The sequence below is a fragment of the Rhizobium favelukesii genome (assembly GCF_000577275.2).
Lineage (GTDB): Bacteria > Pseudomonadota > Alphaproteobacteria > Rhizobiales > Rhizobiaceae > Rhizobium > Rhizobium favelukesii.
On record NZ_HG916852.1, the window covers coordinates 176,689 to 233,262 of the forward strand.

A 56,574-nucleotide genomic window follows, 5' to 3' on the forward strand; every position below is an offset into this window, starting at 1 on the left:
CTCGTTTTTTACAATCTGTTCTCAACGTACTATGAGCGCAATGGGGAAATAAGAAAGGTGGGCCGATGGAAGGCACCGGCGGAAATAGGGAAAAGAAGAGAGTAAGGCGTCGATCGCCCGAGCGTGCCTTGCAGCGCGATCCCGAACGAACCCGTGCGGCAATTCTCGAGGCTGCGACCAAGGAATTCGCCGAGAACGGCATGGGCGGCGCAAGAGTTGATGCGATCGCCGAGCGCGCCGGCACCAACAAACGCATGCTCTACCACTATTTCGGCGATAAGGAACAACTGTACCTGCGCGTCCTTGAGGAAGCCTACGTCGGTATTCGCACGGCCGAGCGGGAGCTCCATATCGGTGATCAAACGCCCCAGGAAGGAATTGGCGAGTTGGCGCTGTTTACCTGGCGCTATTTTCTCAAACACCCTGAGTTCCTCAGCCTGCTCGGAACCGAGAACCTTCATCGTGCGCGCTGGCTGCGCCAGTCCGTTCGACTCAAGGAACTGCATTCGCATCTGATCGGAGAACTTTCCGACGTGCTCGAGCGCGGCAAGAAGACGGGCGTTTTCATCGCAAACGCAGATCCGCTGAACGTCTATCTGACGATTGCCTCGCTCGGATACTTCTATCTTTCCAACCAGTATACGCTCTCGACGATTTTCGGCCGCGACTTGATCGAGCCGGGCAATCTCGATGCCTGGGAGCGGCACATCGTCCATGTGACGCTCGCATCGATCGCCGCCTGATCGTCGAAATCCGCGATCGGCTATTGACAGTGGACGGTGTCTTCCATCAGGTAACTGTTTAGTTACAGCCCGATATGGCCCGCGGATTGGGGAGCCGCGACCTTGTTGGGCACCGGACCACTGTTCGTTTCATGACGCATGAAGGAGGACCATACGATGGAGAAACGTCGCTTTGCCTTGATTGGAACGGGAAACCGCGGCACCACCATGTGGGGCAAGGAACTGCTTGCCGGCTGGCGCGAGCATGTGGATCTCGTCGCGATCGTCGACACCAATTCGCTGCGCGCCGAGCGCGCCCGAACGATGATCGGCAGCAATGCGCCGATCTATGAAAACATCGACGCCATGCTCGCCGAACAGCAGGTCGACCTCGTCATCGTCTGCACGCCCGACTATACGCATGACGAGATCGTCGTACGTGCGCTCGAGGCCGGCATCGACGTCATCACGGAAAAGCCGATGACCACAGCGGTCGACAAGATCCGCCGTATCCTCGATGCCGAGAAGCGCACCGGCAAGCGGGTGGATGTCTCCTTCAACTATCGCTATTCGCCGACGGCCGCCAAGATCAAGGAACTGCTGAACGCCGGCGAGATCGGGCGCGTCACGTCAGTCGACTTCCACTGGTATCTCGACACCAAGCATGGTGCCGACTATTTCCGCCGCTGGCACGCCTATACCGAAAATTCCGGCAGCCTCTTCGTGCACAAGGCGACGCACCACTTCGACCTCTTGAACTGGTATCTGGATAGCGACCCGGATGCCGTCACCTCCTTTGCCGATCTCCAGAATTACGGGCGCAAGGGGCCATTCCGCGGCCCGCGCTGCAAGCTCTGTCCGCATACGGGGGAGTGCGACTACTTCCTCGACCTCGAGGCCGATCCATTTCTCGATTCGCTGTACGAGGATCCGTCGAAGATCGACGGCTACTTCCGCGACGGCTGCGTCTATCGCGAGGATATAGATATCCCCGACACCATGGTCGTCAGCATCCGCTACAAGAACGACGTCCATGTCTCCTATTCGCTGAACACCTTCCAGCCGATCGAAGGCCACCATATCGCGTTCAACGGCACGCACGGGCGTATCGAGCTGCGGCAATACGAGAAGCAACCGTGGGAAACGCCGGATCAGGACACTATCCTGCTCGTTCGCAATTTCCCGAAGGGAAAGGATACCGTCGAGCGGATCGTCGTGCCGCATTCACCGGGCGGCCATTACGGTGGCGACGACCGGATGCGCAACATGATCTTCAAGCAGGGCATGGAAGACAAGCTCGGCCAGCGGGCCGGGACGCGCGCCGGTGCCATGTCTGTGCTGTGCGGCATCGCCGCCCTGAGCAGCTCACGCAGCGGCAAGGTCGTGAAGATCTCCGATCTGATGCCGGAGATCGTCACGGGCGGCGCACCGGCAAGTCTGAAGGCTGGCTAAGCGATGAGTGCCAGATCGCGACGCAGGATCTGATAGAGGAGCGGTTCGCCATTGACGAACCGCTCTATTTCATCGACTGCCATATCCCCAAGCCGTCCGCGCTCCAGTCCCACGGCACCGGCGATATGCGGCGTCAGGAAGACATTGGGAAGGTCGTAGAAGGCCGAGGCCTCCTCCGGTATCTCGGGGTCCGTCACGTCGATGATGGCGTCAATCCGTCCGGCGCCAAGCGTCTTCAGCAGCGCGGCTTCGTCGATCAGTGCACCGCGTGCTGTGTTGATCAGCGTGGCCCCATCTTTCATCAGCGACAGCTCTTCGGCTCCGATCATATGACATGTCGACGGTAGCGACGGTGCGTGCAGCGAGACGATATCGGATTGCTTCATGAGCGTCGGCAGATCCGTCTTCTCGGTTCCAAGACTGCTCGCCTCGGCAATGTCGACGGTGGGATCGAAGAGGAGGATCCGGTATTCGAATGGCCGCAGCAGCTCGATGACCCGTCGACCGATGCGCGAGGCGCCGACAATACCGACCGTGCGGCGATAGTTGCCGATCGCCAACCGCTGCATCGGGTGCGTCCGGTCGCGGTTGCGGTCAGCGACGTAGAGGTCGCGGAAGCGCAACACCTGCTTGCCGGCGAAGATGATCGCCGCAAGCGTAAATTCCGCAACCGGGACAGAATTTGCCTCGGCTGCATGCGTTACGGCAATGCCGGCATCGAAGATCTGCTCATCGACGATCCCCTTGACGGTTCCGGCCGCATGCGCAACCAGGCGCAGCCGTGGAGCCGCTGCAAGGACCTCGCGCCCGACATAGGGCGATCCCCAACCGGTGATGAGAATATCGGTGCCGGCGAGAATGTGCCGGGCGCGATCGTCGTCGAAGCTTTGAAGCGGCTGGGGATCGAGAAGGTGGCCGAGCTCGCCGAGCCGGCGCAGCGTCTCGGCAGTCAGGACATGCTCGGTCCGTGACGGCTGCATCGCAAGCGCGATGGAGAGGCGCGTCATGGCATCTGCCCCGGCGCCTCGATCGCGCTGACCCTGGCGCCCTTGCTGGCGACAAGCGCTTCGAGCTCGGCAAGGTCAGGCGCCTGCGGCGGCGTGGTCCAGGCGCCGGTCACGATACCTTTGTCGTTCGCGGCGATAACAGCGGTCATCAGGATCGTCTGGCCTGCCGGTACTGCTGCGCGCAACTGCGGCACGAGCGTCTTGGCGATAATCATGTTGGTATTCGGCGGCGCCTTCTGCGTCAGGCCCGTGCGCGGCACTTGGGAGCCGATGTCGAGAATGCCGCTGAAATCCGCTTCTCCGATCGCATAGGCGCTCGAGCCCTCCGCGACCAGTGTATCGAGCTCGAAATCGCGGCGCGCGATCGCAAAGCCGCCTTCCGCGGTCTGCAGCGGCCGCGGCGTATTGATGCGGTGGACGCGGACGTGCCAGTGCGCTGCCGGCACCAGCCAGGTTTCGACCTCCACGTCACGGAATGGCGACCACTTCGAGTAGAGGACGTCGCCCGCAAGCTTGGCTTCCTGATTTGTCTCGCGAACCCGGTAGTGCAAACCGTCATCGCTGAAGGCGAGGGTCGAATCGAGCGCCGCGCCCGCGAAGTTGCGTTCGTCGGATTCGACGCTGAAACCGTAGCGGCTGGAATAAGCGAATTTCGCGTATTTCTCCGTGCCGAACCGCATCTGCAGGTTCTCCTGGCCCGAGGAGAGTGCCACGACGTCGCCGCCATTGCGCATCAGCACCATACCGGGATGGCGCTGCGGCAGGACTCTTGCCGCTTCCGCAGGTGCCGTTTCCTCGGCGGTCCAGAAGGGGTGGTCTTCAGCGAGTGCCAGCGGCAGGAACGCCTTGAAGGCCCAATAAGGCGAACCGGCCGAATTGTAGTTCTCCGACATCAGCAGGTTGGGATAGCCGAAACCGATCGAAAGGATGCCGTCGCGGTTGGTCATCGGCTTGTCCTTCCACCAGCGCAGGTGCTGCAGGCAAAGGCTTTTGATCTCGCCCCACGGCAGAGCTTCGAGGTCGGCGAAGGCCAGCGCCGACCAGAAGCCGGCACATGCGAAGCGGTAGGTCAGGCTGCGGCCGAACGGGATAGTTGCCCCATCCGCGCCGAACCAGTGCCTGAAGTCGTTTGCAAACAGCAGGGCGCGCTCGCGGTAGCGCTTCGCGTAGTCGTCATCGACGAGCTTGGAATAGATCAGGCCGTAGAAATGCATGGCGAACGGGATGTAATGGTCGATGCGGCGTACGTTGCCGTCACGGTACCATCCGTCGCCGATATAAAAGCCCTCGAGCTCCTCGAGATACTGCCGTGTCAGGCTGCGGTCGAAGTTGGCGCCGACCCGGTCGAGCGCGATGTCGACGAAGATGCGGAAGAATTTCCAGTTGTTGTCGGCATAGTCGAACTGTCGCGCATGCTTGAGATAGGCGACGACGTTGTCGCGCGCCCGTCCGCCAAGCGGCTCCCATACCTTCTCCGGCACGAGCGCCAGCGCAAAGCCGAGCGCCGCAAGCTCCACCATGCGCTGGTCACGGCCGTTGACCGTTCCCCAATATTCCGGATGCTTCGGGTCCGTGCCATTGGCGATGCCTTCGGCAAAGCGATGCCACTCCGCAAATTCGCCGCCGCCGGCCCCGAGCGGCGCCAATCCCCAGAGCGGCCGCGCAAAGCCTTCGAGGTCGGCCGCCGCACGGTCGAAATGGGCCACCGCGCCGTCGAGGCGTACGCGCGCATTCCCTGCCGAGAAGTAGGGCAGCAGCGGATCGAAGAGATTGTGAAGCGCACGCGACATGTCCTCGCGCGTCTTCAGCGGATTGTCGGAAAGCGGATTTGCACTGGCGGGATCACAGGTCATCGGTATTGCTCGTCATATCAGGAGTGCGGAACGGTGCCGCCGGCAATAGGCACGACGGCGTGGCAAATCTGGCGGGCGGGGGCGGCGCGATCCTTGAAGCGCGCAACCATGAGACCGACCGCCTCCCTGCCGAGCGCCACGCGATCCACGCGCATGGTTGATAGCGGCGGATTCGTCATCAGCGCGCAGGGAAGATCGTCGAAGCCGACGATGGCGAAGTCATCGGGCACGCGCAGCCCGGCCTCGGTCACGGCTTCGAGAACGCCGACGGCGATGAAGTCGTTCATGCAGAAGGCGGCGGTGATGCCGGCATTCTCTGCAAGCACGGCGGCTGTCAGTTCATGCGCCTCATGGATCGCGCTGCGTTGAAAGGTCATCGACACGAGACGCCCTTCGGCGCCTTCGACCTCGGCAATCGCAGCCCTGAACCCCCGCACCCGCTCGCGGATGGTGTTGCGGTGCGAGCCGGTCAGATGCAGGATCTGGCGGTGGCCGGCATTCAGCAGGCGCGTCGTCGCTTCATAAGCGCCGAAGAAGTTCGAGGGAGAAGCGCCATCGAGCCGCAGCTGCGGATCGGTGCCGTTGACCAGTACCGTCGGGATTGCCGCGTCCTCAAGCCACGCGCACAGTTCGGCGCTCGGATCGATCCCAACCAGGAACAAACCACCGGCGCCGGCCGTCTGCATATACTCGTGGACCACATCGGGTGTGGCTCTATTCTCGCGGATCAGCCGCACCTCGAAGGGAACGCCGGCATCGAGCGCGCCGGCGCGCAACCCGTCGACGATCCCTTCGTAGAAGACGCTGAGCCCGCCCGTTACCCCGTCGCTTGCAATCAGCGCCAGGCTGCCACGCAGCGCACCGTTTGCGGTGCGTGCCGAGTAGCCATTTTCGGCCGCCACCTTGAGAATGTGCTGGCGTACGCTCTCGCTGATGCCGGGCTCGTTGGCGAGCACACGGGACACGGTAGATATAGACACACCCGCCATGGTGGCGATGTCGGCCTGTCTCAGTCTTTTGGTCTTGATCTCGTTCATGGAGAGAAGCTTATGCAAATAGTGCAAATTTGCAAGAAAAAGATAATTTGTTGCATTGGGTAAGTTTTTGCGTAATCTACGCCGATAAGCCCATGGAGCTGTTGGAGGATGGCGGGGCTGAAAGAGGAGGATGAAATCATGCAGGTCAATCGCCGTTCATTTCTGATGGGTTCGGCAGGTGTCGCTGCCGGGCTGGCCTTCGGCGCCGGAAGCTCAGTTCCGGCCTTTGCAGAAGATGCCAAGCTGCGTGCCATGTGGTGGGGATCGAACGATCGCGCCAAACGCACGCTTGATGTCGCCAAGCTCTATGAAAGCAAGAATGCCGGTGTTTCGATCGTCGGCGAGTCGCTGAGCGGCGACGGCTATTGGACAAAACTCTCCACCCAGATGGCCGGCCGTGCAATTGCCGACGTCTTCCAGCTCGAGCCGGGAACGATCTCGGACTACTCCAAGCGCGGTGCATGCCTGGCGCTTGACGAGTTCGTGCCCTCGACGCTGAAAGTCGATTCCTTCGGCAAGGACATGCTGAAGCTGACGACGGTGGACGGCAAGCTCTATGGTGTCGGCCTCGGCCTCAACTCCTTCGCGCTGTTCTTCGATCAAACGGCGTTCGAAAAGGCAGGCATTCCGGTGCCGACGGCGGATCTGACCTGGGATGAGTATGCCAAGCTCGCGGTCGAGCTGACAAAGGCCGGAGGCAAGGACAATTACTGGGGCGGCCCGTACGGCGGCGCGCTACGCCTACGTCTTCGACGCCTGGCTGCGCCAGCGCGGCAAAAGCCTCTATGCCGATGGCAAGCTCGGCTTCAATGTGGATGACGCAACAGCCTGGTTCACCTACTGGGAAGATCTGCGCAAGAAGGGCGGCACGGTCGCAGCCGATGTCCAGACGCTCGACCAGAACACGATCGACACGAACTGCCTCGCGCTCGGCAAGTCGGCGATGGGCATGGCCTATTCCAACCAACTCGTCGGCTATCAGCTGATTTCCAAGAACAAGCTCGCAATCACGCTGCTGCCGCGTGAAAAGAAGGGCGGCCCGTCCGGGCACTACTATCGCCCGGCGTTGATCTGGAGTATTGGCGGGACGACGAAGAACGGCGAGGCCGCGGCCAAGTTCATCGATTTCTTCGTCAATGATGTGGAAGCCGGCAAGATCCTTGGCGTGGAGCGCGGCGTGCCCATGTCGCCGACTGTGCGGGAGGCGATTCTCCCTCACCTCAATCCGACCGAGCAAGACACCGTGAAGTACGTAAACCTGCTGAAAGATCAGGTGGGCGAATATCCGGCGCCTGCACCGCTCGGCTCGACGCAGTTCGACCAGCGCGTCTTCCGTCCGATTGCCGATGAACTTGCATTCGAGCGGACAACTCCCGCCGAAGCCGCGGCACGTCTCCTGGAAGAAGGCAAGGCGACGATCAAGGGCTGATCGCACCCCGCCTCGACTAAGCTTTTGGATCGCGGCGGGCATGGTCTGTCGCGATTTTCTTTGTCGCCAGCGTTCCCCAATACCTTGATGACAATCGTATGATTTTTGCGATGAGAAAACCTTTTCCCACTTGACGATGAAGTTGGGAAAAGCTTTTCTCATCGCAAATGAGGAGACGCGCAGTGCACGTCGCGGGAGGAAAAAGAGGCCGGATCACCATCCACGACGTCGCGGCGGCGGCGGGGGTCAGTATTTCCACGGCCTCGAAGGCGCTGAATGAAACCGGCCGCATGAGCGCCGAGACCCGCGAGCGCGTAAAGCGCATTGCCGGCGAAGTCGGCTTCCGCCCGAATGCACTCGCCCGGGGCCTCCTGAGCAAGCGCAGTTTCACCATCGGCCTGTTGACCAACGACACCTACGGGCGCTTCACGCTGCCGGTGATGGCCGGCATTTCCGAAGCGCTCGTCGATCACGGCGTATCTGTTTTTCTCTGCGCGATTGAACACGATCCGTCCCTCGGTCAGATCCACGTCGAGGCCATGCTGGAAAAGCAGGTGGACGGCATCATAGCAACCGGAAAACGCTTGGACCGGCAGCTTCCGGTCGATCTGTCGAACCTGCACGTCCCCGTCGTCTACGCTTTCACCGAGGGGACGCCGGCAAGCGTTACCTTCCGCTCCGACGACGCGCAGGGCGCACGGCTCGCCGTGGAGTGGTTGGTGAAGATGGGCCGTCGGCGGATCGCGCATATCACGGGGCCGGAAGACTTCTTCTCCGTTCGCGAGCGCACGGGCGCCTACCGCGATGTCATCGGCGATGAGGGCCTCGTCATGTTCGGCCATTGGGCGGAGGCCTGGGGCCACGAGGCCGTCGCGGAGATCTGGAACGGAGAGGGCGAAAAGCCGGACGCGATCTTCTGCGGAAACGATCAGATCGCCCGTGGTGCTGTCGATGCGTTGCGCGAGCGCGGTGTTCGCGTGCCGGAGGATGTTTCCGTGGTCGGGTTCGACAATTGGGAGATTGTCGCCGGCCAGACGCGGCCGCCGCTCACCTCCGTCGATATGGAGTTGAAGGAACTGGGGCGCCAAGCCGGGTTGACGGTTCTGGCGCTGGCCGAGGGGCGCCCGGTGGAACCTGGCGTCAGGAAATTGCCGTGCCGCCTCGTGGTGCGGCAGTCATGCGGGGCCCAAAGCCCCAGGAGATGAGGAACCGGCGCGGAGGAGATGCGCCAATTTGGGAGGAGTGCCATGATTAAGCGTCTGTTGGCTGCGACAAGCGTTGCCACTCTATGTCTGGTGTCCGGAGCATCGGCCGCCGAGAAAGTCGAAATGTGGGTCCGTTCCGGTATCGGCGAGTCCTTCAAGAAGGTCGTCGAAGCCTACAATTCCAGCCACGAGAACCAGGTTGTCGCGACCGAGGTGCCGTTCTCGGAACTTGTCCAGAAATACGCAACGGCAATCGCTGGCGGCCAGGCGCCGGACGCGTTGTCGATGGATCTCATCTACAATCCGGCCTTTGCCGCTGCGGGACAGTTGGAAGACCTGACGGACTGGGCAAAGAAGTTGCCCTATTTCAATTCGCTGTCGCCGTCGCACGTCCGCCTCGGCACCTATCAGGATCGCGTCTATGGCCTGCCGCTGTCGGTCGAAACCTCGGTCTTTGCCTGGAACAAGGACCTCTACAAGAAGGCAGGCGTCGATCCAGAAAAGGCGCCTGCGACCTGGGAGGAAATCACTGCCAACGCCGAGAAGATCCGCAAGCTGGGTGACGACACCTACGGCTTCTACTTCTCCGGCGGCGGTTGCGGTGGCTGCATGATCTTCACGTTCACGCCGCTCACCTGGGGCGCCGGCGCCGATATCCTTTCGGCCGATGGCAAAACGGCGACGCTCGACACCCCGCAGATGCGCAAGGCCGTCGACTACTATCGCGACATGGTGAAGAAGGACCTTGTCCCGGCAAGTGCTGCCAGCGACAACGGTGCCAACTTCCTGAGCTTCACCAACGGCAAGATCGGTCAACAGAGCCTCGGCGCATTCGCAATCGGCACGCTCGTTACCGAGCATCCCGACATCGACTTCGGCGTGACGCTCATTCCGGGCGTTGACGGCAATCCGTCCTCCTTTGCCGGTGGCGACAACTTCGTCATCACCAAGGGCACGAAGAAGATCGATGCCGTGAAGGAATTCCTCGAATACATCTATTCGATGGACGGTCAGAAGATCATGGCGAAGTATGGCAGCCTGCCGACCCGCGGTGATATCGCCGACAAGGTGCTCGAAGGCCTTGATCCGAGGATGCAGGTCGGCCTGAAGGCGATATCGGTCGCGAAGACACCCTACACTCTGCAGTTCAACGATCTGATCAACAGCGCCAACGGTCCGTGGGCGACCTTTACGAACGCCGCCATCTTCGGTGACGACGTCGACGGCGCCTTTAAGAACGCACAGTCGGAGATGCAGTCGATCATCGACAGCGGCCAATAATCTCCCAACGGCCGTGGCCGGAGGGTGTCCTCCGGCCGATTTTATCAGGAATGATGCGGAGTGTTTCGATGACCGTGACGGGTCAAAAGCAGACAGCATGCGTGCGCAGACGTGCCCCACGACCGGAATGGACCGGCCTCCTCTATATCGCTCCGGCGATGCTTTTGGTGATCGTGTTCTTTGTGCTGCCGGTCGGTTTCACCGCCTGGATGAGCCTTCACAACTGGCCGCTGATGGGTGCCTCGCGCTGGATTGGCTTCAACAACTACTTTCGCATGTTCAATGACGGCCGCTTCGTCGCGGCGCTGAACTTCACAGCCTACTATACGGTCATCGTGACGATCCTCATCTTCGCGGTCGCCTTTCCGCTTGCTCTCTTCGTCGAGCGGCAGCGGGCATTTGTCAGTACCTACCGCACCATCATCTTCCTGCCCGTCGTGGTCGGTCTGGCGTCGGCGTCGCTGCTTTGGGTGTGGCTTGCCAATGTCGACAGCGGCTTCATCAGTCCCGCCTTGAAAGCGCTCGGACTTGTCGAGAAGAGCCCCAATCTGCTCGCCACCTTCGACAGTGCATTCCTGACCATCTGCGTCATGGTCGTGTGGAAGATAGCCGGCTTTACAATGATCATACTGCTGACGGGCCTGCAGGCGATCCCCGCCGATCTGACGGAGGCCGCCGTCGTCGACGGGGCAAGCTGGTGGCAGCGTTTCCGCTTTCTGACACTGCCGCTGATGCGCAGGACGATCGCGCTCGCTCTGATCATTTCCGTGACGGGGTCGATCCTCGCCTTCGATCAGTTTTACATCATGACCTCAGGCGGACCGCAAAACCGTATGATCTCCGTCGTCTACTACATCTTCAACCAGTCTTTCGTGTCCTTCAATCTCGGATACGGCGCGGCGCTGTCAATTGCGCTTCTCGCCATTCTGGTGATCATCAGCGTCGTGCAGCTCTGGCTGCTGCGTGTCGGGGAGGAGCGCTCATGAGCCTCGTCACCGGTCGCAGGAGAAGCCGTGAAATCCGCGGTCAGGTCGCCTATCACGGGACAGGCATAGCCGTTGCCATTTTCTTTCTCGCTCCGTTTGTTATTACGCTGCTCGCCTCGTTCCGGCATGGCACGGAGGCGCGCCTGCCACCGCTGCCGCCGTGGCCGACGAACGGCATCAGCGTTGATTCCTATCGCTCGCTCGACAGTTTCGGTGCCGGCATCTGGCAGCACACCCTCAATTCACTCATCGTATCGCTTGCGACCGTCGTGCTGACGGTCGTGATCAGCCTGCTCGCCGGCTATGGTTTCTCGCGCTATCGCTTCCCGCTGAAGAATGTCTTCTTTATCCTGATCATCGCGACGCTGATGATCCCCTTCCAATCGATCCTCACGCCGCTCTTCATCATCCTCGCCAAGCTCGGGCTCAACAACTCGCTCTTCGGTCTGACGCTGGTCTACGTGACGCTGCAGTTGCCGTTCTCGGTCTTCATGATGCGCAATGCCTTCGACGCCGTGCCGAAGGAAATCGAGGAGGCGGCTCGCATCGACGGCGCCCATGATCTGAAGATGCTGGTTTTGGTTCTGCTGCCGCTCGTGCTGCCGGGCGTCGCCACGGTGGCGATCTTTGCGTTCCTCAATGCCTGGAACGAATTCCTGGCCGCGCTCGTGCTGCTTTCAAGCAACGAGAAATACACGCTGCCTGTCCTGATGATGGCGGTTCGCGCTGGCCGTCTCGGGGCGATCAACTGGGGCGCCGTGCAAGCGGGTGTCGCTGTCATGACGATCCCCTGCCTCATCGTCTTCCTGGTTCTGCAACGCTACTACATGCGCGGGCTTATGGCCGGCGCGGTGAAATGACTTCCCAAGAAAGATGGATCACGCCATGAACAAGTTGAAAAGAGACCGCCAGTTTCGTCCGCTGCCCGTGCCTGATGTCGATGTGCATGGGCTATTCGGAGAGCGCCAGGATGCGATCTGCGATTCCACTGCCGAAACGCTGCTCGACCGTTGCGTCGAGGCAGGGATGCTACGTGCGATCGATGTCGACCAGCCTGGTCCCGGAATCGTGATCCCGATCGGCCCATGGGGTGGTTCTACGCAGATGTTCTGGGACAGCGATTTCGGTAAGTCGATCGAGACGGTTGCCTACTCGCTCTATCGCCGCGCCAATCCCGCTCTGGAAGCCCGCGTCGACGCCATCATCGACATGTATGAGAAGCTGCAGGACAGGGACGGTTATCTGAACGCATGGTTCCAGCGGGTTCAGCCCGATCGCCGCTGGACCAACCTCCGCGATCATCACGAACTCTATTGCGCCGGCCATCTGATTGAGGGCGCCGTTGCCTATTATCAGGCCACCGGCAAGCGCAAGCTGCTCGACATCATGTGCCGATTTGCCGATTACATGATTTCCGTCTTCGGCCACGGACCGGGCAAGATCCCCGGCTACTGCGGTCACGAGGAGGTCGAACTGGCGCTCGTCAAGCTCGCCCGCGTGACGGGCGAGAAGAAGTATTTGGACCTCGCCAAGTTCTTCATCGATGAGCGTGGCACCGAGCCCAATTTTTTCACCGAAGAAGCGATCCGCGATGGCCGCAACGCCGCCGACTTCCACCAGAAGACCTATGAATACGGCCAGGCGCACGAGCCGGTTCGCGAGCAGAAGAAGGTCGTCGGTCATGCCGTACGCGCTATGTATCTCTATTCCGGCATGGCCGACATCGCGACGGAGTATAATGACGACAGCCTGACCGGGGCGCTCGAGACGCTCTGGGACGACCTGACGACCAAGCAGATGTACGTCACCGGCGGCATCGGGCCGGCAGCCGCAAACGAGGGCTTCACCGACTACTACGATCTGCCGAACGAAAGCGCCTACGCCGAAACCTGCGCGTCAGTCGGCCTGGTATTCTGGGCGAACCGCATGCTCGGACGCGGCCCGAACCGGCGCTATGCCGATATCATGGAGCAGGCGCTCTACAATGGCGCCATGGCCGGCCTGTCTCTCGATGGCAAGACGTTCTTCTACGAGAACCCGCTGGAAAGTGCCGGCAAGCACCATCGCTGGACCTGGCATCATTGCCCTTGCTGCCCACCGAACATTGCCCGCCTGCTCGCTTCGATCGGCTCTTACATGTATGGGGTGGCGGAAGACGAGATCGCCGTTCACCTCTACGGCGAGGGAAGCGCGCGGTTCGAAATTGCCGGCACCAACGTCGAGCTGACGCAGAAGACCCGCTACCCCTGGCACGGCGCCGTTCACGTCGACGTCAAGACGAGCAAGCCGGCGCATTTCGCAGTTTCGCTGCGCATCCCGGAATGGGCAAAGGGCGCGACACTGGCCGTCAACGGCGAAACGATCGATCTCGGTGCAGTCGAAGTCGATGGCTACGCCCGCATCGAACGCGAATGGCGCGATGGCGACAAGATCGATCTGAACATCCCGCTGGAAGCGCGCGCCCTCTGGGCAAACCCGCTGGTGCGGCAGGATGCCGGACGCGCTGCGCTGTTGCGCGGACCGCTCGTCTATTGCGTGGAGGCGACCGACAATGGCGCGGGCCTGAACGGCATCAGGCTTGGCGAGGACATCGCGGCGACGACCGCGGAGATCGCCGAGCTCGGCGGTGCGGTTGCGCTCGACATTCCGGTCACGAAGGATGAACCGGATTGGGGCGCGACGCTCTATCGGGCCAAGCCGCCGGTGGCCGAGAAGGCGACGGCTCGCTTCGTGCCGTACCATCTGTGGGACAATCGCGCGCCAGGCGAAATGCTTGTCTGGATCCGTTCCGCGACGTAGCGCCGGCCATGTCGTATTCGTTCACAATGGTCGTCGCCGGTGCTACCTAGCGGCGGCGACTGCCTTGAGGAATGGCCGTGCCTCGGCTTGGATCATGCGCACCCAATTGCGACCGATGGCAAGGCCGCTCGCATCTGATTCGCTTGCATGGCCGGCGGCAAGCGTCGTGTAGCGTTCATGCCAGCCGGGCTCCATCTGCTCGATCGATGCGGCAAATTCGGCTTTCCAGCTATCGATCACCGATGCGCTGGCTTCGAAGTGGAACTGCGTGCCATAGGCTGCGCGTGCAACGCGAAACGCCTGGTTTTGCGTCAGGCTACTGACCGCAAGGCGCTTGGCGCCCTGCGGCAGCGTGAAGGTGTCGCTGTGCCACTGGAACGTCGTGAAATCATCCGCGAGGCCGGAGAGCAACGGATCCGTCCGGCCATCCCTGGACTTGCTGACCGCGTGCCAGCCGAACTCCAGCCCGGCATTCAAATGGTTTTCCGCGCCGTAGGCACGCGCCAGGATCTGCGCGCCGAGGCAGATGCCGAGCACCGCCTTGTCGGCGTCGGCGAAGTCGCGCATCAGTTGCGCAAGCGCCGGCAGGTACGGATAGTTCTCATCGTCGATCGCGTTCTGCTCGCCGCCGAGCACCACCAGCGCGTCATGATCGGCAATACTGGCGGGTAATTTGCCGTCGATCCACGGGTGGAAGCGCTCGACCTCTGCTTTGGCCTCGGCCAGTGCCACGCCCAGCGAGCCGAGCGGCGTGCTTTTCATGTTCTCGATGATGGCGACCCGCATCAGCATCTCCAATACGATCTTCGACACGGAGAGGAACACCAAGCGCTGCGCGATTGCAATATGGATTGCGCCGCGCCACGACGGTTCGTAAACCGGCATGACGAAAGGAAACCTGACATGAGCGACGAGAAAGCCCGCGTGACGATCCTCTACTGCACCCAATGCAACTGGCTGCTGCGTGCCGGCTGGATGGCGCAGGAGCTTCTGCAGACCTTCACTGACAGTCTCGGCGAAGTGGCACTCATTCCCGGGACGGGCGGAAATTTCGAAATCCGTGTCGATGGCGCCCTGATCTGGGAGCGTAAGCGCGACGGCGGCTTTCCAGGTCCAAAGGAATTGAAGCAGCGCGTCCGCGATATCATCGAGCCCGGCCGCGACCTCGGCCACGTCGATCGCGCCTCGCTGGAAAGCTGAGCCTAGATCAGGATGAATTTTGGCCGATCGGCCTAGAATCTGAATCCCCCTCTAGTCGTACGGCGAATTGCAGGTTTTGTAGATGCCCTCAAACGTCACGAACCGGTCGGTCTTAGGATTGTAGCTCCGATACTGATTTCGGCACCAGTCCACATGGAACTGTCGTCCCTGTGCGTTCGGTTGCACTGTGCGCACGGGCGGCGGATCGTAGTAGAGCGGCGCGCGTCCCCGTGCGCCCGGTCGATAGTAAGTCGGGCCTGTGGCGGTTGGCGGTCGGTAGTTTGGCTGCACATAGGATGGGCGGAACGACTGCACCGGCCCGAAGGTAAAGCAGCCGCGCGCATCGCACATGGTCGACCCCACACGGACGATGTCCGATTCGCCGTCGGGGGCTGAAAATACGCCGAGTGGCATCGCAACCGCTGCGTAGGGCAACAGGGAGAAAAGCGCGATCAGGCAGAGATTGTGAAGACCAGGCATCGGACGATCCTTTCTCACTGCGTATATAGTGCGCCTTGCGCCGATCACTATCGCCTCCTCCTCAGATTGTGTCGTCGTAAGCACACACCGGCATCAAAGACTTTTTTGCTGCCTGTCAGGAAAACTTCAAAAACCCTGTTGACAGCAAGAGGCCACCCCCGTACATGGCTCTCCGTCGCCCAGATGGCGGAATTGGTAGACGCGCCAGCTTCAGGTGCTGGTACCCGAAAGGGTGTGGAGGTTCGAGTCCTCTTCTGGGCACCATTCCATTTTGATCGCTAGCCGGATCGAATACTTAAGCCTTTCCAAGATGATGCGCATTGGATACCTTGTAACAAAGGTCTGTAACAATGCGCCTACGATTGGTAAGTCCGATGGTCTCGAAAGGCTCCTCCAACGCCTACTTTGTGAAGCGCATACCGGCTGACACTAAGGCCCAGCTGGTGGGCCAAACGCTACACATTCCTCTAGGTGATTCGACGGTGTCCTTCATCGTCACGGCGAGCACACAAAGCATACGTTTTTCGCTCGCTACCTCAGATCCCTCTGTTGTTCGGATCAGGCAAGCCCGGGCTCTCGCCTATGTAGAAGAGTTCTTCGTCAAAGTACGTGCGGGCCAGCCGGTTGACCTCACAGCGCGGCAAATTGCCAGTCTCGTCGGGGAGGTTCACGCCTCGTGGGCACAAGGGCCCGATGCTTCTCGAACGCTCACGGTGACGCCAGAGATAGGAACTGTGGACACGGACCACCTCACAGACCCTGAGCTTGTAATGGAGTGGGAGCAAATGGAGCAAGAGCTTGCCGAGCAGGCATCCAAAGACCCAGCAGCATTTCTTTAGCCAGCCACCAGGAGGCCAGAAGCTAGGGCAACTTGCCGAACGCATGGGCAGGCCCAAAGGCATTCCTTGCCTATCCAAGGGGTCTATTGCACAAATCACAGCCAGGATTCCCCAAGCCGTTGCCGAGGGGATGAAGACGGGGGCCAGGAAGCTTGCTGGTGATTATTCCCCCGATGCCAAGCTCTCCGGCTACCCACTGTGGGAAAGCTCTCCACAGACCTCTACGCCCGCGCCAACGGCCAAGGTCTCCCTCATGGGTCTTGTTGCGCTATGGTGGAATGAAGCCAATGCGGTGGGCAAGTCCGAGAGCACACGGGAGAGCTACACGAACACCTTTAAGGCATTCAGCGCTTTCTTGAAGCACGATGATGCCGCACGAGTGACGCCGGAGGATGTGGTGGCTTATAAGGACCACCGGCTCACCACGCCCAACCCAAAAACCGGCAAGCCCGTTTCAGCCAAGACCGTAAAGGCCAGCGATTTGACGGCCTTCAAGTCCGTCTTTGATTGGGCCGTCGCGAACCGCAAGCTTCCCTCGAATCCGGCTACCGGCATCGGCCTAAAGCTGGGCAAGAAGGTAAAGGTCAGGGAGCGCGACTTCACGGAAGCAGAGGCTAGAGCACTGGTAACAGCGGCCAATGAAGTCCTTGTCGGGAAGACAAAGCCGAACCAGACCCGATTTTGCCAAACGCTGGGTCCCTTGGCTCTGTGTCTACACGGGTGCCCGAGTCGGTGAGCTGGTGCAGCTCCGCAAGGAAGATTTCGCTCAGGACGCTTCTACAGGTGCGTGGATCATGACGCTTACGCCTGAGGCTGGCACCGTGAAGGGTAAGGAGTTCCGCGAGGTGCCGCTTCATGCCCACCTTATCGAAATGGGCTTCATGGAGTTCGTTGACAAAGCACAGAGTGGCTATCTCTTTATGACCATCAAGCCGGGCAAATCGTTCCCGGGTGTCTGGCAAAGCAAAAAGAATCGGCTGGCGGAGTTTGCCCGTGAGTACGTGAAAGACCCCAACGTAGCTCCTAACCACGGCTGGCGACACACCTTCAAGAGTCTCGGCTTCGAGGCGGGGGTACAGGAGAAGGTCCTGGATGCAATATGCGGGCACGCACCGGCTAGCATAGGGCGAGCATACGGTAGTGTAAGCCTGAAGACCAAGGTGGATGCCGTGGGACTCTTCCCGCGCTTCAAACTCGAAGACCGAGAGCAGGCACCATTGGGGCAGGCGTAGGGGTCTCATCAACTTCCACAGCTTCCGCCGCTGGTTCATCACCAAGGTAGAGCAGGCAGGCCAGCCAGAAAGCACCACCGCGACGGTCGTAGGGCACAAGCGCACGGGGATAACATTGGGGTCTATTCTGGTGGGCCGTTGCTAGAGCAGGCGAGAGCTTGCGTAGAGTCCGTTAAGCTTCCTCCGCTGGCGGATGGCGGCTGAGATTTTCCCGATAGCAGGCAGTAAGTGCAGCCAATGCCTACTTACGCACCGAAGCGGCCATTCGCGACTGGCGTTGTCGCCACTACAGCGTCGCTCCTATCAGGATCCAACCAGTTCCCTTCCGGATAACTGATCAATCGAAATGCTGAAGAAAATCGGCACTTCAGGTTCGCCCGAACCGGCTCCCGGTTTGGAGGAGCCGGGCTCCCACCAAAACGAACGTTTCTGCAAAAGGGACCAGGCGTAGAGGCGCTCATTATGCCACTGGGGGGTATCGGGAAGTTCGTGGTATGTGCCCTCCGCGACAACGCTCTTCCAACGGTGATGTTCACCGCTTGCCTCCACCTGCAAGCATGCATTCGGATTGCTGCGCAGCCGATCAATCTTTTGCCCGGTCAGGGAAAAGACATAGAGCTTTTCCGCATCGAACGCATAATGAACGGGCACAACGTAAGGACGGTTATCGTGAACACAAGCAAGATGCCCGACATTGCCTTGTGCTAGGAGTTCTCGGCTCTCCCGCTCGGTCATTTCTCTGACGGCCATTGTCGTGGCCTCCTAGCTATGGAAAATTGGAACAGAGCGGCGCGTTCCCCCACGCTTGGTCAAGAGCGGACCGGTTGCCTGTGCCACCTTGTCATCCATGTTCTCCAATGTTGCGTCGAAAAGCTCCTGTGCATAAGCGATCGCAGAATCGGCGTCAGCGGACGAGAGCTTGATTTCCTCGCATTTTGACCGCATGGCGCTGCGAATGGCTGAGAGCGCCTGCTGCGCCGCGTGCTTGTCACCGGCTTTCATAAGCAGGCTCAGAGAGGTCGCTGCGACAACCTCCAATACCGTTATCCGCCCCTCAATCTCGCCCATTGAAGGAACCGCAAGGTTTGCGCCGTTCCCGTAACCGTCGCGTTTGGCATTGTACATCGCATACTCCTCGTGACACTCGACTGATCCTGTCGGTCGGCAGGTGTCTGCTGCGCGTGGACGGGTCTTGCTGAATATCGATCCCGAGTGATCGCAGGAGCTTGACCAACTGAGCGGTCACGATTGTGCTAGGTCTCGCGGGTTTGAAGGTTGTCGTTTCGGCTGGCCTCAGTGATCGCAGGTGCTGGCTCCGAGATGGTCTTTAACAAAGAACGCACTGCGTCGCGCTCCCGGCTTCTGGCTAGCGTGGCTTTGGCGGGGCGGAACGAGACCCGCAAATGCTGTGGTGACCAGAACGTGTTCCCAACACGCACCGCGTAGTCATAGGACCGTGCCGCCGCCTGAAGGGTGCAGTCACCTGCGTCTAACCCGCACAAGGCGTCGAATTCTGCTCTCAAACCAGCCAAATCGTCTGGTGAGAAAGTTCCGTTATGATCAAGTCTTGGAAGGGACAACAAGTATCTCCCCATGTCGGGGCAAGAGCGGTGTGCTCCCAAGCGGCAACGCCCGTTTCAGTGGCTGCCGACAAGCTATAGTATACCTGTAGTTCATTCATGTAACGCGATTTAATGAGGCCCGAACCACGTCCTGCCCAGATGGCGCACGGCTCGGACATAGAAAGACCCTCGGTTGCAAACTATCGGCAACATGATGGAATTCCTTTGAGTCGTCACCTGCTGCCTTTCATCAGACCACCATCAATTGTCAGGACAAGGCCGGAGTGTGGACATTGGGGAGAAGCTATCGCCCGTAAGCAACAGACCTTTGTAACAACACTTGCCGTTCACTAAAAATAATGCAATAAAATCAATACGAAGAGGGTCGAAATGCGCAGTCCTCTTCTGGGCACCATTCCCTAATAAATGCAAAGTGAAAGCCGATACCAACGGCTTCCTATTTCTTCCCCGAAAGACATCACCAGCGTAGGTAACGACGCCCGGTCAGGCTGCCGATTGTAGTAACGGCCGCGATCGCGATTCACGAAAAGCGGGCCGTCGCCCCGGGGCGATGGGCCGGTCGCCGCCGCGATCCTGCCGGCGTGATCATCGCCGGGTCCGGCGTGGACATCGACCACCTGATTGCGCGCCATCATTGCCGAGCAGCCCAATAAGCTCAGCGGACCGGCTGATAGTGTCCGCGTAGCGGCACCTGCGTGCCGGTGCTCTCCAAGCCGTCACGATCGCAGACGTAGACAAGGGTCGGCAGCCCGCCAGTACGGAAGATCTTGTCGTATCCGCGGCGAAGCGACCCCCGGCAGGTTTGCGTAGGGATAGACCGAGTGGGCCTGGGTTTCGCCAGCACGCCGCCAGTCCGTGGCGAAGCTCGCTCCCGGCGCTAGGCTTGCGCCGGCCGCCGTGGCTATCAACAACACGCTTGCGAACCGCATCTCGTCGCCTTGCCGGATTTCTGGACTTCATCTTCTCCCACGGATGTAGGCGCGGCGGCGATCCACATCAAGCAATCGGATCGCTCTGTCGGCCGTCATCTCGAAAGCGTGACTTCGACCAGGCGATTTCCCTGCCGTTGTGTTGTACGGCGGGGATACGCGTCTTGACGACGCAAGCGGAACGGAGTTTTGCGCGCTCTGCCGTAAGTTGGTCGCAACGGGGAGACGCGAGAGCCTGCAAGCTTCTGACGGTTTCTCCTGCAGATAGTTGCACGAATGAAGGCACGGTGCTCTATCCGTGACTTTCGCTATGATCTAAGCAGGCCGGCCAGCAGGCGCCGCAAGAAGGACGGACACATGACGAGCTATGTATTGACGGTGACGTGCAAGTCGACGCGGGGGATCGTGGCAGCGATCGCGAACTATCTGGCGGATCAGGGCTGCAACATCGTCGATTCGTCGCAGTTCGACGACCTCGATACCGGGAGGTTCTTCACCCGTGTCAGCTTCATTTCCGAAGAAGGTGTGGGCCTTGCGGCGCTGAAAGAAGGCTTCAAGCCGGTCGCCGAGAAATTCGAGATGGATGCTGAAATCCATGATGGCGACAGCCGCATGAAGGTGCTTCTGATGGTGTCCCGCTTCGGCCACTGTTTGAATGACCTGCTCTACCGCTGGAAGATCGGTGCGCTGTCGATCGATATCGTCGGCGTGGTGTCCAATCACTTCGACTATCAGAAGGTCGTCGTGAATCATGATATCCCGTTCCACCACATCAAGGTGACGAAGGAAAACAAGCCGCAGGCCGAGGCACAGCTCCTCGATCTCGTGGATCAGACCGGCACCGAGTTGATCGTGCTCGCCCGCTACATGCAGGTTCTTTCTGACGCCATGTGCCGCAAAATGTCGGGCAAGATCATCAACATCCATCACTCCTTCCTGCCGAGCTTCAAGGGTGCCAACCCTTACAAGCAGGCCTATGAGCGCGGCGTGAAGCTCATTGGCGCCACGGCCCATTATGTGACGGCGGATCTCGATGAAGGTCCGATCATCGAGCAGGATACTGCCCGCATCACCCACGCTCAGAGCGCCGACGATTATGTCTCTATCGGCCGCGACGTCGAGAGCCAGGTGCTGGCGCGTGCCATCCATGCCCATATCCATCGCCGCGTTTTCCTGAACGGCAACCGCACCATCGTATTCCCCGCAAGCCCGGGCAGCTATGCTTCCGAGCGCATGGGCTGACAGCCGCGGCGGCTTTGCCGTTGAGCGACTGCGATCTCCTCGCTTGCCGGTGGCAAGGATTCGATTATCTGCTTAGTCTGCAGAATCGAATCATGCCGCGGGGGATGCCATGACTGACGAGACGCTTGCCTATCGCGCGACGTTGCCACGCCCGGACGTGACCGCCGCGGAAGCTGGCGACATTCTTCAGTCGCGATATGGCTTGTCGGGAACGATCACCGAGCTCGGCAGCCAGCAGGATCGCAACTATCGCCTGGATACCGGCGAACAGCGCTATGTGCTCAAGATATGCCACGTGACCTATGAGACGCTGGAACTCGAGGCACAGAACGCAGCGATCCACCACATCGGCACGAAGGAGAATGCGCCGCGCGTTCCGCGGGTTATCCCATCGACGGACGGGCAGGACATCGTGGCCGTCACCGTGCGCGACCAGACCTTTCAGGTTCGGCTGCTGGAGTATCTCGAAGGCGAGGGGCTGTCGCATCGCAAGCACTTGCCGAAGGAATCGGTTTCCGCGCTTGGGGGACTCTGCGCCCGCCTGGCGCAGTCGCTGGCCGATTTCACGCATCCTGGCCTCGATCGCAGCCTGCAATGGGACCTGCGCCGCGCAGGCCCGGTCGCCGTTCAGCTGCTGTCGGCAATCACCGACAGCGCCGCACGCGATCGCATCGCCAAGACGATGGTGGCCGCGGTGCGGCGAATCCAGCCTTTGGCGCCGTCTTTGCGCTTGCAGGCCGTGCATCATGACGTGACGGGTGACAACGTCGTCAGTCATCGCGACAGCCGCGGTCGTCTAGTTCCCGACGGCGTCATCGATTTCGGCGATATCATCCGCGGCTGGCTGATCGGGGATCTCGCGGTCACCTGCGCCTCGCTGCTGCATCAGGCGGATGGCGACCCGCTCTATATTCTTCCGGCGGTGAAGGCCTATCACGAAGTCTATCCGCTCACGGAGGGGGAGCTGCGCGCTCTCTGGCCCCTGGTGGTTGCGCGCGCCGTCATCCTTGTCGCCAGCGGCGAGCAGCAGATTTCGATCGACCCCGAGAACGACTATGTCCGCGGCAATCTCGAGCTCGAGCGCCTGATATTCGACACGGCGGTCTCTGTTCCGTTCGAACTCATGGAGATCGCTGTCCTGAAGGCGGTGGGCATGGAAACGGCCACGCTGCCGACGGAGGACTGGCGTCCGCTGTTTCCCGACATCGACCCGGCGACGATTTCCTTTGTCGATCTCGGTGTCCAGAGCCCGCATTTCGCCGCCGGCAACTGGTCGCAGGCCGACATGGATTGGCGGTTACTTGCCCGCGCGGCGGCCGAGACCGGCACTGCGGCGACACGCTACGGCGAATACAGATTGTCGCGCTCCAAGCTTCACAGCGCCACGCCGTCCGCGACCTTTGCACTGCATTCCGACATTTGCCTCGCCGGTGGCAGCACGGTTGCCGCCCCGTTTGCCGGAAGGGTCAGTTGGAAGAACCACCATTTCATTCTGGCAGGCGAGGGCGTCAACCTTCATCTGGACGGAATTGAGCCCTCGCTTGAGGATGAGGCGGAGGTCGGGCCAGGGCAGCCGCTCGGGACGATCTCCGGTGAAAGCGGATCTCTCGGCGGGCTTCGGGTGCAGCTCTCCACCTTGCAGGGCGCGGAGCCGCCGCTGTTTTGCGGTCCGCAGGAGGCAATGGCCTGGTCGGAACTATGCCCGTCGCCGGCGGCCCTTCTCGGTGCTGGCGTCGATGCGCCGAAGCCGGCGTCGGCGGAATTGTTCGCACTCAGAGAGGCTCATCTCGCAGGGCCGCAGAAGAACTATTACGAGACGCCGCCGCAGATGGAACGCGGTTGGAAGGAGCATATGTTCGATGTCGAGGGGCGCGCCTATCTCGACATGCTCAACAACGTCACCATTCTTGGTCATGGTCATCCGCGCCTGGCCGAGGCGATCAGCGAGCAGTGGCTGCGGCTGAATACCAATTCGCGCTTTCATTATACCGCCATTGCCGAATTTTCAGAGCGTCTGGCCTCACTTGCCCCGGAGGGACTGGAGGCAGTCTTTCTCGTCAACAGCGGATCGGAGGCCAACGACCTCGCCCTTCGGCTTGCCTGGGCCCACACGGGCGCCAAGCCTATGCTCAGCCTTCTTGAGGCCTATCACGGTTGGTCGGTTGCAAGTGATGCAGTCTCCACGTCGATCGCCGACAATCCGCAGGCTTTGACGACGCGGCCCGACTGGGTGCATGCCGTTCTCTCGCCGAATACATATCGGGGTGCCTTCCGTGGTTCGGAATCAACGACCGGCTACCTGGACGCGGTGGTTGAGGTCCTTGAAGCCATCGACGCAAAAGGCGAGGGGCTGGCCGGCTTCATTGCCGAGCCAGTCTATGGAAATGCCGGCGGCATTTCGCTTCCGGACGGTTTCCTTGCAGCGGTTTACGGACAGATCCGGGCCCGTGGCGGCGTCTGCATCGCCGACGAAGTGCAGGTGGGCTACGGACGGCTTGGGCACCATTTCTGGGGCTTCGAGCAGCAGGGTGCCATCCCCGACATCATCACCATCGCGAAGGGTATGGGAGACGGGCATCCGCTCGGCGCTGTGATCACGACCAGGGCCATCGCCGGTTCGCTGGAGAAGGAAGGCTATTTCTTTTCGTCCACCGGCGGCAGCCCGGTCAGTTGTGTGGCCGGTATGACGGTGCTCGATATCATGGCCGATGAAAGGCTGCAGGAGAACGCGCGCGATGTCGGCGATCACCTCAAGGGTCGTCTGGTGGCGCTGATCGAGCGCCATCCGATCGTCGGCGCCGTACATGGCATGGGGCTTTACCTCGGCCTCGAACTGGTCCGCGACCGAACGACGCTGGAGCCGGCGACGGAGGAGACGGCGGCAATCTGCAGCCGCCTCCTCGATCTCGGCATCCTAGTGCAGCCGACCGGCGATCACCTCAATGTGTTGAAGATCAAGCCGCCGCTCTGTCTGACAGTCGACAGTGCCGATTTCTTCGTCGACATGCTGGAAAAGGTGCTCTCGGAGGGGTGGTAGGCCGTTTGTGGCAACGTTAACCATTTCGGTCATTTCGCGGCTTTGCATTTTTTAATCAAATGTCCCATTGCCGGAATCAGCGGTAATTCCTATGTCTGCTCCGTGATCGAAAGAGAGCTTCGGACCGTCACGCGAATTGCACAAAGACTTGATAGGGTTCTTGCAGTCAATTCGAATATGATGGAATGAAATTTTCCGAATGGTCGATTTTTTGACACGTTTCGGAATATGTTTCTGATCGACTGCGACGTATAGTCTACCAATGAAGTAGATTAATAGCGCAGTCATCGCCGACCCTGGAAAGCCAGGGCCTCAAGCAAGCGCAACGCCAGAGAAAGGAACGAGACATGACGAAAATCGATACTCTCGCCGATTTCCTTGGGCGATCCGTGCTTGGCAATGACCGTCCGGGCGCCCTCTCCCGCCCGAACTGTCGAATGTGACCTTCGTCCACCTTTAACGGAATCAGACAAGTCAATTCGCCATCGCCAGCGCATACCGCGCGGCAGGAGTTCTACGCATGAAAAAAGAAGTAATCGAGTACGCAGGCGTTCCCGTCGGGATCGTCATCCCGGATGAGAACCGGTTGAAGTTCATCGCGGTGAAATTTCACGTCCACGATCTGGACGAGCAGCATTTCAGCTCGCCGGCGGAAGTAAAGCTCGCGATCCATGATCTGATGACCCGTCGTCACCCGAAGCCCATTCATGCCTGAGGGCATGAAGCACGGCCTAACCAGCCTTGACAGATTTCAGACCGGTCTTGCCAAAGGTGAGGCCGGTCTTGTCTTTTGATCGCCATTGCGGTCCTATCGCGCGCTCTTGCTCAAACCAGGATGGTGCGGTTGCTGAATCTGATCACCGACATTGAAGGCGTCTCCGTCGGAAACGCGACGGATCTGAAGCTCGGCTCAGGTGTAACCGTCATCGTCTTCGACGAACCGGCCACGGCGTCTGGGGTCGTGCTGGGCGGTGCGCCCGGTGGCCGCGACACAGCGCTTCTCGATCCGTCAATGACGGTCGGCGCGGTTGACGCGTTTGTGCTCTCCGGCGGGTCGGCCTTCGGTCTTGACGCCGCGGGCGGCGTCCAGGCAGGTCTGCGGGAAGTCGGCCGAGGCTTTCCTGTCGGCGATGTGAGGGTGCCGATCGTTCCCCAGGCAATCCTGATGGACCTGCTGAACGGCGGCGACAAAGACTGGGATCTGCAGTCGCCCTATCGCGAAATGGGCTATCAAGCTTTCAAGGCGGCGGACAAAGAACAATTCGCGCTCGGCACCGTTGGTGCGGGCGCGGGCGCAACGACCGCGACCTTCAAAGGGGGGCTCGGTTCGGCAAGCGCCGAAACCAGCACCGGCCTGAAGATCGCGGCGATCGTCGCCGTCAATGCGCTTGGCTCGGCGACGGTGGGCGAGGGGCCGCATTTCTGGTCCGCGCCTTTCGAGCAGAACGGAGAGTTCGGCGGCCTCGGCTTGCCCTCGCCAATCTCGCAGGTCGACACGCACATGCGGCTGAAAGGCATGAGCACCACGGCGACGACGATTGGCGCCATCGTCACCGATGCCGAATTGACCAAGCAGGAAGCGCACCGCCTTGCGATCATGGCCCATGACGGCTTCGCCCGCGGTCTTCTGCCGGCGCATCTGCCCCTTGATGGCGACACTGTTTTTGCCGCCTCGACGGGCAGGAAGCCGCGGCCGGATCTGCCTGCCTTTCTGGAGCTCTGCCATCTCGCCACAATGGTGATGGCACGCGCCATCGCGCGCGGTGTCTACGAGGCCACTGCACTTCCGGTCGCCGGCGCGCAGCAGGCCTGGCGAGATCGCTACCCGGATCGCGTAAGATCGCTTAAACAAGGCGACATTGCCTGAAGCGGCGGAGACCACGAAATGCAGATCCGGGCCCTGATGTATTTCGACGAGCTGGTGCGCACCAACTCCATGCGCCAGGCTGCGGAGAATCTGAACGTTGCGCCGACGGCGATCAGCCGGCAGATCGAGAACCTGGAATATCACTTCGGTGCGCCGCTTGTGGAGCGCAGCGCCCGCGGCGTCAAACTGACGGCGGCGGGTGAGTTGCTTGCTGCCCGTGCGGGTCGGACGCTGCGCGAACTCGATCACGTCGGCCAGCTGATCGAGGATCTGAAGGGGCTGCAGCGCGGCCGGGTCAGCATCTATGCCAACGGCGCCACGGTCGCCAATCTGCTCGCTCCGGCGCTGGCGGAGTTCAGCTTGAAGTATCCAAAACTGCGCTTCGAAGTCGCGATCACAAGCGCGCGCCAGGCGATTGAGGCGGTGAACGGCGCTGAAGCCGATATCGCGGTAACGCTGTTTGCGCCGCCGCTCTCCGGCACGAAGGTACGGTTGCGCTCGGAAATCGCCTATGACCTGATCGTCGCGCCAACGCATCCTGCTGCCGATCGGGCCGAGATCCAGCTGAAGGATATCGCCGAGTATTCGCTGGCGCTTCCCGATCAGTCCTTCAGCTTCCGGCAGGCCTTCGATGCACGCATTGAGAAGGAGGGCTTGAATGTCGAGCCTGTGTTCGTCACGAGCTCGCTCGAAATGCTCAAGGAACTGGTTTTGAGCGACGCCGCAGTTACCTTGCTGCCGGCGCTGACCGTCCGCCGCGAAATCGAGGCGGGCCAACTCCGCGCCATTCCGCTGGCCGGAAAAAACGCGATACGCACCTATGTCGATCTCTGCGTCGCTCCCGATCGCCAGCTTGCCTTTGCGGCCACAAAGCTGGTCGATTTCATCGAACGGTTTATGCGCGAGCGCGCAGACGCAAGACCGCGAGCAAAAGATTAGTCCCTGGGCTTGCTCGGACCGCATCTTCGAGTGTAGCACTTTCGGCTACACCGAGAACACATAATCGTTATTGTGTGTGCACTCCGGGAATGACACTTTAGCTCGCAAAGGTCGAAGCTACGGCAGCGGCCAGACAGGGGAACATAATGATGAAGGTTTCGCTCGCGCCGTCGGTACGGCTGGTTCGGCGACTTTCGCTCGGGGCGGCCGTTTCTGTCGGCCTCGTTTTTTTGGGGCTCACCCCGGCGGAAGCGGCCAAAACCACACTGACCCTCGGCATGACCGTGGAACCGACCGGTTTGGATCCGACGATCGCAGCCCCTGTCGCGATCGGGCAGGTGACCTGGCAGAATATCTTCGAAGGCCTTGTCGCGATTGATGAGGCCGGCAAGGTCCAGCCGCAACTCGCCAAGAGCTGGGAAGTCTCCCCTGATGGTCTCGTCTATACCTTCAAGCTACAATCTCCCGTCAAATTTCACGATGGCGAGGCGTTCGATTCTGCTGCCGCGAAGTTCGCGCTTGATCGTGCCCGCGGTGCCGACTCGGTAAACCCGCAGAAGCGTTTCTTCACATCGATCGCTTCCATCGAGACGCCCGACCCGGAAACGCTCGTGCTGCGCCTCTCCGCACCGACAGGCAGTCTCCTTTATTGGCTTGGCTGGCCCGCCTCGGTCATGGTGGCGCCGAATTCCGCCGCCGATGACAAGACGAATCCCATCGGCACAGGCCCGTTCAAGTTTGTGAACTGGGCCAAGGGCGACAAGGTCGAACTCGAAAAGAACGTCGACTATTGGAACAAGGGCGTTGCGGTAAAGCTCGAGAAAGTGACCTTCCGCTTTGTTGCCGATCCTCAAGCCCAGGCCGCGGCGCTGAAGTCTGGGGATGTCGACGCCATTCCCGAGTTCGCGGCGCCCGAGCTGATGAGTTCGTTTGACGGCGATGCGAAGCTTGCGACCAGGATCGGCAATACCGAGCTCAAGGTCGTGGCCGGTATGAACAACGCCAAGAAGCCGTTCGACGACAAGCGTGTGCGACAGGCCCTGATGATGGCGATTGATCGGAAGACGGTGATCGACGGTGCCTGGTCGGGCCTCGGCACGCCGATCGGCAGCCACTACACGCCGAACGACCCCGGCTACGTCGATCTCACCGGCGTTCTGCCTTACGATCCTGAAAAGGCCAAGGCGCTGCTTGCCGAAGCCGGCTATCCCAGTGGTTTCACCTTCACGATCAAGTCGCCGCAAATGGCCTATGCGCCGCGCAGCGCCCAGGTCATGCAGGCGATGCTGGCCGAAATCGGGGTGACGATGAACATCGAGCCGACTGAGTTTCCGGCCAAATGGGTGCAGGATGTCATGAAGGACCGCGCCTACGATATGACGATCGTCGCACATGCCGAGCCGCTCGACATCGACATCTACGCCCGCGATCCGTACTACTTCAATTACAAGAATCCGGTGTTCGACGGCCTGATGAAGATGGTGCAGGAGACCTCGGATCCCGCGGCGCAAGCCCAGATTTATGGGGAGGCCCAAAAGGTTCTGGCCGAGGATGTGCCGGCGCTCTATCTCTTCGTCATGCCCAAGCTCGGCGTCTGGGACAAGAAGCTGAAGGGTCTCTGGGACAACGAGCCGATTCCCTCGAACGTCCTCACGAACGTCTCCTGGGAAGACTGATTGCGGATGGATGACATGGCGGGGCGGCGAACAATACCGGACGTGAAATGATAGCGCTTCTGTCCCGTCGCCTCGCCGGTCTAATCGTCACGCTCGCCGTCGTTTCACTGCTGATCTTTGCAGTGATGGATCTTCTGCCGGGCGATCCGGCCTCCATCATCCTCGGCACGTCTGCTTCACCGGAAACGCTCGCAACCCTCCGTCACGAGCTTGGTGTCGATCAGCCTCTCCTTTGGCGCTATGGCGAGTGGCTCGTCGGCGTATTCCGCGGCAATCTCGGCCAATCCTATACCTATGGGGTGCCGGTTGCCGGCTTGATCCTCGAACGGTTGGCAGTCACGCTGCCTCTGGCGCTGTTGGCGATCGCCCTCTCCGTCGCCGTCGCCATCCCTCTGGGCGTCCTTGCGGCGTCTCATCGAGGCGGGCTGCCGGACGTTGTCGCTTCGATATTTTCGCAGATAGGCATCGCTGTCCCGGGCTTCTGGGTGGCGTTGCTGCTGATCATGCTGTTTTCAACGACCCTCGGCTGGATGCCGGCCGGGGGATTCCCGGGATGGAGTTCCGGCATCTGGTCGGCTCTCAAAGCGCTTATCATGCCCGCAGTGGCGCTTGCATTACCACAGGCGGCCGTCTTGGTACGCGTCACGCGTTCGGCCGTTCTGGAGACCCTGCATGAGGATTTCACGCGCACGGCGCTTGCCAAGGGACTGTCGAAGCAGCGAGTCCTATGGCGCCACTCCGTGCCGAACGCCCTCGTTCCTGTTTTGACGATCCTTGGGCTGCAGTTCACCTTCCTGGTTGCGGGAGCGGTTCTGGTCGAAAACGTCTTCAATCTTCCTGGCCTCGGGCGTCTTGCCTATCAGGCGCTGTCGCAGCGCGACATCATCGTCATGCAGGATGTCGTGCTGTTTTTTGCCGGACTCGTCATCGTCATGAACTTCATCGTCGATCTCTCCTACCTGGCGATCGATCCGCGCCTGCGAAAGGGCGTCTGACATGGCGCCGCTCGTATCCAATCAAGCGATCATTCGGCGCCGGCAATTCGAAATTAGCCGGAGAATGAATCTGATCGTTGGCGGCAGTTTCATCGCGCTGCTCATTGCCGTGGCTTTGTTGTCGCTGGTCTGGACGCCGCTGCCACCCGCGAAGATGCAGATCATTCACAAGCTACAGCCGCCTCTTGCCTTCGGCATTCTCGGCACGGACCAGTTTGGGCGGGATATCCTCTCTATGATGATGGTCGGCTGCTGGAACTCGCTTTCGATCGCCATCGCAGCCGTTGCGGTCGGCGGTATGCTCGGTTCGATTGCCGGCATCTCGGCGGCGGCTGTACGGGGGACCTACGAAGCTCTGCTGATGCGCGCCTGCGATGTCGTCTTTGCGCTGCCGCCGATCCTTTCGGCGATGATGCTGGGCGCCTTTCTCGGTCCGGGTCGGCTCACCGCCATCATTGCCATCGCAACCTTCATGATCCCCGTCTTTGCTCGCATCACGCTCGCCACAGCGCTCCAGGCGTGGAGCCGGGACTATGTGCTGGCAGCCCGCGCAATCGGGAACAGCCGCTTTGCGATCTCAGTCCGTCATGTGCTGCCCAACATCATGAGCCAGATCATCGTCCAGGTGACGATCCAACTGGGGTTGGCGGTGTTGACAGAGGCCGGGCTCAGCTTCCTTGGCCTCGGCATTGCGCCGCCTGCGCCGACATGGGGTCGTATGCTTGCCGACGCACAGACCTACCTTGCACTTGCGCCGTGGCTGGCAATCCTGCCTGGCCTTGCCATCGCGCTCTGCGTCCTCGCCTTCAACATGCTTGGCGACGGCCTGCGCGACATCCTCGACCCGCGCGAGGCGAGCCGCGTTCGTCTTAAAAACCACACGCCCGGATGACAATGCCATGTCCGAAACCGATCTAACGATCCGCGAATTGAGGCAGCGCTTCGCCGATCGCAGCCTATCCCCGCTTGAGTACTGGCTGGCGCTGGAGCGACACATCGAAGCGTGGGAGCCCAGCATTTGCGCCCTCTATGCCTATGATCCAGAGGCGGCGCGCAAGCAGGCGCAAGCTTCGACCGACCGATGGATGAAAGGCACGACGCTTGGCATGCTTGATGGTATCCCGGCGACGCTGAAGGAGCTTATTGCCACCAAAGGCCAGCCGGTGCCGCTCGGGACCAGAGCGATTGAGTTGCTGCCTGCGGCCGAGGATGCCCCCGCCGCCGCAAGGCTGCGCGAGGACGGCTCGGTGCTCTTTGCAAAGACCACCTGCCCGGACTATGGGATGCTCTCCTCAGGCCTCTCGAGCTTCCATCCTCTGAGCCGAAATCCCTGGGACATGACGCAGAATCCCGGAGGCTCGAGTGCCGGCGCGTCTGCTGCCGCAGCTGCGGGTTACGGGCCGCTGCACGTCGGTACCGATATCGGCGGCTCGGTGCGTCTGCCGGCAGGCTGGACAGGCATCTTTGGTTTCAAGCCGAGCCATGGCCGCATTCCGGTCGATCCGTTCTATGTCGGCCGCTGTGCGGGGCCGATGACGCGCATGGTTGAGGATGCTGCCTTTGCGATGGCGACACTTTCGCGCCCGGACTGGCGCGATGGCACCAGTCTGCCCCCAAACGATTTCGATTGGATGGATCTTAGGATCGACGTTCGCGGACTGAAGATAGGGCTCATGCTGGACGCCGGATGCGGTCTCGCGGTTGATGACGAGGTGCAGGCGTCGGTCGAGGCGGCGGGTCAGCGATTTGAAGATGCCGGCGCGATTGTCATTCCGGTTCAGCCTGTTCTGACGCGGGAGATGCTGGACGGCCTGGACACGTTCTGGCGTTCCCGCTTCTGGGGCGATATCGAGAATCTGAGCCAAGAGCGTCGAAACAGCATCCTGCCCTACATTTACACGTGGGCCGAGGGCGGCGCGTCGATCAGCGGCGCCGATGCCGTCAGGGGGTTCAATCAGACGATCGAGATGCGCAAGAGCTGCGCCAGGCTGTTCACGAAGGTCGACGCTGTGATTTCGCCGACCAACCCCATCGTTTCCTATCCCGCCGAATGGGCGTCCCCGACGAACGATCCGGCACGCCCCTTTGAACATATTTGCTTCACGGTGCCCTGGAACATGTCCGAGCAGCCCGCTTCATCGATCAATTGCGGCTTTTCGCGATCCGGAATGCCGATCGGATTGCAGATCGTGGGCCCGCGCTTTGACGATATGCTTGTCCTGAGGCTGTCGAGGGCTTTCGAGAGCTGGACAGGCGGGATCAGGTCATGGCCGAAGCCGCCGGCCAGGTGAGCGGGCGACGATAACCTGTCGGCTGCTCGTAAAGCCAGCCGATGCGCTTGATCGCGTCCTCGAGGTTTTCGCGGGCGACCGTCATCGTATGGCCGTTGGCGTGAACGATCGTTTCCGGATCTTCAAGGACGGCAACGTGCCCCTTCCAGAAAACCAGGTCGCCGCGGCGCAGCTCGGACCGGTCGATCGGGCCCCCGAGGGTTGCCGCCTGCATGTCGGTGTCGCGCTGCGCGCTTCGTCCGGTCATCAGCATTGAAAGCTGGACGAGGCCTGAACAGTCGATGCCAAGTCCGGAGCGACCGCCCCAGAGATAGGGGGTTTCAAGGAACCGGCTTGCCACCTCGACATAGTCGCCGCCTTCGCCCGCGCCGATCGGCTGCAGATGCTTGGCAAAAATCGCTGTGCCGTCTTCCAGCATCGCATAGCGGTTGCCGCGCGTATCGGCCTCGCCGACAATCCGAACTCTGCTGCCCATGGATAGAATGGCCTTGCATGGTTTGCGCAGCTCCGCCTCCTGATAGAGGAACGTCCGCTGGACCGTGACGATATGTGTCGGCGTCGCAAGCGCGTCTGAAAGCGCGGTCTCCGGCAGATAGCCGACATAGCCATCAGAGGCGGCTTTGACCCAGCACCAGCCGTTTGCGCGGTCGAACACCGTAACGTCCTCGCCAAGGAGCAGTTCGGTATCGATCCCCTTGGCAAGGTCGGGCGCGGGCCTGAGCCCGATGACCGGCACGGTTACCTGCGCCGGCGCACCGGCAACGAAGCGCAGGGCATCGACGCGACCCTCGAGCCCTGCTTCTGCAAGGTCCGCTCGGTAGGCATGCAGGCGGCGGTCGAGCATCGTCATTCTATCCCTTTCACGGTGTCAGGCGGCGACCCTGGTCACGCACGAGATCACCAAGCTTTTCCAGATAGAGCGCACCTCCCACGGTACGCTTTATCACAACGTTTCGCCGGTCTCGTTCGTCGCGCACGCGGTCAACCAGACCCATTTCGCCCATCGTATCCAGTGCCCGGGTGATGACAGGCTTGGTCACGTTGAGCGTCGCCGCCAGACCGCGCACGGTGTGTGGCGGCGGCACGAGATAGATATGCAGCAGGATGGCCATCTGGCGCAACGTCAAATCGCGATCGTCGAGCCTAACCTGATCGAGCGTCACACCATGCCACAGGCCCAATGCCTGCGAAGCCGTCAGTTCGATCGGCATGGGTCCTCCGGGAAACTCGTTACGTCTGCGTTCCATTTTCCGGCAGTGCACCGTGCGACGCAATGGGCGACAGATTCTGCCGCCCGTCACGGTGAATAGAATTTTAATGATCGGCGTTCAACGCACGCTCTGCCGGATGTGATGGTAGAGCGCGCGAATTGCCTGCGCCTCGCCGCCGCCGGGGGAGTGAGGTCTTTCTGAAGGCGCCCAGCCGTAGATATCGAAATGCGCCCAGCTCGTGGTGTTGGAGACGAAGCGCTTGAGAAACAAGGCGGCCGTGATCGCACCAGCCATGCCACCGGCTGGGGCATTGGTAATATCGGCAAACTTGGCGCGGATATCCTTTTCATAGCCGCCATAGAGCGGCAGTCGCCACAATGGGTCGTCTGTCTCAAGGCTTGCTTCGGTCAGGTCCTGAGCAAGTTCGACGTCATCGGTAAAGAAGGGCGGCAAATCGGGACCGAGGGCCACCCGGGCTGCGCCGGTCAGCGTCGCCATGTCGATCAGCAGGTCAGGCGCATCCTCATCCGCATAGGCAAGGGCATCAGCCAGGATCAAGCGGCCTTCGGCGTCGGTATTGTCGATCTGCACCGTCAGCCCCTTGCGGCTCCGGTAGATGTCGCCTGGACGGAAGGCATTGGCTGAGATCGAGTTCTCGACGACAGGAATGATCACCCTGAGATCGACCTTGAGCTTGGCGTCCATGATCATCAACGCGAGGCCCATGACGTTTGCCGCGCCGCCCATGTCCTTCTTCATCAGCAGCATCGAAGATGCCGGCTTGATGTCGAGGCCGCCGGTGTCGAAGCAGACGCCCTTGCCGACGAGCGTGATCTTGCGGTGACCCTTCTTGCCCCAACGCAACTCGAGCAGGCGCGGTGCATCGGCGCTTGCGCGGCCGACGGTGTGGACAAGCGGGAAGTTCTGCCGGAGGTCGTCGCCGCTGACGACATTGATCTCGGCCTTGTAGTGGGCAGCCAGGCCACGGAAGGCGGCTTCCAGCTCGTTCGGCCCCATGTCGTTGGTGGGCGTATTGATCAGGTCGCGTGCCAGGAAGACGCCCGCCAGTTGCCGCTTGATATCCGCTCCGTCCGCATCGCGCGGGATCATCAGCGTCGGAGCCGAAGACTTCTCCGACTTGTACCGGTCGAAGCGATAGCTGCCGAGGCCGAAGCCTAGAGAGAGGCGGTTTGCCGTCAGCGGCGCTGTTTCGATATGCCAGTCGCCGGCCGGCAGCGTGCGGGCAAGCTTGCCGGTGATGTAGGGTTGTTCGGACGGATTGGTGCCGAGCCCGAACAGTGCGCCGCCGAGATGACCTTCCTCAGTTGGAATAAGCAGCAAGGAGCCACTCTCGGCCTTGTAGCCCGCCTTCTTGGCCCAATCGAGTGCGATCGGGTCGATGGTGCCGGTTTCTATGTGGGCCGGGGTGACGGCAAAGATCGGCAAGGTCGAGCCGCCCTTACTGTTGAACGGGGTCGGTCTCTCGATGAACTGATAGGGTGCCATGTTTATCCTTCGGGGCGTCCGGGAATCACGTCTTAACGGTCTGTTAGGGTTAACAGACTATTGCTGGAGTGAAGATTACGTCAAAACCTTTCCCTGTTCCGCTTTGAGGTCAGACGCCAATTCGGATCTCAGGGACGCACGATGCCTGCTTCGGCCAATACTTTTCTCAAAACCCGTGTATTTCAGGGCGTTGCGACCGCGCTCGTCATGCTGGCACTTGCCGGCTGCACGACGACCAAGGATCGGATGACGACGGGATCCGTGCCGACACTCACCAAGCCGGTCGAAACGATGAATGAAGCCGAGCTGCGCAGCTCGACCGAGCGTGCAGGGCAGGCGTACGAAAAGAACCCACGCGATGCCATCAATGGCGTCAACTATGCGAATCTCCTACGGATGCAGGGCCGCGATGCGCAGGCGCTCGCCGTCATGCAGCAGGTTGCAATTGCCAACCCGACCGATCGAAACGTCCTGGCGGCCTACGGAAAGGCGCAGGCGGCGGCCGGTCAATTGGAGCAGGCGCTCGATACGATCGGCCGCGCCCAGACCCCTGACCGTCCGGACTGGAAGCTCACATCGGCGGAAGGCGCGATCCTCGATCAGCTCGGGCGCTCTGCCGAAGCGCGCCAACGCTACCGCGAAGCGCTCGATATCCAGCCGGGCGAGGCCTCGATCCTGTCCAATCTCGGCATGTCCTATGTGCTGACCGGCGATCTCAGGACGGCCGAGACCTATTTGCGCCAGGCCGCAGCGCAGCCCACGGCTGACAGTCGCGTCCGCCAGAATCTCGCACTCGTCGTTGGCCTTCAGGGCCGATTCCCCGAGGCGGAAAAGATTGCGCGCGGAGAGCTTTCGCAGCAGCAGGCCGATGCCAACGTCGCCTATCTTCGCTCGATGCTGTCGCAACAGAATTCCTGGCAAAAGCTCGCGGCCAAGGATAGCGGCAGTAGCGCTCCCACCAGCACAAACTGATCTTAGCGGCCGGCCAGTCCCGAGGTGACGAGCTGCACGCCGAGGCCGGCCATGACCGTCCCGGCCAGGCGATCGATCCAGGTCTTCGCAGCGAGGTATAACCGCCTTGGATGTTTTGCCGAGAATGCGAGCGCCACGACCGTGTACCAACCGGCTTCAACCGCAAAGACGCCAATCGGCAGCGCGAAAATAAGCCAAAGCGGGACCGTCTTCGGCAGCAAGGCTGCAAAAATACTTGCGTAGACGACAATCGCTTTTGGGTTGCTAACCTGTGTCAGGAGAGCCGTGGTAAAGCTTCGGGCGAGTGCCCGATGATCGCTTGCCGCATCACCGACGTGGATCGGCTCGCGTGCGCCACGCCAAATTCTGAAGGCGATGTAAACGAGATAGGCTCCGCCAGCCACCTTCAGAGCCAGATAGAGCCATTCGAATTGCGAAAGCAGCGCCGTCAGCCCTGCCAGCGCCAACACGCTGAAGGCAACGCCGCCGATGCCCATCCCGAGCGCCGCCGCAAGCCCGTCCAGACGTGAACGCGACATCGCAATGCGTGAAACGAGGACGAAGCTCGGACCGGGACTCATCGCCCCGATCGACAGGGCCGCAACGATACTCAGGAAGATGCTTGTGGACGACATCGTCGGGCTCCTGCTTGCTCACGGAGATGGCGGCCAACCTATGCCCGATGCGTTGAGATGGCCAGCCCTACGGAAATGGAAGCTAGAAGCGATCGGCCACCTGAATGCCGGCTGGCCCGAGAATGACAGCGACGAGAACCGGCAGGAAGAACAGGATCATTGGCACCGTGAGCTTCGGCGGCAGGGCAGCAGCCTTTTTCTCGGCCTCGTTCATGCGTTCGTCACGGCCTTCCTGCGCGAGGACGCGCAGCGCCTGCGAAACCGGCGTGCCGTAGCGATCCGCCTGGATCAGGGCCTGGGTGACGGACTGCACCAATGGGATCTGCGTGCGCAGGCCGAGGTTTTCCAGCGCAACGCGCCGATCGGGAAGGAAGGAAAGCTCGGCCGTCGTCAGAATCATTTCTTCCGCCAGCGGCGGGGAAGCCTCGCCTAGCTCTTCCGAGACACGACGCATGGCTGCTTCGATCGAAATGCCCGACTCGACGCAGATCAGCATCAGGTCGAGCGCGTCCGGCCAGGCGCGCTTGATCGAATGCTGGCGTTTCGACATCCGATTGGAGATGAAAATGTTCGGTGCATAAAAGCCCGCATAGGCGATCCCCAGCGTTAGCAGGAAGCGCATCATCGTCGGCTTATCGGTCAGATTATCGAGACCGAAGACCCAGAAAACCGCAAGGCCGAAGAATAGGAATGGCAGCAGGAAACGCGCGACGAGGAACATATTCAGCGCATTTTCCGAGCGAAAGCCGGCGGCGCGCAGTTTGTTCATGGTGTTTTCGTCGACCAGCGCCTCGCGAAGGTTGAACTTCTCCACGATCTGCCGGACCGAACGGTTGTTCTGAGTGCGAAGCGAGCCCTTTCCGGCGGAATCGGCGTTCATGCGTGCGCGTTCACGGGCGCGAATCTGTTCGCGCTCCGTCGATACCGCCTTCATGCGCTTGTTGAGATCGCCGCGCTCGAAGAACGGAACGGCGATCGTATACAGGCTGGCGAACACCGCGATCGCGACGAGCACCGCGATCAGCATGGAGGGGTCTGTCAGTTTGGTCGCGAGATCAGATGACATCGCCCGTCTCCATCAGATGTCGAAATTGACCATGTTGCGCATGACGAAAATGCCGATCGACATCCAGACCGCCGAAACGCCCATGATCAAATGGCCGCGGGGGTCGGTAAACAGGATCAGCATGTATTCGGGCGATGTCAGATAGACGAGCGTCGCAACGATGAACGGCAGCGCACCGATGATGACGGCCGACGCTTTCGCTTCCATCGACAACGCCTTGACCTTCGCCTTCATTTTCTTTCGATCGCGCAGGACCTTTGCCAGATTGCCGATGGCTTCCGAGAGGTTGCCGCCGGCCTGCGATTGAATCGCGATGACGATGGCAAAGAAGCTGACTTCCTGCAGCGGCATGTGATTCACCATGCGCGCGCAGGCGTCCGGCACGCTGAGGCCGACCTGCTGCGATTCGACGACGCGGCGAAACTCGCTCTTCACGGGATCCTTGCCCTCGTTGGCGATGAGCCGGATGGCATCGTTCAATGGCAAGCCGGATTTGATGGAGCGCACAATGACGTCGAGCGCGTTGGGAAACTCGTCGAGAAACTTGTTCTGGCGCCGCTTGATCAGGAAGCCGAGCACCCAGCGCGGCATTCCAAGTCCGGCGATGATGGGAAGACCGAGCACGACCATAAGCGGTGCATCTGCCAGGAAGGCGACGAACATCAGGATGAAGCCGAAGATGGCGCTGAACGTAAAGAAGCGCCCCGGCGTGATCTTAAGACCGGCCTGTGTCAGCCGCGATTTCAAGGACAGCTTCTTCCTGGTATTTTCCTGCTGCCGCTTCTCGAGGTCCTTCAGATTGTCCTGCACCGATTTGCGGCGCTTCGACATTTCCTGGACGCGGTCGCGGGCCGCCTTCACGTTCGCTTTGTCTGCCTCCGCCGAAGCGACGCGGCTGACACGGCTTGCCGATTTCTTTTCGGTTTCCATCCGCGTGAAGAGAAGGCCATAGCAGACGGCGCCGGCCGCAACGGCGGCAAGCACGACAATGGCCAACACAACAGGATCGAACCCGAACATCTCACTAATCCTTGGACTTGGATTCCATTTCGTCGAGCGCGGCAGCAAGGCGCTTTTCTTCGTTGAAGTAGCGGGCGCGGTCCCAGAAATGCGGCTTGCCAATTCCGGTCGACTTGTGCCGGCCGACGAGCTTGCCGGATGCGTCCTCGCCCTCGATCTCATAGCGCATTAGATCCTGGGTGATGATCACGTCGCCTTCCATACCGATCACCTCGGTGATCTGCGTGATACGGCGGGAGCCGTCACGCAGACGGGCAGCCTGAATGATCACGTCGACCGAGCCGGAAATGATTTCGCGCACCGTCTTGGCCGGCAATGTGAAGCCGCCCATTGCGATCATCGACTCGATACGGCTGAGGCATTCGCGCGGCGAGTTCGAGTGGATCGTGCCCATGGAACCGTCGTGGCCGGTGTTCATTGCCTGCAGCAGGTCAAAGACCTCCGGTCCGCGGACTTCACCGACAATGATACGTTCTGGACGCATACGCAGGCAGTTCTTGACGAGATCGCGCATCGTGATCTCGCCTTCGCCTTCGATGTTCGGCGGGCGGGTTTCAAGGCGCACCACATGTGGCTGCTGCAGCTGCAGTTCGGCCGTGTCTTCGCAGGTAATGACGCGCTCATCCGCATCGATGTAACGGGTGAGGCAATTGAGAAGCGTCGTCTTGCCAGAGCCGGTACCGCCAGAGATGACGACGTTGCAGCGAACGCGGCCGATGATCTGGAGCAGCGTCGCACCTTCCGGCGTGATGGCGCCAAAACGAACAAGCTGCTCGAGGGTGAGCTTGTCCTTCTTGAACTTACGGATCGTGAGTGCCGGTCCGTCGATGGCGAGTGGTGGCGCAATGACGTTGACACGGGAACCGTCGGGCAGGCGCGCGTCGCAGATCGGGCTCGATTCATCGACGCGGCGCCCGACCTGGCTGACGATGCGCTGGCAGATCGAAAGCAGCTGCGAATTATCGCGGAAGCGAATCTCGGATTCGATCGTCTTGCCGCCGACTTCGATGAAGGTCTGGCCGGCGCCGTTGACCATGATATCGGCGATGTCGTCTCGTGCGAGCAGCGGTTCGAGCGGGCCGTAACCCAGAACGTCGTTGCAGATGTCTTCGAGCAGTTCTTCCTGCTCGGAGATCGACATCGCGAAGTTCTTGATCGTAATGATGTCGTTGACGATGTCGCGGATTTCTTCGCGCGCGCTTTCACCGTCAAGCTTGGCAAGCTGCGAAAGGTCGATTGTATCGATGAGCGCGGAAAACACCTGCGCTTTGGTATCGTAGTATTCGTCGGTACGGGCAGGGCGCTTGCGCTGCGGCGTCTGCATCGACTGCGGCGAAACCTGCTGGCGCGAAGCTTCGCGCTGCGGTTCGACCAGAACCGCAGGTGCCGACGGGGAGGATTGTTGCGCCGGCGGAGGCGGTGCGATCGTGCCACCCGCCTTGCCAAATCCTTCGTTTCCGCGTTTTCCGAACATGCCTTATTCCAATTCACTCTTGGCGGGCGTTATTTACGCTTTAGAAGGCCGAGCAAACCGCCCTTCCGTGCCTTTTTGATAGCTATCCGCCCGGTTACGATGTGCGATATCTGCGAGAACGTCTCGGCCGTCGGCGACTTCGCATCCATTTCAGAGATCATCCGACCGCTGTTGGCGGCGTTGCCGAAGAGGTTGGCGTCGAAGGGGATGATCGCGATCGGGCCGGTTTCCAGCGGCTCGCAGAAATCGGAGGGGCTGATCTCCGGCCGTTTTGGCATACCGACCTGGTTGAGGATCAGATGCGGCATCTTGTCGTTGGGCCGCATCTTGCGCAGCGCATCCACCATGTTCTTGGCGTTGCGCAGGTTGGCGAGATCGGGGGACGCGCAGATGACGACCTCGTCGACGCTGGCCAGCACCGAACGCGTCCATTCCGACCAGGCATGCGGCACGTCGAGAACGGTGATGGGGGCGTTGCGCTGCAACACTTCCAGAACAGGCTGGAACGCCTGTCCTTCGAAATCATAAGCGCGGTCGAGAAGCGAGGGTGCCGCAAGCAGCGACAGATGCTCGGAGCATTTCGTCAGCAGGCGGTCGAGAAACACTTCATCCAGGCGGTCCGGCGCGTAGACGGCCTCGGCGATGCCCTGGGTCGGGTCCTGGTCGAAGTCGATATTGGCCGTGCCATATGGCAGATCGAGATCGGCCAGGATCGTTTCGGTCGAAAACAGATTGGAGATGCCAAAAGCGCAGTTGTGGGCGATCGTCGAGGAGCCGACGCCGCCCTTGGCGCCGATGAAGGCGATGCTGCGGCCAAGCGGCTCCGCATCCGGGTCAACGAAGATCGTAGCCATTGCCATCATGATGTCCGACATGGCAACGGGCTGGACCATATACTCGGAAATCCCATTGCGTACGAGTTCGCGGTAAAGCGCGATGTCGTTGTAGTAACCGACGACAATGACCTTGGTGGAAGGGTCGCAAACTGCGGCAAGCGGCGCCAGCTCGTTCAGCAGATTGGCGGCTCCCGCCTTGGTTTCGAGAATGATCAAGTTCGGTGTCGGCGCAGTCGCGAACATGTTCGCAGCTGCCGCGGTGCCGCCGCTGGTGATCCGCAGGCCGACCTTCGACATGCGACGGTCATGGCTGCAACGCTCCATGACCCGCTGCAATTCTTCGCTCTCACAAAAGGCATGCACCGATATGCGAGGAAGTGGGCGCATGTTCTCGAGTTCGGCCATGCGAATGGCATCCTCGGCGTTGCGCAGCTCCGTCGTATTTTTGATCTCGTAGTCGACTGTACTCATCGTTCGGTCCTAAACTGATCAGAAGGTGCTGGAGCCAATTTCTTCGATCGTGCTTGTTCTTTCGCGATACTCCTTGATCGCGGCGTTGCGACGCGTCGCATCGATCGGAGTCATGCCACGAGGCGCGATCAGGTCTTCCGGGTTCGCCACCTGTGCAGCCAGGTTGTTCTGCGTTGCGCAGCCGAAATTGTAGTAGTTCTGGTTGCTGAAATCGTTGATCATGTCCCGCGGCCACTGACCGCACTGTGACGTCATTGCCGTCGTGCCGACGAAAGTCAGGCGAATGGGCGCTGCGTCGCCCGCACCGGTGGCTGCGTAAGAGCTGTTGACGATCTTGGAGCTCGCGATGCCGCGGGCCGAGAGTTCGGCGCGCACCTGGCCGCGCAGCTGACGTGCGGCTGCCGCATTCGGCGATCCCTCGGGCGTCAGCAGGTAGACCGGTCCGGTCGCCCGCGACGTGTAGTTCTGCGCGAAGCCGCGGATCATGTCGCGCTGGGCGATGTTGAGACGGCGGTCCGTCGAAGCGACCGGGATATCAACCGATTGCTCGGCTTCGGCAACCACGATCGGGTGGCGCTGGCGATAGTCGTCAGGGATGCCGCCGGTCGTCAGTTCGTCGTGGGAGGCGCAGCCGGAAAGCAGGGCGGCCGCCACCGCGACCAGGGTCAGCAGCGATTTCGAAAGGCGGGATTCATGCGCGGTGTTCTGCTTGTGGGCCATCGGCTGATCTCTGTGTTGTGCGATTGCTGATCCTGCCGCGCTCATTTGTAGATGAACCCGATGGAGCCATGGAATTGAGCGTCGGCGACGGGTGTTTCGCGGCCGCCGTAAACCTTGTTGACGCGATTGAGGAGGAAAGCCGCAGCGTCATTTTCCGGGCTGAAGTTGTCGTCCGGACGGTTGAGCTGATTGCGGGCAACCGGGCGAACGAGATAGGGCGTTGCGATGATGACCAGTTCGGTCTCGTCACGCTCGACCGTACGCTGCCGGAACAATGTGCCAAGCAGTGGGATCTTGTTGACGCCGGGCGTACCGTTTGAGGTTTGCGCAACGTTGTCGCGGATCAGGCCGGCAAGCGCGATGGAACCGCCGGAGGGAAGCTCGACGGAGGTCTCGGCAGCACGGCGTTGATAGGTTGGCGTCGAACCGGAAACTGAAGGTGCGGGCTCCGATACGTTCGTCTTGATCTCCAGGCTGATGCGACCGGAGGAAAGCACGACCGGCTTGAAGGCGAGATTGATGCCGTAATTGTACGGAACGATCGTGACGTTGCCGTCATTGTCCGTCGTGGAATAGAGCACCTGACCGCCCGAATTGAAGGTTGCTGCCTGGCCGGAAATCGCCGTGAGCGTTGGCTCGGCCAGCGTCTTGACGACCTTCGCCTGCTCAAGCGCGCTCAAATAGGTCGAAATATCGTATTTTCCGATCGAGCTCTTGAAGAGGGCGGCAAGGCCGCCGCCGATTGTTGCCGCCGCGCCACTAGAAGCGGGCGCGCCCAATTGAGCAACTGAAAGGCCCTTGGAGTTGGAGACCAGATTGTCGAAGCCGAGCTGTTTCAACACCTCTCTTCGGACTTCTGCGATGGTGACCTTCAGCGTGACCTGATCTTCGCCCTGGATCTGCAGGAGATTGACGACCTGCGAGACTTGGCGACCTTCAGCGAACAGTGCCACCGAACCTTCTCCGCCCGAGCCACTGGCCGTTTCCGTGCGCGTCGTCGCTTCGCCACCTTTCAGGAAAACCTGCGCCAGATCCGCGGCCTGGGCAGCGTCCTGTGGCGTGCGTACCGTGCCGGTCAGCACGATGTTGTCTGACACGATCTCGACTTTGATGCAGGAGTCCGGGATGAAGCGCCGGAGATTGGTTTCGAGGCCGGCGACGTCGCGCTCGATCGCGATATCGAGGCTGACGATCTGCTGGCCGTCGGCGCCGAAAATGAAAATGTTCGTCTGGCCCACTGTCTTGCCGAAGAGGTAGATACGGCGGGAGCTGCGGGTGACTGCGTCGGCCATGGAAGGGTCCGAGACGAGGATATCGTGGGCATCGACCGGCAGATCGACGACGATCGCCTTCTTCAGACCGAGTTTCAAGCTGCGATGAGCACCGGGACCCGCCTGGGTTATCGTGACCATGCCGTCGGAATTAGCCCAAGCGGCGCCGGTACCGAGAACAGGAGCAAGAAAACTCGGCGCTACGCCGGAGAACCCAATCGCAAAAGACAAGCACCCTGCCATCAAGGGCTTCATGTGGCGCTTCAAAGTGCCCATTCCCATTTCCTTTACTCGGCCTTCGGCGCGCTGATGCTGTCTGTAACGATTGAGCCTGATTTGATGACCTGAACGATGGCGCTGCCGTTGTCGCCGCTGAGGAGGTAGTCCGCAGCACTGGTGTCCTGCTCCTGGGCGTCGGCCACGGAGCGCAATGCCAGTGACAGCCGGTCGGCGATTTGCTGTGCGACGGCCAGAACCTTGGTTTGATCGGGGGTCAGCTCCAGTGTTGCGGTGGTGCCGACCACGGCTTTTGAGCCGTCATCCTTTTCCTGGATCTGCTGGTCGATCGCGAGTACGCGCACATTGTTGAGCACCGTCTCGGTCAGATACTTATCGGTTTCCTTGGATTTGCGAACCATGATCACGTCGACGCGGTCGTTCGGCAGGATAAAGCCGCCGGCACCTGTGGAGACCGAGATTTCCGTTGCGACCGCGCGTTTGCCGGAAGGCAGGAGCGAGGACATGATTCGGCTGCTCGAATCCGCGACCTTTTCGGCGCGGATCGGCTCGCCTTCGAAGATCGGCAGGCGAACAACGGCACCCTGCATGTTTTTCAGGGCATCGGGCTTGTCAGCCTCGGTGATGAAGCCCTGGACGACTGCGCTCTGCGGCCACCCCATCCAGTGAACCGCCTTGTCATCCAATCGTGCGCCGACCGGCAGATTGGCGCTGGAGACGAGCACGTTGACCGTCGGCTCCTTCTCGACGACCGATTGAACCTGGGTAACGACGGAACCACGTCCCGCGAGGCTCATCGCCAGCACACCGGCAAGGCCGGCTGCAACGACAGCCACTCCAAGTATCAAAAGGCGGGCGGGTCTCATCGAATGTTCCTCGGGGATTCGCGATATTCGCCCGAAGAATGGCCCGCAATTGGTGTAATTATGGTTAATGAAAGCCTTCGATTTTAAGTTAACGGAGACTTAATCTGCCGTTACTTCAGGCTTTCCAACGCCGCGATGAAGAGCGGGGAGGAAGGGAAGGCAATAAAGCCGCCTGCGGCGATAGCAATGCCGTAGGGGATCTTCTTGGCGAGAAGGATGGAGTTGGGAATCGGTAGTCCTACGGCGAGGATGACATGAGCCTGTGTACGGATCAGAAGGATCACAAAAGACGCGATGCCGCCAAATATGCCTACATAGACCAGGAACTCGACAAGAGCAGGATCGAAACCAAACCAGAGAGATGTTGATGCTAGCAGCTTCGCATCGCCGCCGCCCATGATACTCAGGGCAAATAGGACAAAGCAGACAGCGAGAACCGAAAATGCGGCCGCGAGATGCATTCCCATCACAAAGAGCGGCATTCCTGCCAGCGTCGCGACCCCCAGGAATGCGATAGCGAGAATGATCGACGCGCGGTTGGGGATCGTCATCGTAAACAGGTCCGAGAACGCGGCGATGGCAAGGCAGAGCGGGAAAATCACAAAGACGGCGGCTGCGATCATTCCGTAAATCCCGGTGAACAAAAAAGGCTCACAGCGTTAGCCTGTGAGCCTGCTTTTTGGCAAAGCGCCCTCAAGTCTCGCCACTATCCCTGTCGATCAAGGAAGGGTAACGTTAGCCTTGCCAGCCGCCGAGTTCATCGTGACAGACAGGTTGTTGAACAGGATGTTCAGTTTGCTACCCAGTGCGGATGCACCGGTGATGAGCGCGACGGAGATCAGCGCTGCGATCAGGCCATATTCAATTGCGGTCGCGCCGGATTCGTCCTTCAGAAAACGGCTAACAAGCTTGGTCATGGTAACTCCTAACTCCAGTTGAGGTTCAGCACGTCCGCCAACTGTTGCCGTTGATCGGATTGCCACAATTTAACCAGCGCCTGTTTCTATCAACTTAAAGAGTTCGGTTACCACTTCGTAAATGCCGACCGACACTTAAGAATGGTAAGTATTCTCTTTCCTGAATGTCTAGAAATCTAGGAAAGGCCCCGCGTGCCTTGCAGTAATTTAAGTTTCCGTTGCTTGTCGGGGCTCCACCGATGTTCGGGGCGGTCAGCAAACTCACTGCATCTCGAGGGAATTGTCTTTTTATGGGTGCGAGCCGCTGGAATCCTGCGCACGTCAGAAGAGAATTAAAGCTTCGTTCACCAATTTTTCTCATGCTGTTCTGCAAAAATCGCCGCAACCCTTCAGAAGAGAACCAAAATGCCCCTGAGTGGCAAGAGGATTTTCCTAGCCAGCGTTCTTGTCGTTCTCGGCCTTTGTACGTCTGCGCACGCGCAGCAGGATGTTCTGCGGGTCTATATGGACCAGGCGCGTGTATTGAAGCTGGATCGCCCGGTAAGCAAGGTCATCGTCGGAAATGCCAAGGTAGCGGATGCAACCGTCGCTGATTCCAAGACGATCGTGCTGACGGGACGCAGCTTTGGAACGACCAACCTCGTGTTGCTCGATGCTGACGGTAACGCGATCTTGGACGAGAGCATCCTGGTGTCGATCGACGAGGCAAACACCGTCCGCGTCTTTCGACAGACGGAGCGGTCGGTCCTTTCGTGTACCCCGAATTGCGAGCAGCATAGCCAGCAGGGAGCGGAGGCGACAGCGGCAGCTCAATAGTAGCCGCCAAATCGCGTTTGCAATCGTCCGTTAAACTTCTGATCCGGCTTGAAACGGAAAATCAACGATCACCCTTTAAAACGGTGTGGTCGAAGCTGTCCCGGATGCATGCCATGAAGGAAACGGATCAAGCAGCGGACGCGGCCTCCCGCCCCCATCGGCGGAAGCGGCCGCGGCTAACCGCATTTGCGCGCTCTCGCGACGGGTCGGCCGCTATCGAATTTGCACTCCTCGCCATACCCTATTTCCTGGTGGTCTTTGCGATCATCGAGACATTCATTGCCTTTGCCGGCGAGGAGCTCCTGTCCAATGCCGTGGATACGATGAGCCGCAAGATGCGGACCGGCCAGATCACACCCGCGAATACGAATGTGACAGCGTTCAGGACGGCGTTCTGCGATGAGATTTCAATTCTGATAAAATGCTCTACAACGGAAGTGGCCACCCCGAACAAGCTGTTCATCGACGTACAGAATTTCTCCACATTTGCCGCCATTCCGACGACGATACCGAGGACGTCCACCAGCGCCTACGCGGACATCAAGACCTCGGACTTCAAATATCTTCCTGGCGGTTCTGGCACGATCAACATGGTCCGGGCCTATTACCGCTGGCAAGTCATAACCGACCTGATACGGCCCTACATTACGAACGTCCGCCCTACTGACGGCTCTTCCTCATATTTTCTAATGGTCGCCACGACGGCCTTCCAGAACGAGCAGTACCCCTGATGGCAGGTCGCGGCGTATTGATCAGGCTTCATCGGCTCGCAAGACGCTTCATCGGCGACCGGCAGGGCGTGGGCGCGATCGAGTTTGCCATCCTGTTCCCGATCCTGGTGATGCTTTACATCGGTGCATTCGAGATCACGATCGGTCTGAGCATCAGCAAGCGCGCAAGCCGGGCGGCGGGCATGATCACGGATGTTGTGACCCAACAGAAAAGCGTGACCAAAGCTTGGCTCACCGATATGCCCTCGGTGGCCTCTGCGGTGTTCGTCCCCTACGGTTCGACCGGCCTTACGATCAAGATCACGGGCATCGCTCTCGATGGTACTGGAAACCCGACAGTGGCATGGTCGTGGGCGCAGGATGGGAGCCGTCCATACGTGGCTAATTCCGCCACGACGGTTCCGGCCGACATGAAGAAAGCCAATATCTTTTTGGTCCGCACCGAACTCAGCATTCCGTATAAGCTCTTCCTGTTTGCACCAAACTTGGTGCCGAACGACAGCACGATCACCATCAGCCGCAGTTACTTCTATCTCCCCCGTGCGAGCGCTACTGTCACGTGCGGCGATTGCTGACTAAGCCGGATGCAGGTTTGCCAAGCGCGCTCTGCCGTTATAAGGCTTGAGCAGTGGGCCCACTGCGTGGACCGTGAATTCGCTGGGTGGAGCATGGCGCGAGCGTTTCTTTTCGTTCTGGATTCTTTTGGCGTCGGCGGTGCTCCGGATGCTGCGGCCTACGGCGATGAGGGCGCCAACACGCTCGGACACATCGCGGAATTCTGTGCGGCGGGTGTTGGCGATCGCGAAGGGTTGCGCTCCGGCCCGCTGCAGCTTCCGAACATGTCGGCTCTTGGTCTGGTGCATCTGGCAAAGGCCGCGTCGGGGCGCTTCCCGGCCGGGATGCCGGTTCCGGAAAAGGTCTACGCGATGTTCGGCTCCGCCAGCGAAGTTTCGCATGGCAAAGACACCCCGTCCGGCCATTGGGAGATCGCCGGAACGCCGGTAACATTCGACTGGGGCTACTTTCCAACCGAGGGGGAAGCCTTTCCGCCGCAGCTGGTCGAAGCGCTCTGCAGGGCTGCGGACGTTCCGGGGATACTCGGCAACTGCCACGCGTCGGGCACCGACATCATTGCCCGCCACGGCGAAGAGCATATCCGGACTGGAAGGCCGATCTGCTACACCTCGTCCGACTCCGTCTTCCAGGTTGCCGCGCACGAGACGCATTTCGGCCTCGACAGGCTCATGACCTTCTGCACGATCGCGCGGGCGCTGCTGGACCACTACAACATCGGCCGCGTCATCGCGCGGCCGTTTGTTGGGGAAGCCGCCTCCAAGTTCCAGCGCACCGGAAACCGGCGCGACTTCTCTGTGCCGCCGCCGGAGACGACGCTTCTCGACCGACTGGTGAAGGAAGGTCGCAAGGTGCATGCCATTGGCAAGATCGGCGACATCTTTGCGCATAAGGGGGTATCGCGGGTGGTCAAGGCGAATGGCAATGAGGCGTTGATGGATGCCAGCCTCGCAGCCATGGACACCGCCGAGGATGGCGAACTGGTTTTCACAAACTTTGTCGATTTCGACATGGTCTACGGCCATCGCCGGGATGTGGCAGGCTACGCTGCCGCGCTTGAAGCCTTTGATGCCAGGCTGCCCGAAGTGGGCGGCAAGCTGAAGCCCGGAGATCTCGTGATCCTGACCGCCGACCATGGCTGCGATCCGACGTGGCGCGGCACTGATCACACGCGCGAACGCGTGCCGATCATTGCCTACGGGCCGGGGTTGCGGTCTCGCGATGTCGGCATCCGCGCCACCTATGCGGATATCGGTGAGACGATTGCGCGCCATCTGCGCATTCCGCCGGGGGCGCACGGGAGAAGTTTTCTATGACGTCGCATTTGAAGAAGGTCGAGTTGCACTGCCATCTGGAAGGTGCGGCACCGCCAACGCTTACCTTGGCACAGGCCCGCAAGTACAACATCGACATCAGCCCCTATCTAGCTGATGGCGCCTATGTCTGGCATGATTTCGCAAGCTTTCTGCAATGCTATGACAAGGTCTCGGAGGTCTACAAGACCGAAGAAGACTATGCGCTGCTGACTGAAACCTATCTTGAGGAACTCGCCGCCATAGGCACGATCTACAGCGAGCTGATCGTGTCTCCTGATCATGGCAAGCGGATAGGGCTTGGCGCGGACGCTTACATCGAGGGTGTGTGCGAAGGTATTCGTCGAGCGAAGGCGAAAAGCGGCATCGAGGCACGTCTGATTGTCACGGGGGAGCGTCATTTCGGCCCCGAAAGTGTCATTGGCGCCGCGGAATATGCTGCTAGGGCGAAAAATCCGCTTATCACCGGATTCAATCTTGCCGGCGAGGAGCGAATGGGTCGGGTTGCCGACTACGCGCGCGCCTTTGACATCGCGCGCCATGCAGGGCTCGGCCTCACCATCCACGCGGGCGAGGTGTGCGGCGCTTTCAGCGTTGCCGAGGCGCTCGACGTCGTCAGGCCCTCGCGCATCGGGCACGGCGTGCGCGCCATAGAAGACATGGATCTCGTCCGGCGGATCGCCGACCTCGGAACGGTGCTCGAAGTCTGTCCCGGCTCCAATATTGCGCTGAGCGTCTTCCCGGATTTCGCCTCTCATCCGCTGCCACGGCTCAAGGAGGCCGGTGTACGCGTGACGATCAGTTCGGACGACCCGCCGTTCTTTCATACGTCGCTGAAGCGCGAGTACGAATTGGCCGCCGAAGCGTTTGGCTTCAGCGATGCCGCAATTGATGAGATGACGCGAACCGGTATCGAGGCAGCCTTCGTCGACGAGCCGACGCGCCAGGCACTTTTTGCCCGGATGTGATCCCTCTCGCCTTGGGGAGCGCATTGCAAAATTGCCTCCGCTCTTGCAGTGGAGGCAATTTCCATGGAAGAAACATCCGATAAGAACAACGATAGGAAGGGCTCGGCCATGGATGGCGTAACGGTCATTGATCACCCGCTTGTGCAGCACAAACTCACGATCATGCGGCGCAAGGAGACCTCTACCGGGAGTTTCCGTCGGCTCCTGCGCGAAATCTCTACGCTGCTCTGCTACGAAGTGACCCGCGATCTGGAGCTCACGATGGAGACCATCGAGACGCCCCTGCAGACGATGGAATCGCCGATCCTCGAAGGCAAGAAGCTCGTCTTCGCCTCGATCCTGCGTGCCGGCAACGGCCTTCTCGAAGGCATGCTCGATCTCGTGCCGTCGGCTCGCGTGTCGCATATCGGCGTCTACCGCGATCACGAGACGCTGCAGCCGGTCGAATATTACTTCAAGGCTCCCGAGGATATTTCGGAGCGCCTGATCATCGTCGTCGACCCGATGCTTGCCACCGGCAATTCGTCGATCGCCGCAATCGACAAGCTCAAGGAACGCGGAGCCCACAACATTCGCTTCCTCTGCCTTCTGGCGGCGCCCGAGGGCATCAGAAATTTCCGCGATGCCCATCCGGATGTTCCCGTCTTCACCGCCTCCATCGACAGCCATCTGAACGAGAAGGGCTACATCATGCCTGGTCTCGGCGACGCCGGCGACCGCATGTACGGCACGAAATGATTTGCACTCCGTTTACCAAATAGAGGCAGTTGATGGCCCGGACATGCTTGCCGGACCATCTGCTTTGCCGGCATTAGCAACTTGTCAGTAATTATGGCGTAGCAGCTAGAAGCATGGCCACGCATGACGCGGGGTTTATACAGGAAGGATTTCTGTCCCGATGCTCCTGCGCACCGTCATTTTTGCAAGCATCGCCGCGGTGCTTGCCACACAAATTCCGTCCCTCATGGGAAAACCCGGCAGCGAAGCGGTTGTTTCGGCCAACTTTGTAACCGGCAGCACCGAACAGCTACCTGCCACGGCGGTTGATGGTGGCACGATGCGCCTGCAGGCCGATGCCCAGGGACATTACTCCGGAGACTTCAGGATCAACGGTCGACAGGTGCAGGGCCTGATCGACACGGGCGCAACCTATGTCGCTCTGAACGAGAGCTTCGCCCGACGCCTTGGCTATACCGGCAACCAGCTTGATTTCCGTTACTCGGTGGACACGGCCAATGGGCAGACAAAGGCGGTGCACATCACATTGGATCGAGTAGAAATCGGTGGCATTCGTGTGCGCGACGTGGAGGCTTTCGTGCTGAAGGATGACGCCCTTTCCTCGACGCTCGTCGGCATGAGCTTCCTCAGGAAGCTTGCCTCCTACTCCGTTGCAGATGGATCCCTCAGTTTGAAGCAATAGACCGGGGTATCGAGGACTTTCCGCAGCGTACGGGCCATCAAGACCGCACATCATCCCCTCACGGCGCTACGCCGTCGTCGAAAACTTGTCGAGGCAAATCCACACCCGGGCGTAATGCAGGTTGGGCATGACGTCAGGGCGTCGATGGCCGATCAATGTGTCTTGCCTCGTCGGCTGTCAGCGCGTTCTCGCGGGTGCCGGAGACAATTATCTCCAAGACCTCGTGCTCGTCCGTGTTTTTGACGTAGCGGTCGCCGACATACTCTCCGCGCTTGAGGACCATGACGCGATCACCCACGGCAAAAATATCAACAAGGCGGTGCGAGATGATGATTTGGGCAACGCCTTGCTTCTTCAGCTCCAGCATGGTTTCGAGCAGCCGTTCGGTCGCCATCACGGAAAGGTTGGCAGTCGGTTCGTCGAGGATCACGACACGCGGTTCGAACGAGATCGCGCGGGCAATCGCTACAGATTGCTGTCGACCGCCTGACAGGCTTTCAACCTTTTGATAGACGGAATTCACGTCGACTTTGAGCCGTTTCAGAACACTGTCGGCCTCGGCATACATCTTTCGTCGGTTGACGAAGGGGCCCCTGAGGGGCCAGCGGCCAAGGAAGATGTTCTGACCGACATCCATGTTCCCGCAAAGCGCGAAGTCCTGATAGATCATCTCGATTCCGGCGTCGCGGCTCTCGTGCGGACCCTTGAAATACACCGGTTGCCCAGCAACCAGGATTTCGCCGGAATCGCGCTGATAGGCACCGGTCAGAATCTTCATCAGCGTCGACTTGCCGGCCGAATTGTCGCCGACTAGGCCGAGAATCTCGCCTGGATAAAGTACGAGATCGACTTTGCGGAGTGCCTGCACGGCTCCGAAGGCCTTCTCGATGCTCCGCATTTCCACAATCGGCTGTAAGGGCTGCGCGTCAGCCATGGATGCGTTCTCCCGTTGGCGCAGCTTTCGTGAAAAGGCCCCGCAGGCGCGCGAAGACATTGGCCTGACGCACCCATATGTCGATCAGCACTGCCACAATGAGGATGACCCCAATGAAGACATTGATCCAGTGCTGCGGCATGCTGAAGCCCTGGACGTTGAGCTGCAGGAGTGCCCGGATGAGCGTGATGACGGCCGCACCGGCAAGCGAACCGATCATCGTGCCATAACCGCCGAAGATCGATCCGCCGCCGATGATAACGGAGGCGATGGCGTCAAGCTCCCGGAACTGGCCGGCAACCGGGTTGAAGCTGCGGAAGTAAGCGACGTTGATGATCCCGGCCACGGCTGCGCACAGAGCGGCCAGCATGAGTGAAATGAAACGCACGCGGTTCGTGTTGATGCCGGCATAAGCGGCGGCGCGGACGTTGCCGCCCGCCGCGCAGACTTTTAGTCCGAATGGTGTGTAGGCAAGCACGATACCAGCGATGACGGCGACCAAAAACATAAACATCGTCTGGATGCTGACGACCTCGGCCACCGAGCGAATGATCCCCGGCGGCAGCGATAGGCCGAAATGCAGGAGAACGTCATTCACCTTGCGACCAAGCAGGTTGTAGCCTTCAGGCCAGCCGGTCAGTTGCTGGCCGGCGACGAACCAGGCGGCGAGACCTCGGGCAATGTAGAACATGCCGAGCGTGGCAATGAAGGCGGGTAGCTTGAAGCCGACTGTGACGACGGCGTTGACGAGGCCGGCAGCGCTCCCCGCGAGCAGCCCCATCGCTACAGCAGTGAACGGATCGGCGCCCAATACCTTCAAGAAATAGGCTGCGGTGCTGCCTGCAAGCGCAAGCACTGCGCCAACGGAGAGATCGATATCGCCGGCTGCGATGACGTAAGTCAGTCCGACGGTTATGAGTGCCAGTTCTGTGTAGTTGAGCAGGATCGCGAAGGTGTTGGGCAGATTCCACCAGTAATCGGGCCTCAGCGCCAAGCCGGTCAGCCACAGCACCGCGGTCAGGATGATGGCGAGCGCGTCACGGCGCGCGAGGAACTTGCCGAGCCCGGTAGCCGAGAGTGCGATATCGGTCGCCATCGCCCCTTTCGTCTGCGCGCCCTCCAGGGCCACGCCGCCGGTCTCGTAGGCCGGCGGCGGTGGTCTGCCGCGGATCCAGGCCCAGAACCGGGCCGCGATCTGGCGGCGAATGAGGAACGGCTCGATGAGCACGGCCGTGACGAGAAGGAGACCCAGGAAAACCAACACGGCACCGGCGGGTAGGGTGAACCTGGCACCGACGGCAATGCTCTCCCCATCGATAACGACGGTACGCGTGATCGGCCAGCCCTCGCGCAATACCTTGTCGATCAGCACGACGGCTGCGGCACCAAGGCAAGACCCGATTACCCGACCGCGCCCACCCAGGATCGATGCACCGCCTATGACGACAGACGCGATAACGGTGAGTTCCCAACTGACGCCGTAGAGAGGAGTGACACCCTTGTCCTGCGCAGCTGACAGGAGAGCAGAAAGGGTCGCGCAAAGCGATGAGAGCAGGTAAGCGCGAATGCGCACCCAGCGCGTGCGGATGCCGGCATAGGCTGCAGCCTGCTCGTTTCCGCCCGTAGCAAAGGTCTCATAGCCCCAACGGGTCTTGGCAAGCACATAAGCGCCGATGACAGCGATGAGAAGGAAGATCGCGATCTGGTTGTTGAAGCCGAGTGCATTGATCTCGCCGAGATGAAAGAAGAGCGGATAGTCTTTCGCCTTGCTGGAGTAATAGATCGCCTGACCATGCGTAAGCGCAAGAACGAAGCCACGACCGATGAAAAGCATCGTCAGCGTAGCAATGAAGGCAGGCACTCTCAGGGTCGTCACAAGCACGCCGTTGACGAGGCCAATCACCGTGCCCAGCAGCACACAGAAGATTGCGGACTCCATGACCCCAAAGTCGAGAACGTTCGACGCAAAAAGCCTGGCGAAAACCACGGCGATCAGTCCGTAGGTGGAGCCGACCGAAAGATCGAGATCCTTGTTGGCGATGACAAAGGTCATTCCGACCGCGATGATCCCGACACGGGATGTATCGCGCAGCAGCGCGTGAAGGGCTTCCGGAGAGCCAAAAAAGGCCGGATTGACGAAAGCGCCGCCGAGATAGAGCAACATGAGGAAGAGCAGCAGCCCAGCCTCCCAGCCGCCGACGAGCTGAGGCGGCGCGCGGCCTAACGATGTTGTCGTGGACGCCATGGTCTCTGCCGATCAACCTTGCCGTCGCGATGCCGGAGGCTTGCGTCCTCCCGCATCGATTTCAGGCGTTTCAGGTGGTTAGTTCTCGAAGCGCTTGCCAACGTTTGCGACGGTCTCCTTCGTCACCAGTTGTGCACGCGTGTCGAGGTTGGCGGCAGCAATGCCGCGATCGATCTGCAGGTAAAGCTGCATGACAGGCCAGAAGCCCTGCAGGAAGGGTTGCTGTCCCAGCGAGCCGGTCAGGTTTCCAGCGGCAATGCCCTCTTGCTGCGCCGGGCCGAGATCGAAACCAAATGCGCAGAACTTGCCGGTCCGCCCCATCTGCGCGACCGCCTTCACGAGCGGTGGCGTGAAGACGTTGTTGGCTGTGAAGGCGCCGACCGCGTCGCCGCGGGACTCGAAGAGCGAAACGAGCGCATTGACCGGATCGTTCGGGTTCGTGTCGATCCCGACATTCTCCGGCCCGGCGTCGACCTTGAAAGCGTCAAGCTTGCCGGCATCCTTCAACGTCTTGACGATGGCGTTGAAAGCGGCAGTCACGCGGTTGTTCACCTCAACGTTGCCCATCGCGGTCGACGACGGCAAGAGAATCGAGCCGCTGGTCGCGCCGCTTGCAAGCACGCAATTGGCGAGTGCCTCGCCGCCGATTGCTGCGGCCGATGCGTCCTGGCCGGTATGACTAATGTTGTTGCGATGGAGGATGGTCCCATCGAACGAGTTGGTCGTCGCGATCGGTATGCCTGCCGCCTCGGCTGCCTTGACGATGTCATTATAGGCGCCAATCTGCGGCGTCGTCATGATAATACCGTCTATTGTCGGGTCCTGGGCAATCTGGTTCAGGATCTCGATCTCACGCGCTGGATCGTCTACCGGTGATTCCGAACCAAGCAGCAGGATCTTGGCGCCGATCATGTTGCCGGCGACGGTCGCGCCGACATAGACAGGATCAAAAAAGCCGTTGCCTGCCGTATGCGTCACGATCGCGAAGGTCAAATGACCGTCAGCCGAATGGAAATCTTTCGTGCCGGGCGCTTCCTTGGCAGCTTCTGCAAAATTGTAGCCGCCAACCGCTTTCTCAACGCTGCCCGACTGCGCAAATGCGTGCGAGACGCCGAGCGATAGTACCGCAGCTGACGCCGCGTACAGCAAAGTCCGCCTCATGATTAATCCTCCCTTGAGCCAAGGGAGGAAAGCCGTTCGGGCGCAATTTATAGAGAGTGACGGCCGAAGGCTTCCTCCCATGCGCTAATATTCTGCGCAATTGTGATGCAAGTAAACGATGAACTCATCGTAAGGGTGAATTTGTTTGCCGTGGACACTTCTTATACTTGTGTTGACCGGCAAATAGCCGTCGAAGTCGTGTTTGGATGCCTCCAGGCAGATCGGAGCGCATTTCGCCAGCGCTGGCGGGCGTCGGTATTCGAAATCCAGGACCGGGCATCACCGGTTACGGCATTTGCAGCCGCGGACCTTCGACCCGGCACAAACCGACGGACACCGGGTATGGCGATGGCTGCGGGATTGACCGCCCGCATCGGGTTGCCACTATCATCTAGCCGCGATGCGCTGGCACACGACTGTGGGAATAGCCGGTTGCCGTTCATCGATCCGGTAGTTTGCGGTCAGGGCTGCCACTGCGGCATCTGCCGAAGCCTCGCTTGCGGCATGCACCAGCGCAATCGGGTCGCCTTGTTCGACAGCCGTGCCAAGCGGAAGAATGTCTGAAATCCCAACGCGATGATCGATCCTGTCGTCGGGATGCCGTCGTCCGCCACCGAGGTCGACAACGGTCATGCCGATCTCGCGAACGTCGCAGCCGCAAAGCCAACCGGGCCGAGGCGCGGGAACCGGCTTCGTGACCGGTGCCTTGACGAGATATTTGTCCGGCGCTTGCAAAAGATCCGATGGGCCGCCGAGAAGGTGGACCATGCGGGCAAACTTCTCGGCGGCCCTGCCTGAAGCAAGGGCGTCTGCGGCCCGCGTTTCACCGTCCCGCAGTGACGAGGCCAGGCCGGATTTCATCAGCATCTCGGCCGCAAAGGCCAGCACGGCCGCCTCGAGGCGTGTGTTCTTCTTGCCGCCTGCCAGAAATTCCAGGCAATTGCGGATCTCGACGGCATTTCCTGCCGCATCCGCGAGCGGCTGGTTCATGTCGGTGATCAGCGCCGACGTCCTGACGCCTGCGCTATTGGCGACATCGACAAGCGCGCGGGCCAGTGTCTCGGCGTCTTTCGGCTCGGCCATAAACGCGCCGCTACCGACCTTGACGTCGAGGACCAGTGTCTGCAGCC

52 protein-coding genes, 1 tRNA gene and 2 pseudogenes (1 of these 55 only partly in view) are annotated in these 56,574 nt (G+C 60.4%); 30 read left to right on the plus strand and 25 right to left on the minus strand.

Annotation, left to right across the window (positions count from 1 at the left end; all coding sequences use genetic code 11):
• Window positions 1-65: 65 nt before the first annotated feature.
• Both LPU83_RS39145 and LPU83_RS39150 read left to right on the plus strand, forming a co-directional pair.
• Window positions 66-743, plus strand: a complete 678-nt coding sequence (locus LPU83_RS39145; protein ID WP_024313377.1) for a TetR/AcrR family transcriptional regulator — start codon at window positions 66-68, stop codon at window positions 741-743.
• Window positions 744-899: 156 nt separating this feature from the next.
• Window positions 900-2,174: a Gfo/Idh/MocA family protein gene (locus LPU83_RS39150; RefSeq protein ID WP_024313378.1), complete on the plus strand. Its 1,275-nt coding sequence runs from the start codon at window positions 900-902 to the stop codon at window positions 2,172-2,174.
• Here the strand turns inward: LPU83_RS39150 and LPU83_RS39155 are convergent.
• From LPU83_RS39155 to LPU83_RS39165, 3 genes are read right to left on the minus strand one after another with little or no spacing between them, the layout of a single operon-like run.
• The gene (locus tag LPU83_RS39155) at window positions 2,171-3,181 is read right to left on the minus strand and encodes a hydroxyacid dehydrogenase (RefSeq protein WP_024313379.1); all 1,011 of its coding nucleotides are present in this window, start codon (window positions 3,179-3,181) and stop codon (window positions 2,171-2,173) included. The two genes, LPU83_RS39150 and LPU83_RS39155, sit on opposite strands and share 4 nt — an antisense overlap.
• Window positions 3,178-5,034, minus strand: coding sequence for a DUF2264 domain-containing protein (locus LPU83_RS39160; RefSeq protein WP_037068888.1), 1,857 nt, complete (start codon window positions 5,032-5,034; stop codon window positions 3,178-3,180). Before LPU83_RS39160 ends, LPU83_RS39155 begins: the two co-directional genes overlap by 4 nt.
• A 17-nt stretch (window positions 5,035-5,051) precedes the next feature.
• Window positions 5,052-6,071, minus strand: coding sequence for a LacI family DNA-binding transcriptional regulator (locus LPU83_RS39165; protein WP_024313381.1), 1,020 nt, complete (start codon window positions 6,069-6,071; stop codon window positions 5,052-5,054).
• Window positions 6,072-6,209: 138 nt separating this feature from the next.
• Here LPU83_RS39165 and LPU83_RS39170 point away from each other — a divergent pair.
• From LPU83_RS39170 to LPU83_RS39195, 6 genes and pseudogenes are all read left to right on the plus strand, one after another.
• Window positions 6,210-7,500: pseudogene (locus LPU83_RS39170) on the plus strand (ABC transporter substrate-binding protein).
• Window positions 7,501-7,682: 182 nt separating this feature from the next.
• Window positions 7,683-8,705 (plus strand): LacI family DNA-binding transcriptional regulator, encoded by a 1,023-nt coding sequence (locus LPU83_RS39175; protein WP_024313382.1) that lies wholly within the window; start codon window positions 7,683-7,685, stop codon window positions 8,703-8,705.
• 42 nt (window positions 8,706-8,747) lie between these two features.
• Complete coding sequence (locus LPU83_RS39180) at window positions 8,748-9,986, plus strand: ABC transporter substrate-binding protein (protein WP_024313383.1); 1,239 nt, start codon at window positions 8,748-8,750, stop codon at window positions 9,984-9,986.
• A gap of 68 nt (window positions 9,987-10,054) precedes the next feature.
• The gene (locus LPU83_RS39185; RefSeq protein ID WP_024313384.1) at window positions 10,055-10,972 is read left to right on the plus strand and encodes a carbohydrate ABC transporter permease; all 918 of its coding nucleotides are present in this window, start codon (window positions 10,055-10,057) and stop codon (window positions 10,970-10,972) included.
• Window positions 10,969-11,832, plus strand: a complete 864-nt coding sequence (locus tag LPU83_RS39190) for a carbohydrate ABC transporter permease (protein WP_024313385.1) — start codon at window positions 10,969-10,971, stop codon at window positions 11,830-11,832. The genes LPU83_RS39185 and LPU83_RS39190 overlap by 4 nt, the downstream gene beginning before the upstream one ends.
• Before the next feature lie 25 nt (window positions 11,833-11,857).
• Window positions 11,858-13,771, plus strand: a complete 1,914-nt coding sequence (locus LPU83_RS39195) for a glycoside hydrolase family 127 protein (protein ID WP_024313386.1) — start codon at window positions 11,858-11,860, stop codon at window positions 13,769-13,771.
• Between the two features lie 42 nt (window positions 13,772-13,813).
• Here LPU83_RS39195 and LPU83_RS39200 read toward each other — a convergent pair whose 3' ends face one another.
• Complete coding sequence (locus LPU83_RS39200; RefSeq protein ID WP_029709903.1) at window positions 13,814-14,557, minus strand: type 1 glutamine amidotransferase; 744 nt, start codon at window positions 14,555-14,557, stop codon at window positions 13,814-13,816.
• 117 nt (window positions 14,558-14,674) lie between these two features.
• On the opposite strand from LPU83_RS39200, the gene LPU83_RS39205 reads away from it, so the two are divergent.
• Window positions 14,675-14,971, plus strand: coding sequence for an Rdx family protein (locus LPU83_RS39205; protein ID WP_024313388.1), 297 nt, complete (start codon window positions 14,675-14,677; stop codon window positions 14,969-14,971).
• A gap of 51 nt (window positions 14,972-15,022) precedes the next feature.
• Here LPU83_RS39205 and LPU83_RS39210 read toward each other — a convergent pair whose 3' ends face one another.
• Window positions 15,023-15,451: a BA14K family protein gene (locus tag LPU83_RS39210; protein WP_024313389.1), complete on the minus strand. Its 429-nt coding sequence runs from the start codon at window positions 15,449-15,451 to the stop codon at window positions 15,023-15,025.
• A gap of 177 nt (window positions 15,452-15,628) precedes the next feature.
• Between LPU83_RS39210 and LPU83_RS39215 the strand changes: the two genes are divergently transcribed.
• The 4 genes from LPU83_RS39215 (at window position 15,629) to LPU83_RS39230 (ending at window position 17,522) form a co-directional block, all read left to right on the plus strand.
• Window positions 15,629-15,715 (plus strand) — tRNA-Leu (locus LPU83_RS39215).
• Between the two features lie 110 nt (window positions 15,716-15,825).
• Window positions 15,826-16,290: a hypothetical protein gene (locus LPU83_RS39220; protein WP_029709904.1), complete on the plus strand. Its 465-nt coding sequence runs from the start codon at window positions 15,826-15,828 to the stop codon at window positions 16,288-16,290.
• On the plus strand, window positions 16,250-17,026 hold the full coding sequence (locus tag LPU83_RS39225; RefSeq protein WP_141652537.1) for a tyrosine-type recombinase/integrase: 777 nt from the start codon (window positions 16,250-16,252) through the stop codon (window positions 17,024-17,026). Before LPU83_RS39220 ends, LPU83_RS39225 begins: the two co-directional genes overlap by 41 nt.
• Window positions 17,027-17,030: 4 nt before the next feature.
• Window positions 17,031-17,522: a site-specific integrase gene (locus LPU83_RS39230; protein WP_157997324.1), complete on the plus strand. Its 492-nt coding sequence runs from the start codon at window positions 17,031-17,033 to the stop codon at window positions 17,520-17,522.
• 303 nt (window positions 17,523-17,825) lie between these two features.
• Here LPU83_RS39230 and LPU83_RS39235 read toward each other — a convergent pair whose 3' ends face one another.
• The 3 genes and pseudogenes from LPU83_RS39235 to LPU83_RS73960 form a co-directional block, all read right to left on the minus strand.
• Window positions 17,826-18,272 carry a pyridoxamine 5'-phosphate oxidase family protein gene (locus LPU83_RS39235; protein ID WP_024313390.1) on the minus strand — a complete coding sequence of 149 codons (447 nt, stop codon included), beginning with the start codon at window positions 18,270-18,272 and terminating at the stop codon, window positions 17,826-17,828.
• Between the two features lie 12 nt (window positions 18,273-18,284).
• The gene (locus tag LPU83_RS39240) at window positions 18,285-18,647 is read right to left on the minus strand and encodes a hypothetical protein (RefSeq protein ID WP_024313391.1); all 363 of its coding nucleotides are present in this window, start codon (window positions 18,645-18,647) and stop codon (window positions 18,285-18,287) included.
• Between the two features lie 1,113 nt (window positions 18,648-19,760).
• Window positions 19,761-20,034: pseudogene (locus tag LPU83_RS73960) on the minus strand (hypothetical protein).
• 357 nt (window positions 20,035-20,391) lie between these two features.
• Here LPU83_RS73960 and purU point away from each other — a divergent pair.
• The 9 genes from purU to LPU83_RS39285 all read left to right on the plus strand — a co-directional run bounded on the left by purU (window position 20,392) and on the right by LPU83_RS39285 (window position 32,081).
• Window positions 20,392-21,276 (plus strand): formyltetrahydrofolate deformylase, encoded by an 885-nt coding sequence (gene purU, locus LPU83_RS39245; protein ID WP_024313392.1) that lies wholly within the window; start codon window positions 20,392-20,394, stop codon window positions 21,274-21,276.
• 109 nt (window positions 21,277-21,385) lie between these two features.
• Window positions 21,386-24,313 carry an aminotransferase gene (locus LPU83_RS39250; protein WP_024313393.1) on the plus strand — a complete coding sequence of 976 codons (2,928 nt, stop codon included), beginning with the start codon at window positions 21,386-21,388 and terminating at the stop codon, window positions 24,311-24,313.
• A 520-nt stretch (window positions 24,314-24,833) separates the two neighbouring features.
• Window positions 24,834-25,028, plus strand: coding sequence for a hypothetical protein (locus tag LPU83_RS39255; protein WP_007529092.1), 195 nt, complete (start codon window positions 24,834-24,836; stop codon window positions 25,026-25,028).
• 120 nt (window positions 25,029-25,148) lie between these two features.
• Entirely contained in the window at window positions 25,149-26,180 is a 1,032-nt protein-coding gene (locus LPU83_RS39260; RefSeq protein ID WP_024313394.1) for a P1 family peptidase, read from the plus strand.
• An 18-nt stretch (window positions 26,181-26,198) separates the two neighbouring features.
• Window positions 26,199-27,119, plus strand: coding sequence for a LysR family transcriptional regulator (locus LPU83_RS39265; RefSeq protein ID WP_024313395.1), 921 nt, complete (start codon window positions 26,199-26,201; stop codon window positions 27,117-27,119).
• A 146-nt stretch (window positions 27,120-27,265) separates the two neighbouring features.
• On the plus strand, window positions 27,266-28,795 hold the full coding sequence (locus LPU83_RS39270) for an ABC transporter substrate-binding protein (RefSeq protein WP_024313396.1): 1,530 nt from the start codon (window positions 27,266-27,268) through the stop codon (window positions 28,793-28,795).
• A gap of 47 nt (window positions 28,796-28,842) precedes the next feature.
• The gene (locus LPU83_RS39275) at window positions 28,843-29,790 is read left to right on the plus strand and encodes an ABC transporter permease (RefSeq protein ID WP_024313397.1); all 948 of its coding nucleotides are present in this window, start codon (window positions 28,843-28,845) and stop codon (window positions 29,788-29,790) included.
• A 1-nt stretch (window position 29,791) separates the two neighbouring features.
• Window positions 29,792-30,682, plus strand: coding sequence for an ABC transporter permease (locus tag LPU83_RS39280; protein WP_024313398.1), 891 nt, complete (start codon window positions 29,792-29,794; stop codon window positions 30,680-30,682).
• Between the two features lie 7 nt (window positions 30,683-30,689).
• A complete protein-coding gene (locus LPU83_RS39285) occupies window positions 30,690-32,081 on the plus strand; it encodes an amidase (protein ID WP_024313399.1) in 1,392 nt (463 codons plus the stop codon).
• Here the strand turns inward: LPU83_RS39285 and LPU83_RS39290 are convergent.
• The 3 genes from LPU83_RS39290 to LPU83_RS39300 all read right to left on the minus strand — a co-directional run bounded on the left by LPU83_RS39290 (window position 32,050) and on the right by LPU83_RS39300 (window position 34,798).
• On the minus strand, window positions 32,050-32,931 hold the full coding sequence (locus LPU83_RS39290) for a C40 family peptidase (protein WP_024313400.1): 882 nt from the start codon (window positions 32,929-32,931) through the stop codon (window positions 32,050-32,052). The genes LPU83_RS39285 and LPU83_RS39290 overlap by 32 nt on opposite strands.
• Before the next feature lie 10 nt (window positions 32,932-32,941).
• The gene (locus LPU83_RS39295; protein WP_024313401.1) at window positions 32,942-33,292 is read right to left on the minus strand and encodes a MarR family transcriptional regulator; all 351 of its coding nucleotides are present in this window, start codon (window positions 33,290-33,292) and stop codon (window positions 32,942-32,944) included.
• 117 nt (window positions 33,293-33,409) lie between these two features.
• Window positions 33,410-34,798, minus strand: coding sequence for a leucyl aminopeptidase family protein (locus LPU83_RS39300; protein ID WP_024313402.1), 1,389 nt, complete (start codon window positions 34,796-34,798; stop codon window positions 33,410-33,412).
• 141 nt (window positions 34,799-34,939) lie between these two features.
• Between LPU83_RS39300 and LPU83_RS39305 the strand changes: the two genes are divergently transcribed.
• Window positions 34,940-35,770, plus strand: coding sequence for a tetratricopeptide repeat protein (locus LPU83_RS39305; RefSeq protein ID WP_024313403.1), 831 nt, complete (start codon window positions 34,940-34,942; stop codon window positions 35,768-35,770).
• Window positions 35,771-35,772: 2 nt separating this feature from the next.
• Here LPU83_RS39305 and LPU83_RS39310 read toward each other — a convergent pair whose 3' ends face one another.
• The 10 genes from LPU83_RS39310 to LPU83_RS39355 all read right to left on the minus strand — a co-directional run bounded on the left by LPU83_RS39310 (window position 35,773) and on the right by LPU83_RS39355 (window position 45,283).
• Window positions 35,773-36,405, minus strand: coding sequence for a LysE family translocator (locus LPU83_RS39310; protein ID WP_024313404.1), 633 nt, complete (start codon window positions 36,403-36,405; stop codon window positions 35,773-35,775).
• Window positions 36,406-36,487: 82 nt separating this feature from the next.
• On the minus strand, window positions 36,488-37,471 hold the full coding sequence (locus LPU83_RS39315) for a type II secretion system F family protein (RefSeq protein WP_024313405.1): 984 nt from the start codon (window positions 37,469-37,471) through the stop codon (window positions 36,488-36,490).
• A 12-nt stretch (window positions 37,472-37,483) separates the two neighbouring features.
• Entirely contained in the window at window positions 37,484-38,491 is a 1,008-nt protein-coding gene (locus LPU83_RS39320) for a type II secretion system F family protein (protein ID WP_024313406.1), read from the minus strand.
• Window positions 38,492-38,495: 4 nt separating this feature from the next.
• Complete coding sequence (locus tag LPU83_RS39325) at window positions 38,496-39,965, minus strand: TadA family conjugal transfer-associated ATPase (protein ID WP_024313407.1); 1,470 nt, start codon at window positions 39,963-39,965, stop codon at window positions 38,496-38,498.
• Between the two features lie 29 nt (window positions 39,966-39,994).
• A complete protein-coding gene (locus tag LPU83_RS39330) occupies window positions 39,995-41,272 on the minus strand; it encodes a CpaE/TadZ family protein (RefSeq protein ID WP_024313408.1) in 1,278 nt (425 codons plus the stop codon).
• 18 nt (window positions 41,273-41,290) lie between these two features.
• Window positions 41,291-41,992, minus strand: coding sequence for a CpaD family pilus assembly protein (locus LPU83_RS39335; RefSeq protein ID WP_024313409.1), 702 nt, complete (start codon window positions 41,990-41,992; stop codon window positions 41,291-41,293).
• A gap of 41 nt (window positions 41,993-42,033) precedes the next feature.
• Window positions 42,034-43,539 (minus strand): type II and III secretion system protein family protein, encoded by a 1,506-nt coding sequence (locus LPU83_RS39340; RefSeq protein WP_024313410.1) that lies wholly within the window; start codon window positions 43,537-43,539, stop codon window positions 42,034-42,036.
• Window positions 43,540-43,550: 11 nt separating this feature from the next.
• Window positions 43,551-44,366 carry a Flp pilus assembly protein CpaB gene (gene cpaB / locus LPU83_RS39345; RefSeq protein ID WP_024313411.1) on the minus strand — a complete coding sequence of 272 codons (816 nt, stop codon included), beginning with the start codon at window positions 44,364-44,366 and terminating at the stop codon, window positions 43,551-43,553.
• 110 nt (window positions 44,367-44,476) lie between these two features.
• On the minus strand, window positions 44,477-44,989 hold the full coding sequence (locus tag LPU83_RS39350) for an A24 family peptidase (protein WP_024313412.1): 513 nt from the start codon (window positions 44,987-44,989) through the stop codon (window positions 44,477-44,479).
• Between the two features lie 96 nt (window positions 44,990-45,085).
• On the minus strand, window positions 45,086-45,283 hold the full coding sequence (locus LPU83_RS39355; protein ID WP_024313413.1) for a Flp family type IVb pilin: 198 nt from the start codon (window positions 45,281-45,283) through the stop codon (window positions 45,086-45,088).
• A gap of 405 nt (window positions 45,284-45,688) precedes the next feature.
• On the opposite strand from LPU83_RS39355, the gene LPU83_RS39360 reads away from it, so the two are divergent.
• From LPU83_RS39360 to LPU83_RS39390, 7 genes are all read left to right on the plus strand, one after another.
• Window positions 45,689-46,099 (plus strand): pilus assembly protein N-terminal domain-containing protein, encoded by a 411-nt coding sequence (locus LPU83_RS39360; RefSeq protein WP_024313414.1) that lies wholly within the window; start codon window positions 45,689-45,691, stop codon window positions 46,097-46,099.
• Between the two features lie 113 nt (window positions 46,100-46,212).
• Window positions 46,213-46,830, plus strand: coding sequence for a TadE/TadG family type IV pilus assembly protein (locus tag LPU83_RS39365; RefSeq protein ID WP_024313415.1), 618 nt, complete (start codon window positions 46,213-46,215; stop codon window positions 46,828-46,830).
• Window positions 46,830-47,405: a TadE/TadG family type IV pilus assembly protein gene (locus tag LPU83_RS39370; protein WP_024313416.1), complete on the plus strand. Its 576-nt coding sequence runs from the start codon at window positions 46,830-46,832 to the stop codon at window positions 47,403-47,405. The genes LPU83_RS39365 and LPU83_RS39370 overlap by 1 nt, the downstream gene beginning before the upstream one ends.
• A 93-nt stretch (window positions 47,406-47,498) precedes the next feature.
• Entirely contained in the window at window positions 47,499-48,719 is a 1,221-nt protein-coding gene (locus tag LPU83_RS39375) for a phosphopentomutase (protein WP_024313417.1), read from the plus strand.
• On the plus strand, window positions 48,716-49,684 hold the full coding sequence (locus LPU83_RS39380; protein ID WP_024313418.1) for an adenosine deaminase: 969 nt from the start codon (window positions 48,716-48,718) through the stop codon (window positions 49,682-49,684). The genes LPU83_RS39375 and LPU83_RS39380 overlap by 4 nt, the downstream gene beginning before the upstream one ends.
• Before the next feature lie 108 nt (window positions 49,685-49,792).
• On the plus strand, window positions 49,793-50,422 hold the full coding sequence (gene upp / locus LPU83_RS39385) for a uracil phosphoribosyltransferase (protein ID WP_024313419.1): 630 nt from the start codon (window positions 49,793-49,795) through the stop codon (window positions 50,420-50,422).
• 160 nt (window positions 50,423-50,582) lie between these two features.
• Window positions 50,583-51,104 (plus strand): TIGR02281 family clan AA aspartic protease, encoded by a 522-nt coding sequence (locus LPU83_RS39390; RefSeq protein ID WP_029709905.1) that lies wholly within the window; start codon window positions 50,583-50,585, stop codon window positions 51,102-51,104.
• Window positions 51,105-51,237: 133 nt separating this feature from the next.
• On the opposite strand, the gene LPU83_RS39395 is transcribed toward LPU83_RS39390, so the two are convergent.
• From LPU83_RS39395 to deoA, 4 genes are all read right to left on the minus strand, one after another.
• Window positions 51,238-52,038 (minus strand): ATP-binding cassette domain-containing protein, encoded by an 801-nt coding sequence (locus LPU83_RS39395; protein ID WP_024313420.1) that lies wholly within the window; start codon window positions 52,036-52,038, stop codon window positions 51,238-51,240.
• Window positions 52,031-54,283: an ABC transporter permease gene (locus LPU83_RS39400; RefSeq protein WP_024313421.1), complete on the minus strand. Its 2,253-nt coding sequence runs from the start codon at window positions 54,281-54,283 to the stop codon at window positions 52,031-52,033. The genes LPU83_RS39395 and LPU83_RS39400 overlap by 8 nt, the downstream gene beginning before the upstream one ends.
• A 78-nt stretch (window positions 54,284-54,361) precedes the next feature.
• Window positions 54,362-55,444 (minus strand): substrate-binding domain-containing protein, encoded by a 1,083-nt coding sequence (locus LPU83_RS39405; RefSeq protein ID WP_024313422.1) that lies wholly within the window; start codon window positions 55,442-55,444, stop codon window positions 54,362-54,364.
• Between the two features lie 387 nt (window positions 55,445-55,831).
• A protein-coding gene (gene deoA / locus LPU83_RS39410) for a thymidine phosphorylase (protein WP_024313423.1) crosses the window boundary here: on the minus strand, window positions 55,832-56,574 show its 3' portion. It continues 574 nt past the right edge of the window; 743 of the gene's 1,317 nt are visible here — the last part of the coding sequence; its start codon lies beyond the right edge, outside the window; it ends in the stop codon at window positions 55,832-55,834.

Excerpts from the sequence above, each read along its gene's own strand:
- LPU83_RS39270 (WP_024313396.1), top strand. The coding sequence starts at position 27,266 with ATGATGAAGGTTTCGCTCGCGCCGTCGGTACGGCTGGTTCGGCGACTT.
- LPU83_RS39325 (WP_024313407.1), bottom strand. The coding sequence starts at position 39,965 with ATGTTCGGAAAACGCGGAAACGAAGGATTTGGCAAGGCGGGTGGCACG.
- LPU83_RS39195 (WP_024313386.1), top strand. The coding sequence starts at position 11,858 with ATGAACAAGTTGAAAAGAGACCGCCAGTTTCGTCCGCTGCCCGTGCCT.
- LPU83_RS39200 (WP_029709903.1), bottom strand. The coding sequence starts at position 14,557 with ATGCGGGTCGCCATCATCGAGAACATGAAAAGCACGCCGCTCGGCTCG.
- LPU83_RS39340 (WP_024313410.1), bottom strand. The coding sequence starts at position 43,539 with ATGGGCACTTTGAAGCGCCACATGAAGCCCTTGATGGCAGGGTGCTTG.
- LPU83_RS39290 (WP_024313400.1), bottom strand. The coding sequence starts at position 32,931 with ATGACGATGCTCGACCGCCGCCTGCATGCCTACCGAGCGGACCTTGCA.
- LPU83_RS39300 (WP_024313402.1), bottom strand. The coding sequence starts at position 34,798 with ATGGCACCCTATCAGTTCATCGAGAGACCGACCCCGTTCAACAGTAAG.
- LPU83_RS39315 (WP_024313405.1), bottom strand. The coding sequence starts at position 37,471 with ATGTCATCTGATCTCGCGACCAAACTGACAGACCCCTCCATGCTGATC.
- LPU83_RS39350 (WP_024313412.1), bottom strand. The coding sequence starts at position 44,989 with ATGATCGCAGCCGCCGTCTTTGTGATTTTCCCGCTCTGCCTTGCCATC.
- LPU83_RS39335 (WP_024313409.1), bottom strand. The coding sequence starts at position 41,992 with ATGGCCCACAAGCAGAACACCGCGCATGAATCCCGCCTTTCGAAATCG.
- LPU83_RS39265 (WP_024313395.1), top strand. The coding sequence starts at position 26,199 with ATGCAGATCCGGGCCCTGATGTATTTCGACGAGCTGGTGCGCACCAAC.
- LPU83_RS39275 (WP_024313397.1), top strand. The coding sequence starts at position 28,843 with ATGATAGCGCTTCTGTCCCGTCGCCTCGCCGGTCTAATCGTCACGCTC.
- LPU83_RS39405 (WP_024313422.1), bottom strand. The coding sequence starts at position 55,444 with ATGAGGCGGACTTTGCTGTACGCGGCGTCAGCTGCGGTACTATCGCTC.
- LPU83_RS39210 (WP_024313389.1), bottom strand. The coding sequence starts at position 15,451 with ATGCCTGGTCTTCACAATCTCTGCCTGATCGCGCTTTTCTCCCTGTTG.
- LPU83_RS39160 (WP_037068888.1), bottom strand. The coding sequence starts at position 5,034 with ATGACCTGTGATCCCGCCAGTGCAAATCCGCTTTCCGACAATCCGCTG.
- LPU83_RS39365 (WP_024313415.1), top strand. The coding sequence starts at position 46,213 with ATGAAGGAAACGGATCAAGCAGCGGACGCGGCCTCCCGCCCCCATCGG.
- LPU83_RS39155 (WP_024313379.1), bottom strand. The coding sequence starts at position 3,181 with ATGACGCGCCTCTCCATCGCGCTTGCGATGCAGCCGTCACGGACCGAG.
- cpaB (WP_024313411.1), bottom strand. The coding sequence starts at position 44,366 with ATGAGACCCGCCCGCCTTTTGATACTTGGAGTGGCTGTCGTTGCAGCC.
- LPU83_RS39185 (WP_024313384.1), top strand. The coding sequence starts at position 10,055 with ATGACCGTGACGGGTCAAAAGCAGACAGCATGCGTGCGCAGACGTGCC.
- LPU83_RS39240 (WP_024313391.1), bottom strand. The coding sequence starts at position 18,647 with ATGTACAATGCCAAACGCGACGGTTACGGGAACGGCGCAAACCTTGCG.
- LPU83_RS39360 (WP_024313414.1), top strand. The coding sequence starts at position 45,689 with ATGCCCCTGAGTGGCAAGAGGATTTTCCTAGCCAGCGTTCTTGTCGTT.
- LPU83_RS39255 (WP_007529092.1), top strand. The coding sequence starts at position 24,834 with ATGAAAAAAGAAGTAATCGAGTACGCAGGCGTTCCCGTCGGGATCGTC.
- LPU83_RS39145 (WP_024313377.1), top strand. The coding sequence starts at position 66 with ATGGAAGGCACCGGCGGAAATAGGGAAAAGAAGAGAGTAAGGCGTCGA.
- LPU83_RS39260 (WP_024313394.1), top strand. The coding sequence starts at position 25,149 with ATGGTGCGGTTGCTGAATCTGATCACCGACATTGAAGGCGTCTCCGTC.
- LPU83_RS39375 (WP_024313417.1), top strand. The coding sequence starts at position 47,499 with ATGGCGCGAGCGTTTCTTTTCGTTCTGGATTCTTTTGGCGTCGGCGGT.
- LPU83_RS39295 (WP_024313401.1), bottom strand. The coding sequence starts at position 33,292 with ATGCCGATCGAACTGACGGCTTCGCAGGCATTGGGCCTGTGGCATGGT.
- LPU83_RS39380 (WP_024313418.1), top strand. The coding sequence starts at position 48,716 with ATGACGTCGCATTTGAAGAAGGTCGAGTTGCACTGCCATCTGGAAGGT.
- LPU83_RS39220 (WP_029709904.1), top strand. The coding sequence starts at position 15,826 with ATGGTCTCGAAAGGCTCCTCCAACGCCTACTTTGTGAAGCGCATACCG.
- LPU83_RS39235 (WP_024313390.1), bottom strand. The coding sequence starts at position 18,272 with ATGGCCGTCAGAGAAATGACCGAGCGGGAGAGCCGAGAACTCCTAGCA.
- LPU83_RS39400 (WP_024313421.1), bottom strand. The coding sequence starts at position 54,283 with ATGGCGTCCACGACAACATCGTTAGGCCGCGCGCCGCCTCAGCTCGTC.
- LPU83_RS39190 (WP_024313385.1), top strand. The coding sequence starts at position 10,969 with ATGAGCCTCGTCACCGGTCGCAGGAGAAGCCGTGAAATCCGCGGTCAG.
- LPU83_RS39205 (WP_024313388.1), top strand. The coding sequence starts at position 14,675 with ATGAGCGACGAGAAAGCCCGCGTGACGATCCTCTACTGCACCCAATGC.
- LPU83_RS39250 (WP_024313393.1), top strand. The coding sequence starts at position 21,386 with ATGACTGACGAGACGCTTGCCTATCGCGCGACGTTGCCACGCCCGGAC.
- LPU83_RS39320 (WP_024313406.1), bottom strand. The coding sequence starts at position 38,491 with ATGTTCGGGTTCGATCCTGTTGTGTTGGCCATTGTCGTGCTTGCCGCC.
- LPU83_RS39305 (WP_024313403.1), top strand. The coding sequence starts at position 34,940 with ATGCCTGCTTCGGCCAATACTTTTCTCAAAACCCGTGTATTTCAGGGC.
- upp (WP_024313419.1), top strand. The coding sequence starts at position 49,793 with ATGGATGGCGTAACGGTCATTGATCACCCGCTTGTGCAGCACAAACTC.
- LPU83_RS39285 (WP_024313399.1), top strand. The coding sequence starts at position 30,690 with ATGTCCGAAACCGATCTAACGATCCGCGAATTGAGGCAGCGCTTCGCC.
- LPU83_RS39165 (WP_024313381.1), bottom strand. The coding sequence starts at position 6,071 with ATGAACGAGATCAAGACCAAAAGACTGAGACAGGCCGACATCGCCACC.
- LPU83_RS39180 (WP_024313383.1), top strand. The coding sequence starts at position 8,748 with ATGATTAAGCGTCTGTTGGCTGCGACAAGCGTTGCCACTCTATGTCTG.
- LPU83_RS39310 (WP_024313404.1), bottom strand. The coding sequence starts at position 36,405 with ATGTCGTCCACAAGCATCTTCCTGAGTATCGTTGCGGCCCTGTCGATC.
- LPU83_RS39370 (WP_024313416.1), top strand. The coding sequence starts at position 46,830 with ATGGCAGGTCGCGGCGTATTGATCAGGCTTCATCGGCTCGCAAGACGC.
- LPU83_RS39390 (WP_029709905.1), top strand. The coding sequence starts at position 50,583 with ATGCTCCTGCGCACCGTCATTTTTGCAAGCATCGCCGCGGTGCTTGCC.
- LPU83_RS39330 (WP_024313408.1), bottom strand. The coding sequence starts at position 41,272 with ATGAGTACAGTCGACTACGAGATCAAAAATACGACGGAGCTGCGCAAC.
- LPU83_RS39355 (WP_024313413.1), bottom strand. The coding sequence starts at position 45,283 with ATGACCAAGCTTGTTAGCCGTTTTCTGAAGGACGAATCCGGCGCGACC.
- LPU83_RS39150 (WP_024313378.1), top strand. The coding sequence starts at position 900 with ATGGAGAAACGTCGCTTTGCCTTGATTGGAACGGGAAACCGCGGCACC.
- purU (WP_024313392.1), top strand. The coding sequence starts at position 20,392 with ATGACGAGCTATGTATTGACGGTGACGTGCAAGTCGACGCGGGGGATC.
- LPU83_RS39280 (WP_024313398.1), top strand. The coding sequence starts at position 29,792 with ATGGCGCCGCTCGTATCCAATCAAGCGATCATTCGGCGCCGGCAATTC.
- LPU83_RS39395 (WP_024313420.1), bottom strand. The coding sequence starts at position 52,038 with ATGGCTGACGCGCAGCCCTTACAGCCGATTGTGGAAATGCGGAGCATC.